This window comes from Polynucleobacter sp. IMCC30063, from assembly GCF_021395235.1.
GTDB lineage: Bacteria > Pseudomonadota > Gammaproteobacteria > Burkholderiales > Burkholderiaceae > Polynucleobacter.
Genome location: NZ_JAJVCQ010000001.1, coordinates 171274 through 225021, shown reverse-complemented (window position 1 = coordinate 225021; position 53748 = coordinate 171274). Strand labels below are relative to the sequence as shown.

72 protein-coding genes and 1 tRNA gene (2 of these 73 cut by a window edge) are annotated in these 53748 nt (G+C 43.8%); 48 read left to right on the top strand and 25 right to left on the bottom strand.

The genetic code is table 11. The features are described 5' to 3' along the window. The 4 genes from LZG75_RS01225 to LZG75_RS01210 all read left to right on the top strand — a co-directional run. Nucleotides 1-498, top strand: partial view of a hypothetical protein gene (locus LZG75_RS01225; protein WP_233934821.1) — the 3' portion only. It extends 234 nt beyond the left edge of the window; the window shows 498 of its 732 coding nt (coding positions 235-732); the start codon falls outside the window, past its left edge; the stop codon is at nucleotides 496-498. Between the two features lie 208 nt (nucleotides 499-706). After that, nucleotides 707-782 (top strand) — tRNA-Phe (locus tag LZG75_RS01220). Between the two features lie 72 nt (nucleotides 783-854). Beyond that, the gene (locus LZG75_RS01215; RefSeq protein WP_233934820.1) at nucleotides 855-1148 is read left to right on the top strand and encodes a BrnT family toxin; all 294 of its coding nucleotides are present in this window, start codon (nucleotides 855-857) and stop codon (nucleotides 1146-1148) included. An 11-nt stretch (nucleotides 1149-1159) separates the two neighbouring features. Continuing rightward, nucleotides 1160-1369, top strand: a complete 210-nt coding sequence (locus tag LZG75_RS01210; RefSeq protein ID WP_233934819.1) for a BrnA antitoxin family protein — start codon at nucleotides 1160-1162, stop codon at nucleotides 1367-1369. A gap of 186 nt (nucleotides 1370-1555) precedes the next feature. On the opposite strand, the gene LZG75_RS01205 is transcribed toward LZG75_RS01210, so the two are convergent. From LZG75_RS01205 to LZG75_RS01195, 3 genes are all read right to left on the bottom strand, one after another. Then, nucleotides 1556-1903, bottom strand: a complete 348-nt coding sequence (locus tag LZG75_RS01205; RefSeq protein WP_233934818.1) for a DUF3024 domain-containing protein — start codon at nucleotides 1901-1903, stop codon at nucleotides 1556-1558. Between the two features lie 103 nt (nucleotides 1904-2006). After that, nucleotides 2007-2318, bottom strand: coding sequence for a helix-turn-helix domain-containing protein (locus tag LZG75_RS01200; RefSeq protein WP_370635392.1), 312 nt, complete (start codon nucleotides 2316-2318; stop codon nucleotides 2007-2009). Beyond that, complete coding sequence (locus LZG75_RS01195; RefSeq protein ID WP_233934817.1) at nucleotides 2315-2638, bottom strand: type II toxin-antitoxin system RelE/ParE family toxin; 324 nt, start codon at nucleotides 2636-2638, stop codon at nucleotides 2315-2317. Before LZG75_RS01195 ends, LZG75_RS01200 begins: the two co-directional genes overlap by 4 nt. A 216-nt stretch (nucleotides 2639-2854) precedes the next feature. On the opposite strand from LZG75_RS01195, the gene LZG75_RS01190 reads away from it, so the two are divergent. The 3 genes from LZG75_RS01190 to LZG75_RS01180 all read left to right on the top strand — a co-directional run bounded on the left by LZG75_RS01190 (nucleotide 2855) and on the right by LZG75_RS01180 (nucleotide 4276). Next, on the top strand, nucleotides 2855-3091 hold the full coding sequence (locus tag LZG75_RS01190; protein WP_233934816.1) for a CopG family ribbon-helix-helix protein: 237 nt from the start codon (nucleotides 2855-2857) through the stop codon (nucleotides 3089-3091). Continuing rightward, complete coding sequence (locus tag LZG75_RS01185; protein WP_233934815.1) at nucleotides 3081-3365, top strand: type II toxin-antitoxin system RelE/ParE family toxin; 285 nt, start codon at nucleotides 3081-3083, stop codon at nucleotides 3363-3365. The genes LZG75_RS01190 and LZG75_RS01185 overlap by 11 nt, the downstream gene beginning before the upstream one ends. Before the next feature lie 278 nt (nucleotides 3366-3643). Beyond that, a complete protein-coding gene (locus LZG75_RS01180) occupies nucleotides 3644-4276 on the top strand; it encodes a twin-arginine translocation signal domain-containing protein (protein ID WP_233925593.1) in 633 nt (210 codons plus the stop codon). 53 nt (nucleotides 4277-4329) lie between these two features. On the opposite strand, the gene LZG75_RS01175 is transcribed toward LZG75_RS01180, so the two are convergent. Further along, entirely contained in the window at nucleotides 4330-4770 is a 441-nt protein-coding gene (locus LZG75_RS01175; RefSeq protein WP_233925592.1) for a tautomerase family protein, read from the bottom strand. A gap of 202 nt (nucleotides 4771-4972) precedes the next feature. On the opposite strand from LZG75_RS01175, the gene LZG75_RS01170 reads away from it, so the two are divergent. The 3 genes from LZG75_RS01170 to LZG75_RS01160 all read left to right on the top strand — a co-directional run bounded on the left by LZG75_RS01170 (nucleotide 4973) and on the right by LZG75_RS01160 (nucleotide 6148). After that, nucleotides 4973-5215 (top strand): type II toxin-antitoxin system Phd/YefM family antitoxin, encoded by a 243-nt coding sequence (locus LZG75_RS01170; RefSeq protein WP_233925591.1) that lies wholly within the window; start codon nucleotides 4973-4975, stop codon nucleotides 5213-5215. Continuing rightward, nucleotides 5209-5475 carry a Txe/YoeB family addiction module toxin gene (locus tag LZG75_RS01165; RefSeq protein WP_370635384.1) on the top strand — a complete coding sequence of 89 codons (267 nt, stop codon included), beginning with the start codon at nucleotides 5209-5211 and terminating at the stop codon, nucleotides 5473-5475. Before LZG75_RS01170 ends, LZG75_RS01165 begins: the two co-directional genes overlap by 7 nt. A 160-nt stretch (nucleotides 5476-5635) precedes the next feature. Further along, nucleotides 5636-6148: an MAPEG family protein gene (locus LZG75_RS01160; protein ID WP_233934813.1), complete on the top strand. Its 513-nt coding sequence runs from the start codon at nucleotides 5636-5638 to the stop codon at nucleotides 6146-6148. A gap of 88 nt (nucleotides 6149-6236) precedes the next feature. Here LZG75_RS01160 and LZG75_RS01155 read toward each other — a convergent pair whose 3' ends face one another. Together LZG75_RS01155 and LZG75_RS01150 are read right to left on the bottom strand one after the other, a co-directional pair. Further along, nucleotides 6237-6587, bottom strand: coding sequence for a DUF3147 family protein (locus tag LZG75_RS01155; RefSeq protein WP_233934812.1), 351 nt, complete (start codon nucleotides 6585-6587; stop codon nucleotides 6237-6239). 70 nt (nucleotides 6588-6657) lie between these two features. Then, a complete protein-coding gene (locus LZG75_RS01150; RefSeq protein ID WP_233934811.1) occupies nucleotides 6658-7263 on the bottom strand; it encodes a Crp/Fnr family transcriptional regulator in 606 nt (201 codons plus the stop codon). Between the two features lie 65 nt (nucleotides 7264-7328). Between LZG75_RS01150 and LZG75_RS01145 the strand changes: the two genes are divergently transcribed. The 15 genes from LZG75_RS01145 (at nucleotide 7329) to LZG75_RS01075 (ending at nucleotide 18226) form a co-directional block, all read left to right on the top strand. Continuing rightward, nucleotides 7329-7601: a heavy-metal-associated domain-containing protein gene (locus LZG75_RS01145; protein WP_233934810.1), complete on the top strand. Its 273-nt coding sequence runs from the start codon at nucleotides 7329-7331 to the stop codon at nucleotides 7599-7601. 21 nt (nucleotides 7602-7622) lie between these two features. Next, nucleotides 7623-7991: a hypothetical protein gene (locus tag LZG75_RS01140; RefSeq protein WP_233934809.1), complete on the top strand. Its 369-nt coding sequence runs from the start codon at nucleotides 7623-7625 to the stop codon at nucleotides 7989-7991. A gap of 73 nt (nucleotides 7992-8064) precedes the next feature. Continuing rightward, nucleotides 8065-8979, top strand: a complete 915-nt coding sequence (locus tag LZG75_RS01135; RefSeq protein ID WP_233934808.1) for a DUF6803 family protein — start codon at nucleotides 8065-8067, stop codon at nucleotides 8977-8979. Nucleotides 8980-9093: 114 nt separating this feature from the next. Further along, nucleotides 9094-9639, top strand: a complete 546-nt coding sequence (locus LZG75_RS01130; protein ID WP_233934807.1) for a nucleoside deaminase — start codon at nucleotides 9094-9096, stop codon at nucleotides 9637-9639. A gap of 84 nt (nucleotides 9640-9723) precedes the next feature. Next, nucleotides 9724-10224 (top strand): DUF2165 family protein, encoded by a 501-nt coding sequence (locus tag LZG75_RS01125; protein WP_255698721.1) that lies wholly within the window; start codon nucleotides 9724-9726, stop codon nucleotides 10222-10224. 72 nt (nucleotides 10225-10296) lie between these two features. Beyond that, nucleotides 10297-10683 (top strand): hypothetical protein, encoded by a 387-nt coding sequence (locus tag LZG75_RS01120; protein ID WP_233925587.1) that lies wholly within the window; start codon nucleotides 10297-10299, stop codon nucleotides 10681-10683. Nucleotides 10684-10813: 130 nt separating this feature from the next. Further along, nucleotides 10814-11386 carry an HXXEE domain-containing protein gene (locus LZG75_RS01115; protein ID WP_233934806.1) on the top strand — a complete coding sequence of 191 codons (573 nt, stop codon included), beginning with the start codon at nucleotides 10814-10816 and terminating at the stop codon, nucleotides 11384-11386. A 191-nt stretch (nucleotides 11387-11577) separates the two neighbouring features. Beyond that, nucleotides 11578-12075: a TlpA disulfide reductase family protein gene (locus LZG75_RS01110; RefSeq protein ID WP_233934805.1), complete on the top strand. Its 498-nt coding sequence runs from the start codon at nucleotides 11578-11580 to the stop codon at nucleotides 12073-12075. Between the two features lie 114 nt (nucleotides 12076-12189). Next, nucleotides 12190-12498 (top strand): hypothetical protein, encoded by a 309-nt coding sequence (locus LZG75_RS01105; protein ID WP_233925584.1) that lies wholly within the window; start codon nucleotides 12190-12192, stop codon nucleotides 12496-12498. A 47-nt stretch (nucleotides 12499-12545) separates the two neighbouring features. Beyond that, nucleotides 12546-13076 (top strand): peroxiredoxin, encoded by a 531-nt coding sequence (locus LZG75_RS01100; protein WP_233925583.1) that lies wholly within the window; start codon nucleotides 12546-12548, stop codon nucleotides 13074-13076. Then, the gene (locus LZG75_RS01095; RefSeq protein ID WP_233934804.1) at nucleotides 13076-14212 is read left to right on the top strand and encodes a DSD1 family PLP-dependent enzyme; all 1137 of its coding nucleotides are present in this window, start codon (nucleotides 13076-13078) and stop codon (nucleotides 14210-14212) included. The genes LZG75_RS01100 and LZG75_RS01095 overlap by 1 nt, the downstream gene beginning before the upstream one ends. A 6-nt stretch (nucleotides 14213-14218) precedes the next feature. Then, a complete protein-coding gene (locus tag LZG75_RS01090; RefSeq protein ID WP_233934803.1) occupies nucleotides 14219-14605 on the top strand; it encodes a RidA family protein in 387 nt (128 codons plus the stop codon). A gap of 53 nt (nucleotides 14606-14658) precedes the next feature. Continuing rightward, complete coding sequence (locus LZG75_RS01085) at nucleotides 14659-16563, top strand: tetratricopeptide repeat protein (protein ID WP_233934802.1); 1905 nt, start codon at nucleotides 14659-14661, stop codon at nucleotides 16561-16563. Then, nucleotides 16560-17612, top strand: coding sequence for a glycosyltransferase family 4 protein (locus tag LZG75_RS01080; RefSeq protein ID WP_233934801.1), 1053 nt, complete (start codon nucleotides 16560-16562; stop codon nucleotides 17610-17612). The genes LZG75_RS01085 and LZG75_RS01080 overlap by 4 nt, the downstream gene beginning before the upstream one ends. Nucleotides 17613-17962: 350 nt before the next feature. Continuing rightward, nucleotides 17963-18226, top strand: a complete 264-nt coding sequence (locus tag LZG75_RS01075; protein ID WP_233925578.1) for a SemiSWEET transporter — start codon at nucleotides 17963-17965, stop codon at nucleotides 18224-18226. A 5-nt stretch (nucleotides 18227-18231) separates the two neighbouring features. Here the strand turns inward: LZG75_RS01075 and LZG75_RS01070 are convergent, their stop codons facing one another. Continuing rightward, on the bottom strand, nucleotides 18232-18906 hold the full coding sequence (locus tag LZG75_RS01070) for a DUF1345 domain-containing protein (protein ID WP_233934800.1): 675 nt from the start codon (nucleotides 18904-18906) through the stop codon (nucleotides 18232-18234). A gap of 50 nt (nucleotides 18907-18956) precedes the next feature. Here LZG75_RS01070 and modA point away from each other — a divergent pair, with 50 nt between their 5' ends. Continuing rightward, nucleotides 18957-19721: a molybdate ABC transporter substrate-binding protein gene (gene modA, locus LZG75_RS01065; RefSeq protein WP_233925575.1), complete on the top strand. Its 765-nt coding sequence runs from the start codon at nucleotides 18957-18959 to the stop codon at nucleotides 19719-19721. A gap of 39 nt (nucleotides 19722-19760) precedes the next feature. On the opposite strand, the gene LZG75_RS01060 is transcribed toward modA, so the two are convergent. Then, the gene (locus tag LZG75_RS01060) at nucleotides 19761-20324 is read right to left on the bottom strand and encodes a YqhA family protein (protein ID WP_233925574.1); all 564 of its coding nucleotides are present in this window, start codon (nucleotides 20322-20324) and stop codon (nucleotides 19761-19763) included. 203 nt (nucleotides 20325-20527) lie between these two features. Here LZG75_RS01060 and LZG75_RS01055 point away from each other — a divergent pair, with 203 nt between their 5' ends. Then, nucleotides 20528-20968: a CBS domain-containing protein gene (locus tag LZG75_RS01055; protein WP_233925573.1), complete on the top strand. Its 441-nt coding sequence runs from the start codon at nucleotides 20528-20530 to the stop codon at nucleotides 20966-20968. 32 nt (nucleotides 20969-21000) lie between these two features. Here LZG75_RS01055 and LZG75_RS01050 read toward each other — a convergent pair whose 3' ends face one another. Next, on the bottom strand, nucleotides 21001-21447 hold the full coding sequence (locus LZG75_RS01050; RefSeq protein ID WP_233934799.1) for a hypothetical protein: 447 nt from the start codon (nucleotides 21445-21447) through the stop codon (nucleotides 21001-21003). Nucleotides 21448-21647: 200 nt separating this feature from the next. On the opposite strand from LZG75_RS01050, the gene LZG75_RS01045 reads away from it, so the two are divergent. Then, nucleotides 21648-22217 carry an SRPBCC family protein gene (locus LZG75_RS01045; RefSeq protein ID WP_233924387.1) on the top strand — a complete coding sequence of 190 codons (570 nt, stop codon included), beginning with the start codon at nucleotides 21648-21650 and terminating at the stop codon, nucleotides 22215-22217. Nucleotides 22218-22236: 19 nt separating this feature from the next. Here LZG75_RS01045 and LZG75_RS01040 read toward each other — a convergent pair whose 3' ends face one another. After that, on the bottom strand, nucleotides 22237-22527 hold the full coding sequence (locus LZG75_RS01040) for a hypothetical protein (RefSeq protein ID WP_233934798.1): 291 nt from the start codon (nucleotides 22525-22527) through the stop codon (nucleotides 22237-22239). Between the two features lie 146 nt (nucleotides 22528-22673). On the opposite strand from LZG75_RS01040, the gene LZG75_RS01035 reads away from it, so the two are divergent. Further along, nucleotides 22674-23360: a haloacid dehalogenase type II gene (locus LZG75_RS01035; protein WP_233934797.1), complete on the top strand. Its 687-nt coding sequence runs from the start codon at nucleotides 22674-22676 to the stop codon at nucleotides 23358-23360. Nucleotides 23361-23413: 53 nt separating this feature from the next. Further along, nucleotides 23414-23806: a fluoride efflux transporter CrcB gene (gene crcB / locus LZG75_RS01030; RefSeq protein ID WP_233924390.1), complete on the top strand. Its 393-nt coding sequence runs from the start codon at nucleotides 23414-23416 to the stop codon at nucleotides 23804-23806. On the opposite strand, the gene LZG75_RS01025 is transcribed toward crcB, so the two are convergent. Then, complete coding sequence (locus LZG75_RS01025; protein ID WP_233924391.1) at nucleotides 23803-23961, bottom strand: hypothetical protein; 159 nt, start codon at nucleotides 23959-23961, stop codon at nucleotides 23803-23805. The genes crcB and LZG75_RS01025 overlap by 4 nt on opposite strands. Before the next feature lie 127 nt (nucleotides 23962-24088). On the opposite strand from LZG75_RS01025, the gene LZG75_RS01020 reads away from it, so the two are divergent. From LZG75_RS01020 to LZG75_RS01010, 3 genes are read left to right on the top strand one after another with little or no spacing between them, the layout of a single operon-like run. Continuing rightward, the gene (locus LZG75_RS01020) at nucleotides 24089-24331 is read left to right on the top strand and encodes a hypothetical protein (protein ID WP_233924392.1); all 243 of its coding nucleotides are present in this window, start codon (nucleotides 24089-24091) and stop codon (nucleotides 24329-24331) included. A gap of 56 nt (nucleotides 24332-24387) precedes the next feature. Continuing rightward, nucleotides 24388-26010 carry a GMC family oxidoreductase gene (locus LZG75_RS01015; protein WP_233934796.1) on the top strand — a complete coding sequence of 541 codons (1623 nt, stop codon included), beginning with the start codon at nucleotides 24388-24390 and terminating at the stop codon, nucleotides 26008-26010. Then, nucleotides 26003-26899, top strand: a complete 897-nt coding sequence (locus LZG75_RS01010) for an EamA family transporter (RefSeq protein ID WP_233934795.1) — start codon at nucleotides 26003-26005, stop codon at nucleotides 26897-26899. The genes LZG75_RS01015 and LZG75_RS01010 overlap by 8 nt, the downstream gene beginning before the upstream one ends. 27 nt (nucleotides 26900-26926) lie before the next feature. On the opposite strand, the gene LZG75_RS01005 is transcribed toward LZG75_RS01010, so the two are convergent. From LZG75_RS01005 to can, 6 genes are all read right to left on the bottom strand, one after another. Continuing rightward, nucleotides 26927-28555, bottom strand: a complete 1629-nt coding sequence (locus LZG75_RS01005; RefSeq protein ID WP_233924654.1) for a peptide chain release factor 3 — start codon at nucleotides 28553-28555, stop codon at nucleotides 26927-26929. Nucleotides 28556-28622: 67 nt separating this feature from the next. Beyond that, nucleotides 28623-29378: a pseudouridine synthase gene (locus tag LZG75_RS01000; protein ID WP_233924395.1), complete on the bottom strand. Its 756-nt coding sequence runs from the start codon at nucleotides 29376-29378 to the stop codon at nucleotides 28623-28625. Beyond that, complete coding sequence (locus LZG75_RS00995; protein ID WP_233924396.1) at nucleotides 29379-30803, bottom strand: bifunctional serine/threonine-protein kinase/universal stress protein; 1425 nt, start codon at nucleotides 30801-30803, stop codon at nucleotides 29379-29381. 3 nt (nucleotides 30804-30806) lie between these two features. Beyond that, complete coding sequence (locus LZG75_RS00990; protein ID WP_233924397.1) at nucleotides 30807-31559, bottom strand: metallophosphoesterase; 753 nt, start codon at nucleotides 31557-31559, stop codon at nucleotides 30807-30809. A 15-nt stretch (nucleotides 31560-31574) separates the two neighbouring features. Beyond that, a complete protein-coding gene (locus tag LZG75_RS00985; protein WP_233934794.1) occupies nucleotides 31575-32468 on the bottom strand; it encodes a lipid A biosynthesis acyltransferase in 894 nt (297 codons plus the stop codon). Between the two features lie 81 nt (nucleotides 32469-32549). After that, on the bottom strand, nucleotides 32550-33218 hold the full coding sequence (gene can / locus LZG75_RS00980) for a carbonate dehydratase (RefSeq protein ID WP_233924399.1): 669 nt from the start codon (nucleotides 33216-33218) through the stop codon (nucleotides 32550-32552). Nucleotides 33219-33323: 105 nt separating this feature from the next. On the opposite strand from can, the gene LZG75_RS00975 reads away from it, so the two are divergent. Both LZG75_RS00975 and LZG75_RS00970 read left to right on the top strand, forming a co-directional pair. Next, nucleotides 33324-33632, top strand: coding sequence for a hypothetical protein (locus LZG75_RS00975; RefSeq protein ID WP_370634751.1), 309 nt, complete (start codon nucleotides 33324-33326; stop codon nucleotides 33630-33632). Nucleotides 33633-33728: 96 nt separating this feature from the next. Then, entirely contained in the window at nucleotides 33729-34031 is a 303-nt protein-coding gene (locus LZG75_RS00970; protein ID WP_370634770.1) for an HU family DNA-binding protein, read from the top strand. Between the two features lie 104 nt (nucleotides 34032-34135). On the opposite strand, the gene rodA is transcribed toward LZG75_RS00970, so the two are convergent. Genes rodA through LZG75_RS00945 form a run of 5 tightly spaced genes read right to left on the bottom strand, consistent with a single transcriptional unit; the run spans nucleotide 34136 to nucleotide 39719 of the window. Next, nucleotides 34136-35278, bottom strand: a complete 1143-nt coding sequence (gene rodA / locus LZG75_RS00965) for a rod shape-determining protein RodA (RefSeq protein ID WP_233924402.1) — start codon at nucleotides 35276-35278, stop codon at nucleotides 34136-34138. Further along, a complete protein-coding gene (gene mrdA, locus LZG75_RS00960) occupies nucleotides 35260-37170 on the bottom strand; it encodes a penicillin-binding protein 2 (protein WP_233934793.1) in 1911 nt (636 codons plus the stop codon). The genes rodA and mrdA overlap by 19 nt, the downstream gene beginning before the upstream one ends. 9 nt (nucleotides 37171-37179) lie before the next feature. After that, nucleotides 37180-37707, bottom strand: a complete 528-nt coding sequence (gene mreD, locus LZG75_RS00955; protein ID WP_233924404.1) for a rod shape-determining protein MreD — start codon at nucleotides 37705-37707, stop codon at nucleotides 37180-37182. Next, the gene (gene mreC, locus LZG75_RS00950) at nucleotides 37704-38651 is read right to left on the bottom strand and encodes a rod shape-determining protein MreC (RefSeq protein ID WP_233924405.1); all 948 of its coding nucleotides are present in this window, start codon (nucleotides 38649-38651) and stop codon (nucleotides 37704-37706) included. Before mreC ends, mreD begins: the two co-directional genes overlap by 4 nt. A 24-nt stretch (nucleotides 38652-38675) precedes the next feature. After that, entirely contained in the window at nucleotides 38676-39719 is a 1044-nt protein-coding gene (locus LZG75_RS00945; protein ID WP_233934792.1) for a rod shape-determining protein, read from the bottom strand. Nucleotides 39720-39780: 61 nt separating this feature from the next. Here LZG75_RS00945 and gatC point away from each other — a divergent pair, with 61 nt between their 5' ends. The 12 genes from gatC to LZG75_RS00885 all read left to right on the top strand — a co-directional run bounded on the left by gatC (nucleotide 39781) and on the right by LZG75_RS00885 (nucleotide 51126). After that, nucleotides 39781-40074 (top strand): Asp-tRNA(Asn)/Glu-tRNA(Gln) amidotransferase subunit GatC, encoded by a 294-nt coding sequence (gatC, locus tag LZG75_RS00940; RefSeq protein WP_233934791.1) that lies wholly within the window; start codon nucleotides 39781-39783, stop codon nucleotides 40072-40074. Beyond that, on the top strand, nucleotides 40071-41591 hold the full coding sequence (gene gatA / locus LZG75_RS00935) for an Asp-tRNA(Asn)/Glu-tRNA(Gln) amidotransferase subunit GatA (RefSeq protein ID WP_233934790.1): 1521 nt from the start codon (nucleotides 40071-40073) through the stop codon (nucleotides 41589-41591). The genes gatC and gatA overlap by 4 nt, the downstream gene beginning before the upstream one ends. Continuing rightward, nucleotides 41591-43057 (top strand): Asp-tRNA(Asn)/Glu-tRNA(Gln) amidotransferase subunit GatB, encoded by a 1467-nt coding sequence (gene gatB / locus LZG75_RS00930; protein ID WP_233935706.1) that lies wholly within the window; start codon nucleotides 41591-41593, stop codon nucleotides 43055-43057. Before gatA ends, gatB begins: the two co-directional genes overlap by 1 nt. 9 nt (nucleotides 43058-43066) lie before the next feature. Then, nucleotides 43067-43741 carry a DUF484 family protein gene (locus tag LZG75_RS00925; protein ID WP_233924409.1) on the top strand — a complete coding sequence of 225 codons (675 nt, stop codon included), beginning with the start codon at nucleotides 43067-43069 and terminating at the stop codon, nucleotides 43739-43741. Further along, complete coding sequence (locus tag LZG75_RS00920) at nucleotides 43722-44714, top strand: tyrosine recombinase XerC (RefSeq protein ID WP_233934789.1); 993 nt, start codon at nucleotides 43722-43724, stop codon at nucleotides 44712-44714. The genes LZG75_RS00925 and LZG75_RS00920 overlap by 20 nt, the downstream gene beginning before the upstream one ends. A gap of 45 nt (nucleotides 44715-44759) precedes the next feature. Then, a complete protein-coding gene (locus LZG75_RS00915; RefSeq protein WP_233924411.1) occupies nucleotides 44760-45815 on the top strand; it encodes a GTP-binding protein in 1056 nt (351 codons plus the stop codon). A 249-nt stretch (nucleotides 45816-46064) separates the two neighbouring features. Next, nucleotides 46065-46472: an RNA polymerase-binding protein DksA gene (dksA, locus tag LZG75_RS00910; protein WP_233924657.1), complete on the top strand. Its 408-nt coding sequence runs from the start codon at nucleotides 46065-46067 to the stop codon at nucleotides 46470-46472. Between the two features lie 41 nt (nucleotides 46473-46513). Continuing rightward, nucleotides 46514-47416 carry an acetylglutamate kinase gene (gene argB / locus LZG75_RS00905; protein ID WP_233924412.1) on the top strand — a complete coding sequence of 301 codons (903 nt, stop codon included), beginning with the start codon at nucleotides 46514-46516 and terminating at the stop codon, nucleotides 47414-47416. Nucleotides 47417-47434: 18 nt separating this feature from the next. Further along, nucleotides 47435-48097 (top strand): nucleoid occlusion factor SlmA, encoded by a 663-nt coding sequence (gene slmA, locus LZG75_RS00900; protein ID WP_233924413.1) that lies wholly within the window; start codon nucleotides 47435-47437, stop codon nucleotides 48095-48097. Then, a complete protein-coding gene (locus tag LZG75_RS00895; protein WP_233924414.1) occupies nucleotides 48094-49233 on the top strand; it encodes a homoserine O-acetyltransferase in 1140 nt (379 codons plus the stop codon). The genes slmA and LZG75_RS00895 overlap by 4 nt, the downstream gene beginning before the upstream one ends. Continuing rightward, complete coding sequence (metW, locus tag LZG75_RS00890; RefSeq protein ID WP_233924415.1) at nucleotides 49230-49811, top strand: methionine biosynthesis protein MetW; 582 nt, start codon at nucleotides 49230-49232, stop codon at nucleotides 49809-49811. The genes LZG75_RS00895 and metW overlap by 4 nt, the downstream gene beginning before the upstream one ends. Then, nucleotides 49774-51126 carry an MFS transporter gene (locus tag LZG75_RS00885; protein WP_304610425.1) on the top strand — a complete coding sequence of 451 codons (1353 nt, stop codon included), beginning with the start codon at nucleotides 49774-49776 and terminating at the stop codon, nucleotides 51124-51126. The genes metW and LZG75_RS00885 overlap by 38 nt, the downstream gene beginning before the upstream one ends. A gap of 16 nt (nucleotides 51127-51142) precedes the next feature. On the opposite strand, the gene LZG75_RS00880 is transcribed toward LZG75_RS00885, so the two are convergent. Beyond that, nucleotides 51143-51925, bottom strand: a complete 783-nt coding sequence (locus LZG75_RS00880; protein WP_233924416.1) for an exodeoxyribonuclease III — start codon at nucleotides 51923-51925, stop codon at nucleotides 51143-51145. A gap of 8 nt (nucleotides 51926-51933) precedes the next feature. Between LZG75_RS00880 and pyrE the strand changes: the two genes are divergently transcribed. Then, the gene (gene pyrE, locus LZG75_RS00875; protein ID WP_233934788.1) at nucleotides 51934-52620 is read left to right on the top strand and encodes an orotate phosphoribosyltransferase; all 687 of its coding nucleotides are present in this window, start codon (nucleotides 51934-51936) and stop codon (nucleotides 52618-52620) included. 9 nt (nucleotides 52621-52629) lie between these two features. Here pyrE and dapF read toward each other — a convergent pair whose 3' ends face one another. Continuing rightward, nucleotides 52630-53526, bottom strand: coding sequence for a diaminopimelate epimerase (gene dapF, locus LZG75_RS00870; protein WP_233924418.1), 897 nt, complete (start codon nucleotides 53524-53526; stop codon nucleotides 52630-52632). Continuing rightward, nucleotides 53523-53748, bottom strand: the 3' end of a protein-coding gene (locus LZG75_RS00865; RefSeq protein ID WP_233934787.1) for a lipid A biosynthesis acyltransferase. The gene runs 680 nt beyond the window's last position; 226 of the gene's 906 nt are visible here — the last part of the coding sequence; its start codon lies beyond the right edge, outside the window; its stop codon occupies nucleotides 53523-53525. Before LZG75_RS00865 ends, dapF begins: the two co-directional genes overlap by 4 nt.

The following is a 53748-nucleotide window of genomic DNA, read 5'->3' as shown; positions in this document are numbered from 1 at the left end:
GCGCTGTTTGCGGAAAAGCCGCTGCCACAAAGTCTTACTAAATTAACTAACAAAATAGAATGGGACGATACGTGGGGTGACAGCGTAATGGTTGTAGCTGTACCAATGAGTATGAGTAAACGCTATATCTACAGTAAGTTTATGGATTTAGTTAAAAAGAGCCACACAGCAGAAAGAGGACGTACGGCAGAGCAGTGGGCTAAAAGTACTGCCAAATATCCCATTAACCGTAACCACACAATAGATAACTTACGTACAACGTTTACTGTGTATGAAGCATACGTTGCTAATAGTCGGTTACCAAAAGCGGAGAAGTTAACTGTGTGGCAGTTGGGAGATAAGTTGCGGGTAGTTAAATCAGCAGCAAAGTCTAAATATGGGGAAGAGGGACGCACAGAAATTGAGAGGCGCAATATATTGGCTGCGTCCGTTAGCCGTTACGTTAAGCAAGCCAAACAAATCATTGCTGCTACGGCAGAAGGTAAATTCCCCGCATAAAGAGTCGTTTTGAAACGTCACTTACGCAAACCAAACGTTTTGCGGCGTTTTTAACAACGTGCGGTGTGCTACGTGTACGCAAGCTACTTTTAGGCAGATTTGAGTATGGTAGATAGGTAGTTTTAAGCACAATGACAGACAGAATTAGCTTACAGTCCGTAAATTGAGCACTGGTTAAACAGTTTACGTATAATAGACAGTCTTTCTTGGCCTGGTAGCTCAGTCGGTAGAGCAGAGGACTGAAAATCCTTGTGTCGGTGGTTCGATTCCGCCCCGGGCCACCAAACTCAAATAATGCCCTGCTCATGCGGGGCATTTTCTTTTGGGTGGGAGGGCTTGCTTCTTTCAATTAATATATGTACAATGTACATATGATTTCATTGCGATTTGAATGGGAGCCCAGAAAAGCTTCAGCTAATCTAAAAAAGCACGGCGTTTCATTTGAAGAGGCAAAATCTGTGTTTTATGATGAAAGTGCCAAGTTAATCTCTGATCCTGATCATTCGGAATCTGAAGACAGATTTATCTTGCTGGGAGTGAGCCATTCTCTTCGTGTGATTTTGGTTTGCCATTGTTATCGAAGCGAGGGCAATGTCGTTCGTATTATTTCGGCTCGTAAGGCAACCCCTAAAGAGTCAAAAGCTTATTAAAGGTGATGAAGATGCGTAAAGAATATGATTTCTCAAAAGCCCGTAAAAATCCATATGCTTCCATGCTCAAGAAGCCCATTACTATTAGATTGGATGAGGATTCAGTGAGCTACTTCAAATCTGTATCAGAAGAGGTGGGCATTCCTTATCAAAGCCTAATTAATCTCTATTTAAGAGATTGTGCCACCTCGCATAAGAAATTGAACCTTAGCTGGAAGTAGTCTAGATGTAGGATGAGAATCTCCTGAGTTCTTGGTCGATTCCGCCCCGGGCCACCAAGAATCATAAAGAGAGCTTCTAGCTCTCTTTATGATTTTAAAGTTAGCATCGACACTATAAATCTTGTTTTTTATTCCAGAGTAGCTAATAGTCAAGGCAATGCAACTAGGGTGACTAACCCAAGCTTGTTATCCAAAGAAACAGCCATATTGATCGGCATCAATAACTTGTAGTGCCTCATTGAGATCTTTTGCGATTGGATTTGGCTCATAGGCTTGCCATTTTCCGCTGGCTCGCATCCAATAAATATGCCACAGAGCCTCAGACTGTATATACCGAAATTTTACAAACGGTCGTCGAGTTAACTCTCCTGGTTTTCCACGCCACAAAGGGCGAACTTCAAAAACACTTACAGCCTGGCCATCGATTTCATAATCGTAATCAAGATCTTTTTTGATTTCAAGTGGAGCCAGAAGCAGACACCACTGCCCGACCAAATAGTCAATATTCCCTAACTGTTCAATGCTAAATGCCATATCTGATTAACTATCCCAGAAAGTAAAACCGATCAATCAAATTTATTTTAAACATAGCCATTATGAATTATGGGCGAAATGATTGCAGTCGATATAGACGTCCTCAGACTAAATGAACCTCAACTCTCTTTCCTAAAGCCGCCGCATACTTTCTTAGGGTAGTTAGGCTTGGGGAATGTTTGCCGGTAGCCAGAGAGCTTTCTAATCTAGCAATAGCTGGAGTTTGCGTTCCCATCTTTTTTGCCACTTGAGCTTGCGTTAATCCAGCCTCTTTCCTTGCCGTAAGAATCTCATCAAGAATAGCAAATTCAGTGCGATCAAGTTCTTTGACTGCGGCTTTTACAGCGGGCTTTTTAAGCATCTTACTTACCATTTGTTTATGGGTAAGCATTTTTGTTTTCTTCTGCGTTGTCATTTTTTCCACTCCTTCATGCGTGCTTTCGCAATCTTCAATTCTTTCTCAGGCGTCTTTTGAGTCTTCTTAATAAAGCTATGAAGCATCACTATTTCCTGCTCCACCATGGTACAAAAGAAAACTCGGGCAATACCTTCAGCACCTTTAAGTCTTAATTCAAATAAGCCACCGCCAAATGAATCTGTATGAGGCAAGCCTAAATTCGGCCCATGCTCAATCATTCTGGCGGTCAATCCAATATAGCGAGCTTGAAGCGTGTCGGGAAGATTCATAATGTCTTCTTGAACCTGCTCGCTGTAATAAAGGATGGAATAGCTCATCCAAGTATATTAACAAATTTGTTAACATTGGGCAAGACTAAATTGTCTTTTAAAACGACAGTCTAGAAATAGGATCAACCATCCTAGGCCCTGGACGCTTCCGCCCGGGGCCACCAAGATTTAAATAATGCCCTGCTTCGTGCGGGGCATTTTCTTTTGTGCGTTCAGCCCTGTTTGTATATAATGTATACAAAGTATTCTTTGGGGTGAAAGATTATGGAAACTTCGGTTTTAACCATACGGGTTAGCAATAAAACAAAGTCAATGCTAGATAAATTGGCAGGGGCCACTCAACGCACAAAATCTTTTTTAGCTTCAGAGGCGATAGAGCGCTATTTAGAAGTTGAGGCCTGGCAGGTTAATGAAATTAAGGCCGCCTTAAAAGAGGCGGACAAACAAGACTTCATTTCAGAGAAAGAGTTTGCTAAGTTAGTGAAAAAGCATGCAGGTTAGGTGGTTACGTAATGCCGCTAAAAACCTAAATGACGCTACAGAGTATATTGCGGACGATAACCCTAAAGTAGCTAGAGAATTTTTAATTCATACCATTGAAAGTGTTAATAAATTAGCTCAATATCCAGAGCTTGGGAGAACCGGCAGAGTCCCAGGAACTAGGGAGTTGGTTATTTTTGGATATCCGTATATTGTCCCGTACCGTATAAAGGACGGAAATGTGGAAATATTGCGAGTATTTCACACGTCAAGAATGTGGCCAATAAGACTTTAATTTGCTGATTTGCATCCAAAACTGACCCACCTAGCCTAGGTATTTGCATCCAAAACTGATCCAATTAATACCTTATTTGCTTTGAATTTCAGTCCAGTATCTGCTCAATATAGACGGCTAGCGAAAGATAACCTGATCATTTGGGCGAATCATAATTTGCTGCAAATGGTGGAATAGTTTTAGGGGCAAAACGCAACTAATTTGTCAAAAATGCTATTTTTTATATTTTAGTAAACATTTTTCTTAAAAAAATGATATAAATACCCCATAAGCCTTGCTTGGCTTATCTACTGGAGCCGGAAGCTCCAAAATACATTCCAGGAGAGCTTATGAAATTGCACCATCATTTAAATGATTCACCATTTTCTTGTGGTTGTTGCATGGATTTGCTGGATCCTAAAAAGTCAAGACGAGATTTTTTACGATTAGCCGGTGGAATTGCTGGTATGGGTAGTCTTGGAATGCTTATGGGCCCAGGAATCGCTATTGCTGGATCTGGAAAGTATGATGCCATGCTGCTTTCTTGTATTGACCCTCGCTTTCAAAATCCAGTGAACAAAAGGGAAAATGATAAGGGTCTTGGGGGAAAGTACAGCGCGTTTACGATAGCTGGAGGATCTATTGGGGTTGTTGCACCAGCTTTTAAGGCTTGGCACGAAACCTTTTGGCAAAATTTAGATGCTTCAAAAAGTCTGCATAGCATTAATAAAGTAATCGTGATTAATCATCGTGATTGTGGCGCAGCTAAAATTGCATATGGTGAGGCAGCGGTAGCGACTCCCGCAAAAGAAACTGAAACTCACAAGGCAGCGTTGCTAGAATTTAAGAAGCAATTAAAGGTTCGGCAACCCACATTAACTGCAGAACTGGGGCTTATGTCTTTGGATGGAAAAGTAGAGTCTTTCTCTTAGCCCCATCGCTTTGGCCCCGGGCCACCAAGAATCTCGATAGCCCACTTGTTGGGCTATTTTTCTAGAGCCTTCAGTTTCATTTGAAGATCGCTTGATAGGCTGGCAAACCACTCATTCTCTTTGCCCGATAGCGGAAGAATTTCTCCATACTCAATCATCTGGGCGGGAATGAGATCAACAATGTAAATCCAAATTTGATCTTTGCTTAGTCCCGAGCTTTTAATTAAGGCCTCCCTCATTGCTAATATAAGTTTTTCCTTTAGCTCTGGTGGTCTTCCTGCCCGTATTTGTCCATGTAAGAAGATTTGGCTATCTTGGACCGGCTTGCCCCCCATAAAATGTTTGCCACTTGGGGTTTCTTGAAATATCACTTGAGCAAAGTAGGTATTCGCGCCGGTACACGCATTGTGGGTCTTTGTAATCGCTTGAGCAATATTCTCCATTTGTGCGATGCTTAGTTTGGTGTTTGAATAAGTCACTGTATAGGTCGGCATTTTTTACTCCAAAAGTGTTTTGAACTGGATTTACTGTATCACCAACTAGGCTTGGACATCCTAGGCCCTGGACGCTTCCGCCCCGAGCCACCAAGAATCGCAATAGCCCACTTGCCGGGCTATTTTCTTTTGGGCTGGCGGGTGGAATAATCACTTGACAAAACGTACGCTTTTACGTACTATATTGCAAAGGAGCGAAATCATGACTACATTAACCGCAAGTGAAGCTCGAGCAGATCTCTACCGCTTGATTGATCAGACGGCAGAGTCACACAAGCCAGTACTCATCTCTGGTAAGCGGGCAAATGCTGTTTTAGTTTCTGAAGAAGATTGGAGTGCCATTCAGGAGACGCTTTATCTATTGGCCATTCCAGGAATGCGTGAGTCAATTAAAGACGCTATGGCTGAGCCTATTACTAAAAGTAAAAGGGCGTTGAAGTGGTGACTTGGAATTTAGCTTATTCCAAATATGCCATTAAGGATTCAAAGAAACTATCTGCCGCAGGTCTTAAAGATAAAGCCCAAGACTTATTGGATATTTTAGAGGCAAACCCCCTCCAAAATCCGCCGCCTTATGAGAAGTTGGTTGGTGATCTAAAAGGGGCTTACTCACGCAGAATTAATATTCAACATCGCTTAGTTTATGAAATTTTGCGCAAGGAGAAGACGGTTCGAATCTTAAGAATGTGGACTCATTACGAATAAAGTAGGCATTGGTCTAAGCGCGGATGTAGGCAACCTCGGCCCTGGTCGATTCCGCCCTGGGCCACCAAGAAACATCAAAACCACCTGCAGGAGATTTTTTTTTGTGTAATTTGGTAGATTAGTGTTTTACAGCAGCCACTAATCTAACGATAATTCTTATATGCTTACCAACAGCCAAAGCTACATTAGAAAAATGATGGTTTTGGGTCTTTTGACTTCAATACTTATCATTTTATTTTCCTGGTGGGTTACGCCTCTTTTTCAATTTGAATTCATTGGAAATATTTCTGGGCGACTTAATGTGCTTTGGATAGCCATAACAATTGGCCTCATACCAATTGTTGTCTTAATTGCCCGAGTGGCTTACTTAAGATTTTTTGGCGCCGCGATTGGAGGCGACCATTCGGATCCACAGGTAGAGCTCAATGTGAAAGTTTTAAATAACACTCATGAACAATTTTTACTTTTTTCAATTGCCCTGTTTGGATTAAGCGTGGGGTTGCCAAGTACGCATTTAGCAATGCTAATCATTTTGGCAGTTGCTTTTAATATTTATAGACTCCTTTTTTGGTTGGGGTATGGCAAGAATCCAATCATGAGAGCGTATGGTTTCGCCACAACTTTTTATAGCAACTTAATTTTGCTTCTACTTTCCGCTTTATTGATTATTTAATTAAAAGTTTAGTTTGACATCCTCGGCCCTGGTCGTTCCTGCCCCGGGCCACCAAGAAATCTCAAAACCACCTGCGGATGGTTTTGATTTAAAGAAGATTAATTCCAAAGCTCTTCATTGCCAGGGCAAATAGGCCAAAGCAGATAACCGTTGCTACAACACACGCACCCATCGTCAACCAGAATCCCAGCTTAGGGAGTAAATATGGAAATAAAAGAAACATCGGTAATGTTGGGATCACATACCAAAAGGTGTAATAGGCGTGATTAGCAATTTTCTCTTCAGGTTGGTTTTCTACATAGAGCCACACTAAAGTTAAAAGAGTCATCAGTGGCAATGCCGCAATAAAACCACCTAATCGATCACTACGTTTGGCAGCCTCAGAGATGAATACAATCATTCCGGCTGTTAAAAGATACTTTGTAATGATCCAGTTCATATGGTCCTTTGGCGTTAGAGGGTTGACCCATTATAGGAATGTCGTTTAAAGCGATAGCATCTAATCGGCATCATTTTTTCTTTAGGAACTCCAAAGAGTTGGCTTGCCTCCTCATCAATCCTTCTTTCTCTAGTGAGGCAATTACTCTATATAAAGCCTCATGGGTAACGCCAATCTCTGAGGCCATAGATTTGAAATCAGACTGGAGCGTTAAGACACCATTTTTACCTTCAGTCTCGATGAGGTGGATTAGCTTACTTCGAATGTCTTTTAGACCTAAACGTTCTGATTGCGTTCGCAGTCGCATGATCTCTTTGCTGAGTAGTTGCACCCATTTAAGTGAGAACTTGCTATCAGTCAGTGCGTCTCTTAAGTATTTAATTGGTAGCGTAATCGCTTGTCCGTCTTGAGTTGCAAAAGCATCGCAGTGATAAGCGTCTGACAATAAGCTCGCCTCACTTAAGAAGCCACCGTTGCATCTTTGTAAGGTGGTGGGTTCTCCATGGTTACTGGTCCTAGTAAGAACAGCTTCACCGGAAACAATAAAAAACATGTATTCAGGCTTTTTACCTTGATGAAAAAGGTAATCACCTTTTTCAAAATGATAGGCATGACTTTGCCCCAGTAGCTCTTTAGGCAGGAGCTCCTTTAGCAGTTCAGGAATATAGATATCCATATGATCTAAATCATACGCCCTTTAGACGATTGGCCCAATAATGAATCCATACAAAGGAGGCTGCTATGGAAACAATTAATTTAACGGTAAGCGACATGACTTGTGACGCCTGTGTAAAGCAGGTGGAAAAAGTCATTAATTCAATTGCTGGGGTGCAGAAGGTTGAAGTAGACCTTGCCTGTGGAGCAGTTAAGGTTGTTGGCAATATCTCGCAACATGCGCAAGAAATTGTTGCGGCTTTAGAGGAGGATGGCTATCGAGCACAAGTGAGCACAGAGGCTTCTAATACAGAAAAAAGCGGTGCTTGTAAGAGTGGGTCAAGTTGTTGCTGTAACTAAATAAATTAATAGGAAATCAAAATGAAAACTGTAAACAAAATCGCAATCAGTGTTGCTACTGTCATGAGCCTTGGATTGGCCGTAGCCTATGCTCAGCCAGGACCAATGGGGAATGCGGGAAATGGCATGGGCCCAGGCATGATGCGCAGCCAAATGATGCAAGGTCAAATGATGGGGCAAAACGCCAACATGAAAATTATGCGTGAGTTGATGACCCCATCAGAAAGACTTGCCATGATGGACAAGATGATTGATGCCAAGACAGTAAAAGAGCGTCAAGCAATTATGACCACCACACATACAGAGATGGAAAAGCGCGCCAAAGAAAAAGGCATTACTTTGCCTGCAGGACATAGCCCCCAAATGATGTCCAGCAGAAACTGCGGATAGGCTATAAAGTGTTGTTAGTTGTTACAAGGCCACCTTCGGGTGGTTTTGTGCGTTGAAGTTTCGGGAGATACAAATGAATATGACTCACTACATGCAGTTACTTGCTGATAATCAGCCTTGGAATTTGTTGATCTTTATGGGTATTCCAATTGTGCTCGCTGAGACGCTGGCTATCACCGAGCTTTATATTTTATTTACACGTAAGTTTGATGGTTTTGTCTATCACCTAAACCGCTTTGCTGGCACTACCGTAGGCTTGTATTTCATTGGCATCATTGCTTACCTGATGACAACTGCTGTTTTGCCAATCACTAAGGCCGGTGAATGGCGCACAGTGATTGATGTGGTGGCGGTATCAACATATTTAATTGGTGGCTTGCCTTTAATTTGGATTGCCCTGCAAGAATTTGGTTTTGTAAATAAAAGTCTTGATCAAATGGGTAAACTCAAGATTCATGCGATCTGCGTAGCTTTGTTCTTAGTTTTTGGGCACATTGCCATGGTTAGCGGAATGTTGGATCCATCTTTACTTGGCTATAAAGGCGCCGATACGCACCAGATGCACGGGGAGCAAATGCAACAAATGCATATGATGCATGCTGGTAATAGCGCTACTCAAGATAACCGTATTGCAGTGGATTTTCCTGCGCCAATGAAAGAGCATATTTTGACGAATATGCGCGATCACTTGCAAACAATCTCTCTAATACAAGAGGTGATGGGCAAGGGACAATATGACAAAGCCGCACGGCTTGCAGAAGATCGTTTGGGTATGAATGCTCTCAAGCTACATGGGGCATATGAAAATTCTAAGTTCATGCCAAAGGGTATGCAAGAAGCTGGAACCGCTATGCATCGAAATGCCAGTAAGTTTGCAATTGAAGCTCAAAATACAGCAGCAACAGGCGATATCAAGCCCGCATTAATTGCGCTGGGCAATACAACACAAGCATGCGTTGCTTGTCATGCTGGCTACAAGTTGAAATAGATTAAGACATCCTCGGCCCTGGTCGATTCCGCCCTGGGCCACCAAGAATTCTCGAAACCACCTGAGGGTAGTTTTTTCTATTATGCTTAGGTAGAGATTATCTGGGATAAGAACATGAACCGCCGCCGGGCCTTACTTTGTCTATGCAGTATTGGGGCTTTTGGAATGAGTCGAGCCGCTCCACCAACAAGCAAAACCCTTGATGCAATTCCGCTAAAACAGCATGAGTTAGCAATGCGCGCAGCAATAGCTATGGCATTACAAAATCCCATGTATCCCTTTGGTGCAGTAATTACTAATGCGAGCAATGGAGCTATCCTGGCTAAAGGCGTTAATACAACATACGAAAATCCGACTTATCACGGTGAAATAGTATGCATGAATAACTACGTCAGACAATACGGAAATATAAATTGGGGGAATCTTATTTTGTATACAACAGGAGAGCCATGCCCCATGTGTATGAGTGCCTTAATTTGGGCCGGAATTCAAGGCGTTGTTTTTGGAAGCTCTATAGGCATGATTAAGAGATCGGGCATTGATCAATTTATCTTTAGCGCAAAAGATATCAACAAGGGAGGCTTTAGCCAAACCCAGTTGTTGGGTGGCATTCTTGAGTCAGAGTGCGACGTACTATTTGCCAATCGAATACGAGCCTGACAAAATCTCACTGAAAAAAAGTAATTTCACTTTATGCCAATACTTTAGAATCAAATATTGGTGTAATTAACAGGGTGAACAGAGTTGAATATTCTTCGGATTTCTAAAATTATCATTTGCCTGTCGCTCTCTATTTTCGCTCTTTTAGTCTGCTTGAATAATCTGGCGGACTACGGCTCTAATTACGCTTTTGTTCGGCACACCCTTTCTATGGATACTGTTTTTCCAGATAATACTTTGAGGTACCGGGCTATTCTTGATCCCTTCGTTTGGAGTCTTGCTTATGGATTAATCATATTTGCCGAGTTTTTAACGGGCCTTCTGTTGTTAATAGGCGCTATTAGCCTACTCAAAAATATGAATTCCCCGCTGGCATTTAATAGGGCCAAAAATTGGATTTATCTTGGTTGCTTGACTGGTTTTTTGCTGTGGTTTTTTGGTTTTATTGTTGTTGGTGGTGAATGGTTTTGTATGTGGCAATCCGAGAAGTGGAATGGCGTAGAAGCAGCTTTTCGTTTTGTTGTCCTTATTATGTTTACATTACTATTTACCGCAATGCCTGAATCTGAAAACGCTAAGAAATAGAGTAAGACATCTTTGGCATTCCTTTTTAGTTGTGATACCTTTACATATCGAAGAATACTTGAGAGTTTAGGGATGCTTAAAGAAAAATTAAAGATGTTTATAACCCCTTTTTGCGAAGCTTCACCTGCGTGCTTGCTCGTCATGGTTGAGGGTAATATTTGGTTGGCAACTATAGGGCATCTTCAAAAGGCAGTAGAGACCGGTTTTATTACGGGCGCTGGTGTTCTGTTTCTTTCCATATTTACGCAACGTTGGCTTGGCAATAAATATGTGGTGGCTGGTATTACTGGGGGCATGTGCTTTATAGCTGACTATTATGTTCACCCAAGTCACTATAGCGGAGTAACTACAGAAGCATTCATAACGGGCGCTTTTACCGCTTTAATTTCTTTAGCCTTAAATGAACTTGGCAAGAAAATTTTTCTACATTTACGAGATCATTCTTCAAGCATTGATTAAAAGAATCTAGAATTTTATGGCTTAACTCAGGCACCTCGGCACTGTTTAATGCCACGCTGGCCTCCCAAAACCTTCTTCAAGTAAATTTTTAACTTGGCTGTTGTTTATAGTTGTAGTAAGGTGATGCTTGATGATGAGCAGAATATATTCAAATTGGGTTTATGGCGGCCTCTTGGCCGGATTGCTCATGCTTCTGTTGATGCCAATACTAACTTTAGGCTGGCCAACCGAACTGAAGCTTTTCTATTTAACCCTACCTGTCTACATGCTGCACCAGTATGAAGAGTGGGATGATGATCGTTTCAGGATATTTATTAATAATCATCTGGGGCACGGCAAGAACCTCTTAACTCATAAAGCAGGTTTTGTAATCAATATTTTTGGAGTGTGGGGAGTTATTGCTATTTCTCTTTATCTGGCTTTTTATGTAAATCAAGGCTATGGATTAATAGCCACTTATCTTGTTTTAGTAAATGCGTTGGTTCATATTTTGGCCGGATTCGTTCTGCGCTCCTACAACCCTGGGCTTATTACCGCAATTGTTTTATTCATGCCCTTGGGCTTTTATACAATTTATCGGGAAAATGCGCATAGTGATGACGCATTTCAATATTTTGGAATTACTATAGCCATATCGATACATGTGAGCATAATCTGGCATCTACTAAGAAGACGAAAACAACTCACCAAGAATTTTAAATAAGGCTAGAGTCAGGCATTCTCGTTCCTGATCGATGCTGCGCCAAGCCCAGAAGCATTAAATCACTTGAATTTGTGGGCTAGCTAAGCATAATAAATAACAAGATGAAATATCGCCAAAATGAAAATAAGTCAGCATATAGAGTAAATTAATAGTCATCGGTCAATAAAGTCAACTGCCTTGCTTTCCCGTAAATGCGAAAACTACTACCCAAATTAATTATTGCCAGGCTCATTTTGGTATTTAGCATCACCATGCCCGGACCGGCAATGGCAATTGAGATTGGTCAAACATTGCCCTTACAAAAAATTCAAACCTTAGACGGGACCTATTTTGAAGTTCCCAAAAATAATACCAAAAACACCTTAATTCAATTGTGGGCATCATGGTGTCCATTTTGCCAACGTCAAAACACCTACTTAGAAAACTTTACTAAACGAATACCTCCTGGGTCAATGCATATTATTACTATTTCAATTGATAAAACGCCAGTAATTGCCAAGGAATATATGCGCAAACACCGCTATACCTTTTCGGCGGCAATGATGACGCCAGAACTAAGCCAAGCCATTGGGAAAATTCGCGGAGTGCCGGTATTGTTAATCCTAGATTCTAAAAATAAGCTAATTTATAAAGAAATTGGCGAAGTTTTTGAAGAGGATTTTGCTGAATTAAGTAAATATGCGAAATGAGGCGGCTAATATAATACTTTTAGGCAAACCAAGCGCATTGTAGTATAGTAATTGCTCAGCATTACACTGAATCCCCCCAAGAATTTAAATTACTAATTTTAAGAAAGTTTATTTATGTCACATGTTGGTCACATTTCACTAAAATCAAAGCCAGGTTCATTTACAAAAGTCTGCGAACGCTATCATCAATTTGCAGAACAAGTAATGGCGCATCATCCCGATTTGCATGACGTCATTATTATGGGCAATCAAGCACAAAATAATATTGAAGGTTTTGGTATTTGGGAAAATGCCGCTGATGCAGCTTCACTAGAAGATACCGCTGACTTTGCGGCCTTCTTAAATGATGTTCAAGCTGACTTAGCAGAGCCCGTTCAAAGAAATGATTTATTGGTTTTTTATCGGATGAAGCCAAAAGCGTAATTTGAGGGAATATTTCAATATCGAACTATAGTCAACTTCCCCCCGATTTGCCGATACCTCAAGATGATGGCGCTAGCCGTCATTTAACAGGAATGCGGCTGCCAGCCGTCACATTAAGTGCAACGAATGGTGAGTCGATTACGCTAGACGATAGCGAAGGCAGGTTAGTTATTTATTGCTACCCAATGACAGGGCAACCCAATGTTGCCCTGCCAGATGGCTGGGATCAAATTCCAGGAGCAAGGGGTTGTACCCCGCAAAGTTGTTCATATAGAGATCATTACCAGGAACTTAAAGCGCTTGGCGCAAAAGTAATTGGGCTTAGCGTGCAAACCCCAGAATATCAAAAAGAAATGGCTGAAAGGCTGCATCTTCCTTTTCCGATTGTGAGTGATGAGAACTATCAATTTCAAAAAGCATTAAACATGCCGACCTTTGTAGCCGCAGGAATGACCCTTTTAAAGCGTGTAACTTTGATTGCTAATCATGGCGTAATAGAAGCGGTCCACTATCCCATATTTCCAAGTGATAGCGATGCAGCTTGGGTAATTAGCTATTTAAGGCGGCAACTTGCATAATGCAAATTCATGAGCTGACCACACCTGCTGCATTAGTAAATACAGCGCGGATGTCACGCAATATTCAAGCGATGCAGCAACGCATGAATACACTAGGCGTTGCCTTTAGGCCGCATGTAAAAACCACTAAATGTATTGATATCGCTCATGCTCAAATAGCTGCTGGGGCCAAAGGAATAACCGTCTCTACCCTTAAAGAGGCAGAGCAATTTTTTGCTGCTGGTATCAGCGATATTGTGTATGCGGTAGGCATGGTTGCGCCTAAGCTGAAGCAAGCAGCTTCACTTATACAGCAGGGGTGTGCACTAAAAATTATTGCTGATAGTGCTGAGTCTGCCGCTGCAATTATTGCTTACTCAAGGGCCCACTCTATTTCCTTTGAAGTTTGGATTGAAATTGATACAGATGGGCATCGTTCTGGCATTAATCCGCAGAGCGATGAATTACTGAGCATTGGCCATATATTGAATCAGCAAGAAAATACCTTAGGCGGTGTAATGACCCATGCTGGCTCAAGCTATGATCTTCATACCCCAGAAGCCCTGCAAATCCTTGCTGAGCAAGAACGCAGCTTGTGTGTGCATGCAGCAACTCGACTACGTGCTGCTGGCCTACCCTGCCCAAATGTGAGTATTGGCTCCACTCCAACTGCACTATCAGCAGTGCAGCTCGAGGGTGTAACTGAAGTACGAGCGGGAGTATATGTTTTTTTTGATTTAGTCATGTCTAACGTAGGCGTTTGTTCGTTAGACGACATTGCACTTAGTATTTTAACTACCGTGATTGGTCATCAGGCTGATAAAGGCTGGGCAATTGTAGATGCAGGCTGGATGGCAATGAGTCGTGATCGAGGAACGCAAAAACAGGCTAACGATTATGGCTATGGGCAAATTTGTGATGTAAACGGTAAGGTAATTGAGGGTTATCAACTCATTGCCGCAAATCAAGAGCATGGCATCCTCAGTCAAGTAAAGGGAGACAGCAATCAAACGATCGCCGCTCGTTTTCCAGTGGGCTCACAATTACGCATTTTGCCTAATCATGCATGTGCAACTGGAGCACAATTTCCGACTTACTATCCAATTAATGATGAGCAGGTTATTGGCCCAGCATGGCAGCGTTTTTATGGATGGTAATTGCTAATGGCCAAGATAAAGTATTGCAATCCTAAAACGATGGCGCCTCCTGGTGGGCATTACAGCCACGTTGTCGTTGCCAATGGTAGCGCTTATATTTCGGGGCAGCTACCGATTACAGCGGCAGGTAAGCAATTGAATGCCGCTAGCTTTGAGGAACAAGCCAATCAAGTGCTTGCCAACCTGCAGGCCGCACTCGAAGCCGCTGGTACCAGTATCTCCAAGCTAGTTCAGGTGCGGGTTTATATCACTAATATGAGTAATTGGCCTCTCTTTAATACTATTTATGCTAATTGGGCAGGCACAGCATTGCCAGCGCGAGCTGTAATTCCCGTATCTGAACTGCATTATGGTTTTCTGCTGGAGATCGAAGCATTAGCTTTGGTTGAATAACAGCTTCAGCCCAAATAAAGGTTGCAGCTGTAATAATGACAGAATAAATTGACGTGAATAGATTAGTGAATCCTCAAGCCCATCCGCTGTTTTATCAAGCCATCATGGCATTAGAAAATGGCAACCTCATTGGTGCAGAATCGTTATTGCAGCAATTTATCCGTGCGCAACCTAAAAATAGCGCTGCCCTGCATTTAATGGGAGTAGTGTGTGGTTTAGCAAAAAGACATGCAGAAGCAATTCAGTATTTTAGAAAAGCAGTTAAGCTTACCCCGAACGATAGTGAACTACATTACAACTTAGCCAAAGCCCTTTCCGACTCCCAACATGATCGCGAGGCATTACAACACCATCAGACAGCAACTCGCTTGGCACCTGATAACGTGAATGCATGGGTTAATTATGGAAAATGCCTAGATCATTTGGGCAAAAGTAACGAGGCTTTAACTTGCTACGAGAAAGCAATTTCGATTCAACCTAGTTTTATCCAGCCTTGGTTTAATAAGGGCAAGACATTAAGTGAATTAGGACAATATCAAGAGGCGCTAGCAGCTTATACCCAAGCGTACCAAATCAATCCCCAAGAAAATTTCTTGCTCGGAATTTTACTGCACCACAAAATGTTAATTTGCGAATGGACGGGGTTAGATGAGTTATATAGCAACATTCATGCAGGACTAATTGCTGGAAATAAAGTTGCCGAGCCATTTGGATTAATGGCCTTTACAGAATCAGAACACGATTTGCAGCTATGTGCCGAAATATTTGCAGCCGATTTTTATCCCGCCCAGACAATAATTGCAGAAAACATAAAAAAAGAACCTAAGTCAAAAATTCGCATTGGCTACTTGTGTGGAGAATTTAGAGAGCAGGCCACATCAATTTTAATGACAGGCCTCTATGAAAATCATAATCCAGAACAGTTTGAAATTATTGCCTTTGATAATGGTGTTGCCGACAGTAGCGAAATTCGTGCGCGCCTAGAAAAAGCATTTGATCAACTAATTGATATTCGCACGTTACCAGACTTAGAGGCGGCGCAATTAATCAAACAAATGGAGATTGATATTTTAGTCAACCTAAATGGCTACTTTGGCAAAGGGCGGCAAGGCATTTTTGCGTACAAACCTAGTCCCATACAAGTCAATTTTTTAGGTTTTCCAGGAACTCTCGGGGCTCGCTATATTGACTATCTCATCGCCGATCCAGTCGTAATACCTCCCAGTAGCAAGCAATTTTATGATGAGAAAATCGCTTACCTCCCCAACTCTTACCAAGTTAATGATGCTAAACGCGTAATTGCTAACCGCGAGTTTTCACGAGCTGAATTAGGCTTGCCAGTATCCGGATTTGTCTATTGTTGCTTTAATAATAATTACAAAATTACCCCAGAAATATTTACGGTGTGGATGAATATTTTGCGCGCAGTAAAGGGTAGCGTTTTATGGCTGCTGGCCGATAATTTAGTAGCAAAAGAAAATCTATGTAATGCAGCCAAGACGCAGGGAATCGACCCAACACGCCTTATTTTTGCGAATCGCTTACCCCTTGCAGAGCATCTTGCTCGTCATCAACAAGCGGATTTATTTTTAGATACTTCACCTTGCAATGCTCACACTACAGCTAGTGATGCCTTATGGGCTGGTTTACCGTTGTTGACAAAGCAAGGTACAACCTTCCCGGGGAGGGTATCAGCCAGTCTTTTGCAGGCCGTGGGTTTGCCAGAATTAATTGCAGAAAACCAAATCAGATACGAAGCTTTAGCCATTGAGTATGGCAATAATCCTGAAAAAATCCTGAAAATAAAACAAAAATTATTAGCAAATAAAATAAACTTACCATTATTTAATACTGAATTATTTACTGAACACCTCGAAGGTGTCTTTTATAAAATGTTCGAGCGCGCGCGAGCTAATTTAAGCCCAGCTGATATAGAGACAACCCAAGCAAGCCCATGAAAATTTTATCTTTAACCCACAGCTACGGTGCCGATGGTGCAGCCATAATGTTAAATAAAACTATTCATTATTGGGTTAATGAATTAGGTTGGACAGTAGCTGCCGCAGTGAATGACGTAATGGAAGTGTTATATCAAGCAGATTTTAAAAAAAATGGTATTCAGCCAGTTAAAAATGTCGACCTTAAGAATTATGATGTTGTCCTCATTAATACCTTATTGGATGCGCCACAAATCGACCGACTAAATGCTAGTATTCCAGTTGTCCTTTGGGTTCATGAAGGTGAAACCTGGCTTGACAATTCAACCATGACCGCGGGTGACTTAACCCGACTTTTTGCAAAATTCAACTTAATTATTTTTCAAACTGATTGGCAACGGCTGGAAGTGTTTCGTAGCTTTATTTACCGCTTAGAAAAAAATAGAGTTGCGGTAATACCGAATGGTATTACACCTTCTTATTTGGCGGCAACAGAAATACAGTACCCTATAAAGGATTCTACATTTCGAGTCGTCAATGTAGGCTCGGTATATGCAAGAAAACGACAAGCAGATTTGGCTAGCGTAATTGAAAAGATGGCCCAAGACACTTCAATTATTTGTAAGTTCATTGGCGATTTACAGCATGCTCATACATTTGGCCCAGAATTTACACATTACATCAACCAAAAACTACCGTGCCATGAGTGGGTTGGCATCATTCCCCATGAACAAATTAATGCCGAGTTAGCGCAGGCTAATTTATTTTGTTTTCCATCTGGAGATGAAAGCTTTCCATTGGCACCACTCGAGGCAGCGGATCTCAAAATTCCTGTGGTCATGGCAGACTTAGCCCCCTATAGGCAGATTGGTTGGAAACACGAAGTGAATTGTTTGCTTTACCCAGTAGGCAACTTGGCTGAACTTGAAAAAGCTATCCGCCGAGTGCAGGAAGACCCCATGCTAGCTGCCAAGCTGGCACAGGGCGGCTTTGAGTTAGCCCAATCGCTACCTTTCGATACCTATTTAAAGCAGATCACCAAGGCCATAGAAGCAATAAAAATAGCCTAATTCCTTAAATATAGACAATCTTTTGACTTAGATCAAATAATCAATTGATCAATAGTAGAAAATACCATTCTTAAGGTAATCAAAAGGTCGAATGGAGAAGGTCATGATGGGCAAAAATAAATACAGCTTAAGCAGCATAAAAAAAATCTTTAGCTTCACCAGTAGTCAAAAAAATGCCGCGCAAGCGCACAAATTAAACAGGTCAGCAGAATTGAAGACAAGCGTACAGGGTTTAGTTATGCGCAGCTGGTGCGAAAATACAGAAAGCTGTTTAACCGATTGCCAAGATTACTGCAAAAAAAACGATTCTTAATTAGGGCAGCAAGCGGTGTAATAGAATCAATGGCAGGATGATAAATATTGAAGCAATAGGGCACTTTGCCGCATTTTTAACTACCGCCGCATTTTTAGTGCAAGCGATTAAATCATATCGCACTAAAGATCTGGCGGGAATTTCAATAGGCATGTACATCATTTTTACCGGCGGCGTTTCTCTGTGGCTCGTATACGGCATTGCCCTAGAAAATTGGCCATTAATCTTAGCTAATGGCTTTACCTTAACATTTGCGCTTTGTATTTTATTTATGAAAATAAAGCAGACGCTTGAGAAATAGTCGGCTTAAATTAAGTCAGAAGCAATATTAATAGTTAGCGCCAAAATAGTCGTATTGAAAAAAAAGGCCAAAATACACTGAATCGTACCAATGCGCCGTAATACGCTACTAGAGAAACTAACATCAGCAGTTTGAGCCGACGTGCCAATGATACAAGAAAAGTATAAAAAGTCTGCGTAATCAGGCAATGGAGTGCCAGGGAAAATTAAGCCCTCTTGTAACTTGCCATCAGGTTGGGAAAGATAAAAAAAATGAGCATAGTACAAGGCAAAAATAAATTGAGTAAAGATCCAAGTGGCAAGAATAGTGGAAATCGTTAAAGCAATATGCCATAAACGAGCGTTACCATGAATTTCAGTAATTGAAGCAAGCTCTACAATAACTGCAGCAATGGCAGTAATGGTTGCAACAACCGTGATGGCTAAGACTAAATACTGCCCTTCATCTTCAACTAAGGCGCGGGCACGTATCGAAGTGTGATTTGCACTAAACATTAAATGAATAATGAATAAAACAAAGAGCAAGGCTGATAAATTCCAGCCAATAATATAGCGAGAAATTAGATCTAAGTTTAGCGAAGGTAGCAAAAAAAAGGCAATAAAAAAACCTGCTAAACAAGAAATTATTAAGCGCCATCTAGCTACCATCATGCGTTGTATAGAAATTAGAATTGGGAGCATAGAATGCCAAGGCCAGATAATTTAACTCAGGAGAAGAATATACTTCATTAATGATTAAACCACACACCAAAGTGATAATAGTTTTAATAAGTTTATTGCTTATTAGCAATGTGGCACGCAGCCAAACAACAACTATTGCAGTAGCGGCAAATCTGAAAGAAGCATTTACAAGCATTCTGGCAGCTAACCAAGCGCTTAAATTAGATCAACTAAAAATTATTTATGGTTCATCAGGACATTTCACCACGCAAATAATGAATGGCGCACCATTTAATTTATTTATATCTGCTGATGAGCAATATCCACTTGAATTATATAAATTAGGGAAAACAGTCGATCAAGGCAAAATTTATGCCCAGGGCAAAATTGTTCTAATTGCAAACAACTCATCAGGAATATCACTGACGGGCGACAGGGAGGGGCTTATAAAAGCCATAAATAAAGCCAATAAAATAGCACTGGCTAAACCAGAGCTTGCGCCGTACGGTAGGGCTGCAGAGGAGTATTTAAAGGCCATGGGCTTATGGGAATTAGCAAAACCCAAGTTAGTCTTTGCCGATAATGTGGCTTTAGCAGCGATGTTTGTGCTTACCGGAGCAGCCGATATGGGTATTACGGCGCTCTCTTTAGCGCAGTCACCAGCGCTTACTAAAGAAACCCATTACCTCGTGATTCATGACAAACTATATGGGCCAATTAAACAGCGCATGGTATTAATTAAAAATCCAACTCCGCTAGCTCAAGAGGTTTACCAATATTTACAAAGTAAAAAAGCCCAAGAGCTCTTAATACAGTTTGGGTATAAAGCACCTTAAACAAATAGCGTTTCAAGAAAGCCGTAATTAAGAGTGGGGTTAGTGATGACCTTCAGCATGTGCTGCAATTTTTTCTGATAGGGCAAATAACACGCCAGTAAATAGAAAAACCACATGCAAGCCAATTTGCCAAGCTAAATCTACTTTATCGGTGGTTTCAATCTCTAAAAATGCAGCCAAGAGATTGATACCTGAAAGCGCCACAATCGAGCCAATTAACTTGAGTTTTAGGCTGGCAAAATCAACTCCACCCATCCACTTAGGGCGATCAGTGCTACGTCTTGCAACACCAATCACGGAAACAAAATTTTCATAGCCCGAAAATATAACTAATAGCAATAAGTTTGCTAGCAGGGTTTTATCTACCAGCGAAAGTACCCCCGTTAAAAATTTCGCTTCAGAGTCTGCCCAAAAGTTAAGTGCAAAATGCTGAAACTCATGGAGAAATTTGATCGCCACCAAAACCAAGGTAAGCACCAAAAAAAGATAAAAAATAGAAAGAATCCAGCGACTATTAAAAATAAATTTTTCAATGATATTTTCAAGTGAAAATGCTGAATCGCTCTCATCGACGAGATTATTTTTTTGATTATGGTCTGACATTTTTTTCCTTATCGCAATGAACTTAACTACAGATTTAATAAGTATATCGTTCTAATTATAGGTGCCATTAATAATAATAGGTGCCATTAATAATAATAGGAGTTATGTAATACTACGCAACAAGTTAGCAAATGGCAAATACTAATACGGGCGTATTTATGTAGCTCTATTGGCATTTATCTCAAGACTAAAAGGAGAATATCTTGGCAAGCGTTAAAAGTTGTTTAGAGCAAAAATCTGGCGTCATTATTTCGGTACAACCAAACGCATCCGTTAGCGAGGCTTTACAATTAATGCGCAATAACCGAGTACGCGCAGTTCTGGTAATTGAGGGCAAGAGTCTACTAGGCATTGTTTCCCAAGGTGATTGTGCAATTAAAGTTTTATTGCCTGAGTTAAATCCAAAAACTACTCAGATTCATGAAATCATGACTAAAAACTTGATTACAGTTAGTCTTAATGATGATTTAGATCATTGCATGGGTTTGATGGCCTCAAGTAGCATCCGTCATTTGCCTGTTCTGGAGCAGAATCAGGTAGTTGGAGTGGTATCCATTGGCGATATTGTAAAAAATATTATTAGCCAACAGGGCGATCAAATTAAATATCTTGAAACTTATATCAAAGGCCACGGTGTAGTCTAATCATTAAGCACGGCTTTGTCGGCTAGGCCGGACTATTTGGCTGCTAGTACACAGTTAGGAATTAATAAAATAGCTGAAGAGACATTGCCCTTGGGAGCTTCATTGATATGGGGCAGGTCGCAGTCATAAGTTTTGTTGGCGTATTGTGGCAAACTGTCTGCAGCAAATTTTACTGAACTAATAGCATGAGAAACGCCCACAGGAATTTCATCTTTCTTGAGATCTTCAACATAGTCTTTAAAAATTCCCGGCTTTAATTTATTTAACTGATTTTTATGCAGCTTATAAAGTTGGGAATCTGGGCCGGCGGGCATAGTAATAGAAATTGCGCCGGCTTTAATGCCCTTGCCAGTAGCTGGACTAACCATGCCACACATATTTTCCCCAGCAATAATAAGCGACTGTTGAGATCCGGGGCAGGCAGCAATTGCGCCAAAAGAGACCGTTAGTAAAAAGATGCCAAAAAGAGACTTTTTCATGTTTAACCTTATTTTGTATTAATTAAATACTAAACCAAATAAATCTAGACTTTGTAAATATTAAAGCTCACCTCAGTTCATGGAGTTTAATCATGATTTTACTTTGCAGCCAAATTGATGACTTAAGCAGAAACTAAAATTCTTGCCTAAAATAAAAGGCCTTGCATCAATATTTAAACTTTTCACTAAACGCACTTAATATGAAACTCATTATCAGCCTTTTCATCGCGTTACTATGGGCAATATGCCCGCCTGCCTTAGCGCAGAGTTTCGATCATCAAGTCAAAGTGAATGTAAGCAATACTGGGGATTTATTTGAAATTAACGCCAGTTTTAAGACTCCATTAAATAATTGTGACGCTTATCGATATTTAACTGATTACGCTGCAGCCAAAAAAATTCCTGGCGTTCTTGAGTCAGAGGTAACACGTAAATCGGATTCAGTGGCCATTGTCAATCGCACGATTAGCCAATCAGTTCTATTTTTTTCGATCACTATCAAAACAACTATTGAATACACCGAGTTACCTTATGCAGGCGCAGATTTTAAGCAAATTGCTGGCGACGCTAAAATGTTTAAAGGCACTTGGCGCATAAAGCCAGAAGATACAGGAACCAATTTTATTTACCGCAGTATTATTGAGCCCAATACTATTGTGCCTAATTTTATCATTAGCAGTTATATTAAAAACGACCTACAGCAGCAATTCCTTGAAATTGCGAAGCATTCGATTACCAATAATTCAAAAACCTATTTAGCTTGTAACTAGGTTATCAACAATTTGAAATTTATTCGGTTGCTGGGTTTGGCGCGACTTCTACTACTGGGGCTTCTGCGGCGGGCTGCACAGCCTCAATAGCCGCGGCAGCACTGGCAGTTTTTGCAGCAGCAGCAAGCGTGGCTGCTGATGGCTTTTGCTTAGCAAGCGCACGAGCCAACTTATTTTTGTCTTTAGGTTTAGTTGATGATTCAATCAACTTGCTTAATTGCGCGTGATTCAGTGGTCCTAAGCGGGGTTTTCCCGTTTTAGTGAGCATAGAATCATTTTTTCTAGTTCTTTGATTTTGTCCAACAGCCATAAAAAAGCCCTCAATAAAATTAGCGATGACTTAAGGAAGGCTAGCTTGGGAAGTTAGGCTTGATTAATTCCCCCATGGGGGCACAGAATGGTGATCTCAGGCGAGAATAATAGCATTTAGTAGGCCACTTCAAGGAAAATAGACCGATGTATAAATTAATTGCCTTTGATGCCTATGGCACCCTCTTTGATGTTTACTCGATTAGTCAGCTGGCTGAGTCAATTTACCCCGCTAAGGGCAAGCAACTTACAGAGCTATGGCGCGAACGGCAAATTGAATATACCCGCCTAGTCACCATCAGTGACCCTAATCCTGCGGGGAGTCGTTATTACTTATCATTTTGGGAAATTACTGCCCGAGCCTTACGCTATAGTTGCAAGCGCTTAGGTTTGCTGCTCTCGCAGGCACAGGAAGTCCAATTAATGGGTCAGTATGCAAAATTAGCAGCATTTACCGAAAGCACAGAAGTGCTAAAGGGCCTCCGAGCAGCTGGCATCAGAAGCGCAATCCTGTCGAATGGTAGCAAAGAGATGCTTGCCACTGCTGTTGAAAGTAATCATCTGGCCCCTTATTTAGACCAAATTATTTCAGTCGCAGATATCAGGCTGTTTAAAACAGCCCCCCAAACTTACGGACTGTTACTAGATCATTTTCCAGTAGCTAGGCAGGAGGTCTTATTTGTTTCTAGTAATGCCTGGGATGTGGTGGGCGCTGGCTGGTATGGATTTGACACCTTCTGGGTGAATCGACATGCGCTACCATTTGAAGAAATCGGGCCGCCACCAACTTATGAAGCCAGCGGATTAATTGAAATATTAAAAAAAATAGACTGAATAATATTTTTTATATACTGCACCTATGCTAATCCTACTCGCGAACTTACCCCTTGTTTGAAACCCTTCACCCGATCATCTTAGTTGCTCTCGGCGGCGCCGTTGGTTCGGTTTGCCGCTACAAGTTAAGTGGCTTTGTGCTTTATCAAACAATTAACTGGCGCTTTCCCTTAGGCACTTTCTTAGTCAATGTGATCGGCTGTTTAGCGATTGGAATTTTAGCGGGACTCATTTTAAAATTTGAACTATTTTCTTCCCAGTCGCGTTTATTTTTAATTACTGGAATCATGGGCGGCTTTACAACTTTTTCTGCTTTTGGACTCGAAACATTTTATTTAATTCGTGAAAAAGAATTTTTAGTTGCAGGCAGTTATGTGTTGGCTAGCGTAATCGCAGGCTTGCTGGTTTTATCAATTGGTTTTTTACTCGTGCCCAGCCGAAATTAGTCAAGCTTACCCATTTGATTGGCGATGAGCAATAAGGCAATGGAAACACATCCCAATAAGAAAAAAGCCAGCTGATGCAAGATTGCGGTACCTATTACTGTCATTAACACGGTCCAACCAATGGTTAACTTAGCTTTTTTGCTCAATTTCCTCATACCTTGCCTCGATTAATTAATCTGGTTCTCTTTACAACAATCAACGACCAATTTTAGCAAAGCCAGCAGGCCTAAGAGCGCACAAGCTAAAATTAAGCAAAATCATCAAAATTAAGGCGGTTACAAAATGAATCAGAAAAAAAATATGACAATGAGTTTGGCGCCCATTTTTATTACCCTTGGAATGACTGCTTGTGCCAATATCGTCACTAATGCATCGAACTCAAATCAAGTTACTTTAATTAGTAGCGGCACTGAATCGATGGAGAAGTTAACGGAGCAAGCCAATGCGTATTGCGTGAAGTACGGCAAAAAAGCGTCTTTTAAAGAAAACGAAAGTCAATTTGTTAATATTTTTAACTGTAATTAATTTTAAAAAACAAGATTAACCATTCAGCCTTAAATTGATAAATTGAAGTTTATTGCATGAATGATAAAAAATACGACTACATCATAATTGGCGCTGGTAGTGCCGGTTGCTTGCTGGCTAAACGCCTGACGGAAGACCCTACAGTTTCCGTATTACTCGTAGAGGCCGGCAAAAAAGATGATTACCTCTGGATTCATATTCCCGTTGGCTATTTATATTGTATTGATAACCCCCGTACCGATTGGCGCTTTCGTACTACTGCCGACCCAGGTTTAAATGGCCGAAGTTTAATTTATCCACGCGGCAAAGTTTTAGGCGGCTCTTCTTCGATAAACGGCATGATATATATGCGGGGGCAGGCCGCCGATTATGAATCGTGGGCGCAGGAAACTGGCGAACCAGCTTGGGGCTGGCAGCCAAGCCTAAAGCGGTATAAACAATTTGAAGATTACTTTGGCGGCCAAAATACTTGGCATGGGGTTGGTGGCGAGTGGCGGGTCGAGCGCCAGCGTTTAAATTGGCCGATCTTAGAGATATTTAAGGAGGCAGCGCAAGAGCAGGGCATTCCTGCAAGTGCTGACTTCAATCGTGGAGATAATTTTGGCGTGGGCTATTTTGATGTAAATCAAAAGTCTGGCTGGCGCTTGAACGCTGCGCGCGCATTTTTAAAAGATGCTGCTAGCAGGAAGAATCTTCAGGTCATTACTGAAGCATTGGTACAAAAGCTCATCATCAATTCCTCTACTAAGCGTTGCGAGGGCGTAACGTTTATCAAAGACCAGCGCTTGCACAGCGTCGCTTGTGCGCAAGAAGTAATCTTATGTGCAGGCGCTATTGGCAGTGTACAAATTTTAGAGCGCTCGGGTATTGGTGGCGGCAAACATCTGCAACAATTAGGCATTCCCGTGCAATCCGACTTGCCAGGGGTTGGTGAAAATTTACAAGATCATTTACAGCTGCGATTAATCTATCAGATTAAGGGTATTGCCACACTGAACACTAAAGCCAATTCGCTGTGGGGAAAAGCGTTGATTGGGTTGGAGTATCTTTTACGGCGCACAGGTCCAATGGCAATGGCACCCTCACAACTAGGCGCATTTGCTTATAGTTCAGAGCAACAAAAGCGCCCTAACTTGGAATACCATGTGCAACCTTTATCGCTTGAAAAATTTGGTGAAAATTTACATGACTTTAATGCGTTTACTGCCAGCGTTTGTAATTTAAGACCGACTTCTCGGGGCAGCGTACATATTAGCTCAACAGATTGCAATGCAGCGCCGACAATTATCACTAATTATTTATCTACTCCAGCAGATTGCCAAGTTGCAGTTGAAGCGTTAGCTTTAACCCGTAAAATTATCAGTAGTTCAGCATTTAAACCATTTCAACCTAAGGAATATAAACCGGGCATGCAATTTCAAAGTGAGGCTGAGCTAATCGATGCTGCTCGTAATATTGGCACGACAATCTTTCATCCAGTGGGAACATGCAAGATGGGCGCAAAGGATGATCTACAAGCCGTCCTAGATGCAGAATTACGGGTTAAAGGAATTGACGGATTACGAGTAGCCGATGCTGCTGCTATGCCATCTATTACCTCGGGTAATACAGCAGCGCCCACGATGATGCTGGCCCAGCGGCTAGCAGAGTTAATTCAGTCAAAGCCATTGAATGGGTAATGAAAAATTACCTACTAGCCACTTTCTTTTAGCTCTCGCAGTAGTGGCCGTTTGGGGCAGTAATTTTGTGGTTATTAAGCTCACACTTTTTACTCTGCCACCTTTATTATTCGCCGCCTTACGCTTTGTCTTCGCCTTATTGCCGGCGATCTTTTTTTTACCCAAACCAAAAGTATCCTGGCTAAACTTAGCCGCTTACGGTTTTTTTATTGGCGTTGGTCAATTTGGCCTCTTATATATTGCTGTTCAAAGCCATATTTCGGCGGGCCTGTCTTCCGTGGTTGTCCAAAGTCAGGCCTTCTTTACTATTGGCCTAGCCATGTATTTTGCGCGTGAGCAGATTCGTCAATTTCAATTTATTGCTTTATTGGTTTGCCTCATTGGATTAGGCATCATTGCAAGCCATACTGATCAAGATACTGATTTCTTAGGTTTGGCCTTAGTCTTGCTGGGAGCATTATCTTGGGGCATCGGTAACACGGTTAGCCGTAACGCAGGTAAAGTCAATATGCTCGCCTATGTAGTGTGGTCGAGTATCTTCAGCGTTATCCCCTTAATTATTCTCTCGCTGATCTTTGAAGGGTGGGATTTAATACAGGCTAGTTTAGGCGGCCTTAACAGCACCTTATGGGCTGCTATCTTATGGCAGTCTTGGGGCAATACCTTATTTGGGTTTGCCGCTTGGGCGTGGCTTTTAGCCCGCCATCCAGCCGCAGTTGTTGCGCCCATTTCATTATTAGTTCCCGTTTTAGGAATCGGCTCGGCCGCAATTTTCTTGAGCGAACCTTTGCCACTTTGGAAAATTGCCGCCGCTACTTTAGTGATAGCAGGTTTAGGAATTAATATTTATTGGCCAATCATTAGGGCAAGACTTAAAAGCAGCGCCTAATTTACAGAATGCGCATAACTCAACGCCTTATCCTGCCAGTGCAGATTGATAAACCAGGCCCGCATGTTCGCGTAAAGCATGAAAACGAATAGACTCCCAGCGTTGTTGGGCAACATCAAGTTCAGATTTATGCGCCGCTAAAAATACGGGCGCATTAACGACGTCCTCAGCCATGCGGTGGGAATTTTCTTCAATAAATTTTTTGAGGATAAGAGGGTCATCTGAACTAACCCAGCGGGCTAAATTAAAGCGAGCAGGCAGTAAGCGCACCTCTGCCCCATATTCACTTTTTAAGCGATGGCTGACAACCTCAAATTGCAATTGTCCAAAAGCACCCAGTAACATCGGGCCGCCAGCAATGGGACGAAAAACTTGAATTGCACCTTCTTCGCCCAACTGCATTAGACCGATACGCAATTGTTTAGAACGCATTGGATCGGCCGATTCAACCATGCGAAAAATTTCTGGTGCAAAAAAGGGCAGGCCAGTAAATTGCAATTCTTCACCTTCACTTAAGCTATCGCCCAAACGCAGTAAGCCGTGGTTAGGCAGTCCAATAATATCGCCCGGAAAGGCCTCATCTAATATATCGCGGCGCTGAGACAAGAAAGACAGCGCATTATTGGTGCGGATTTCTTTACCATTACGACAAATTTTTAAACGCATGCCGCGCTTAAAGTGGCCAGAGCAAATGCGCAGAAAAGCGACTCGGTCGCGGTGCGCAGGATCCATATTGGCTTGAATTTTAAACACCATCGCCGAAAATTTAGGCTCGGCAGGCTCTACTTCGCGTTGCAAAGCCTTGCGCGAGCCGGGTGCTGGTGCAAGCTCAACTAAAGTATTGAGAATTTCCCGTACGCCAAAATTATTAATTGCTGAACCAAAAAAAACGGGAGATTGTTTGCCAGCTAAAAACGCTGCACGATCAAATGCCGGCATCGCATTACGAATTAAATCGACTGCAGCAAGCGCTTCATCTAAATCACTGCCAAGCCGTTTTTTTAATTCAGGATCATGAATATCAATAAATGTATTACTGCTTTCGGAAACCCGATCTTCGCCCGCTTTAAATAAACGCATTTTAGATTGGGCAATATCGATCACTCCTGCAAACGATTTACCCATGCCAACTGGCCAAGTAAACGGTACTACCGCCATACCTAAGGCAGTTTCAATTTCATCCATCAAGTCCAGTGGACTTTTTACTTCTCGATCCATTTTATTAATAAAGGTTACTAGGGGCGTATTACGCGCCCGACAAACTTCTAATAGCCGTAAGGTTTGTGATTCAACGCCATTCGCAGCGTCAATAACCATGAGAGCAGAATCGACTGCTGTTAATACGCGATAGGTATCTTCCGAAAAATCTTGGTGACCAGGTGTATCTAGCAAATTAATAATGCAATCACGATATTCCATTTGCATAACAGAGCTGGCTACCGAAATACCGCGTTGCTTTTCAATCTCCATCCAATCGGAAGTTGCGTGCCTGCTGGCTTTGCGGGCTTTAACGCTGCCAGCAATCTGAATTGCGCCTGCATACAGCAGCAATTTTTCTGTCAGCGTTGTTTTCCCCGCATCGGGGTGGGAAATAATGGCAAAGCTACGGCGTCGCTGAACTTCTCCGGCTGTGCTATTGGATGAAAGTGTTTCGATGGGGCGCTATCTATGGAATAACAGAACAGCGCTCATTATAAGTGTGAGAGTATAAGGACAACCGAAATTAAAACCGCTCGCCCGCTTTGAGGTAGCGCCACTGTCCTAAAGGTAGGGGCCCCAAGCTAATTTGCCCAATTCGAATTCGTTTTAATCCAACTACCTTCAGATCAACGAGTTCACACATGCGCCGAATTTGCCTTTTACGCCCTTCGCGTAAAACAAAGCGCAATTGATCTTCATTTTGCCAGCTCACTTTAGCGCGTTTAAGTAATTGACCATCGAGTGATAAGCCGTGGTTGAGTTGCTCAAGCCCGGCGGCCGATAATTTGCCGGTAACACGCACGAGATATTCTTTTTCAATTGGGCTATCTTCGCCAATCAGAAGCTTAGCGACACGACCATCTTGGGTTAAAACCAACATGCCAGAAGAATCAATATCAAGACGACCAGCTGGGGCAAGACCGCGGGTATTAAAGTGTGCATCCCGTTGGGGGTCAAGTGGATTGGCAAAATAATGCTCCGCAGTAATGAGAGCGGCAGCCGGTTCATAAGCTTGAGCATCATCTAAATGAGAAATATAACCAATTGGCTTATTTAAAATAACAGTGATACGCGCCTCTTGCTGTCGTTGGGCTGCCACCCGAAGCTCGATTTTTTGGTGTCGAAATGCGCGCGTCCCAAGCTCCACTACCAACTCACCATCAACTGTCACCAGCCCTTGTTCAATATAGTTATCCGCCTCACGTCGTGAGCATAATCCCAGCTCAGATAGTAATTTGGAAACCCGAACTTTTTCTGGAGGCGAATTAGCAAGATTCATTTAGGTGCGCACAATATGAACACTACAGGGCGATTCTTCAACAATTTTGGTCATCGCAGTTCGCCATGGCGTAACGAGATTGGGGGCTTTATGAGAGGCGCCAATTAAAATAAGCGAAGCATCATTATCTTTAGCAAACTCTACTATTCTGCTGGCAGGATCTAAGGCCTCAACGACATGATACGAAATTCGCTCGGGAGGTAACTTTAACGGTTTAGCCCATTCCATTAATTGCACTAAATGGCCACGCATAATACCGCTAGCCGTTTCAATTTCTTTATTACCTTCATAAGTTGGGGTTCCTGTAATGGCTGCTAGGCAAATGAGACGACTTTCGGGAGCAGCAAAAAGCAGATTTTTTGCTGCGCTTTGCATCCGCTCCAATAAAAGAGCATCACCTTGACGGGTGTCAAGCGCTGCAATAATCAGCGGTGCATGCTGGATAGCAGTACTTGGTAATGGACAGGGCGAGGGCTCATAGCCTGAGGCTCTAAACCAGCGCTTCATTTTCCCCCAAAGACTGGGAGGCTCAATTCGTTCAGCCCTTTCAGTTAATTTAACGGACTCGGGATGCAGTAGCGCTTGGCGCAATTGGACGGCGCTTTGGTAGCGATCGGCAGCCCGAGGCTCTATGCAACGCAGCACTACTTCTTGAAGCCAGCGAGGAATTTCTTTGCGCAGCGCCCGCGGTGGTAAGGGCTCCTCCCACATACGGTTTCGCAACCCCCTCATGGTTTGGGGATTACCAAAAGGCAATTCCCCAGTTAATAATTCATACAGAATGACGCCAATTGAAAAAATATCACTTCGCCAATCATCACGTACACCCATGACTTGTTCTGGCGAAATATAAGGCGCAGAGCCAACGCCTTTGCGCATTTCTTCTGCTAGTAAATCGGGATAACGGGCATGATGTGCCAGGCCAAAATCAATTAGGGTTAATTTACCCTTATCATCCAGCAAAATGTTATCGGGTTTTAGGTCGAGATGAATTGCATCCTGGGCATGAATAGATTGCACAGCATTTGCCAGATCGACACCAATTTTTATCACTTCAGGAATTGAAAATAATTTTCCAGCTTTGATGGCTTCTTCTAATGCGCGACCAGGAATTTGTTCCATCGCAATATAAGGTCGAGTAGCCATATTCCCAGCACCCAAAAATTGAGGAATGAAAGGGCTTTTAAGAGAACGAAGAATAGTTAATTCGGTTTCAAAGGCAACCAGACTTTCAACTGGCTGATCACGCCCTACGCGCGGGATTTTTAACAGAATCGGAAAATCAATCCCCGTTTTTTTTGCTGAGTAGAGACTTGCCATGCCACCACGATGAAGTTCTTCGCCCAATAAAAACCCATCAACAATTTTGCCTGCTTGAAAAATATCATCAACTGCCTCTATTGCAGGTGTTGTCAGCGCGGTCATGAATCATCTGCCCGTAATCAGTCTGTTGGCCAAATCTTCTGGCAGACCAGCTAAGCGAACTTTTTCGGCGGCACTGTAGTTATCGTATGGCACACGGTGAAAAGTAAGACTTTCAATTGCAGGCTCAAAAATAGCAAAGCAGGCTTGAGCAATGCCATCGCGTGGCTGACCCAAGGATCCCGCAATACCTACCCAACGGCGATAGCGCCATACTGGCACCGGATCACTATGTTGAGGTGCAAAGCGCAATAATTTGCCAACGGCAGTTTGGTAAAAAAGTGCTTGCTCATGAACGTGTCCCACAAAGGTGTAGGGTTTGCCAGAGCTTTCAACACAATTCCAAGCGCTGAGGCTATCGGTAATGTAATTCCACTCTTCTGGATGATGAGCGGAAGCATGAGTAAAACAAATTTCTTCCTCATGCAAAATTAAGGGGAGATTTTTTAAGAAATGAATATGCTGGGTAGATAATTGGGACCGAGTCCATTCGATCGCAGTCCAAGCCGATTTATTCATACGTTTGCTGTAATCCTCAAAGACGGCGGCATCATGATTACCCAGTACCGCCAAGGCTTTTTTGGCTGCAATGAGATCGCCAATGCGATCTAGTATGGCAACGGGATCAGCGTTATAGCCGACGAGATCACCCAAAAAGACCATGCGGGTTACGCCAAGCTCGCTCGCGCGAGCCATACAAGCTTCAAAAGCTTCTAAATTACTGTGTAAGTCAGCAAATAATCCAATGCGCTCGGTCATCCCTCATGATAAAGCCTAATAAAAACTGCTTTCACCATTTGGCCTATTTTTGAAGCGTTTATGCACCCAATAGTATTCTGCCGGACGCTCACGTACTAGGATTTCAATTTGTTGATTTAAAAAAGCAGTATCCGCATTGATATCGGCACTAGGAAAGTCAACTAGGGGCTCACGAATTTCACAAAGATAACCCGATTCATCCGCTTTTAAGGTCGTACTCATAATACAAACTTCGGCCTTAGTTACTTGTGCTAGACGGGAAACAGCCGTAATTGTATTCGTGAGGATGCCAAAAAAGGGTACGAAAGCCGAGTCTTTAAGACCTAAATCAATATCAGGAGCAATAATCACAAAATTACCATCGCGTATTTCGCGAATCAACTGAATCATATTGCCCTCGCGTTCAATCGAGTTTCCCCCGAAGCGATTGCGCCAAGTAATAATTTTTTGATTAAAGAAGGGGGTTTTCATGCGCTGAAAAAATCCCGAAGTACGTGGCCAATTGCGTTCAGTGGCTAGGGCGCTAATAATAATGCTACCCTCAATGCCGACAAAGTGCGGATTGACTAGAATGCGGGGTTTACGGTCCGCTAGATCAACTGCTGTTCGTACTTCTATCATTTTGCTCAATTGCTTTACCGAGCCGCGCCAAATGATACTGCGCTCTAATAAGCTACGGCCTAATAAGCGCCAATGCGAAATGGCTAAAGAGGCAATAGCTACCGAACTAAGCTCTGGAAAACAGCGTTGTAAGTTAGCCTTAACAACCTGCTGTCGTTCACTTGGAATATGCGCTGCCAGCCACCCTAAACCATAACCTAGGTGAACTAAGGCCGGATAGGGTAAATAGGTTAAAGCATTTAAAAGCCCTACTAGCAGATGATTCAGTACAGATTTAAGCCAGCTCAAAACAGCTCCATAAAAGTAATGGCAGAAAATAAATGAAGAGTTAAAAGAGCAAAGCCTAAAATGGCAGGCCCACGTTTTTTATTATTCGGCTTGATAGCGTGCGAGACTCTTAGCATAGGCAATCGCCAGTTCAGCAGGGTCGCTAACGGTGATACCTAAATCGTTAATCAGGCCATTTTCTAAGCGGTAAGCCCAGCCATGAATAGTTAAATCTTGTCCACGCGACCAGGCGTCTTGTACGATGGTTGTTTCGCACACATGAACAACTTGTTCGATTACATTTAGTTCACATAAGCGATCTTGTTTTTTTGCAGTTGGCACCGCTTCACCTAAATAGCGCTCATGCATTTGCCCTACATCTTTTACATGGCGCAACCAATTATCAGCAAGCCCCACGCGTCGCCCACTAAGTGCAGCATGCACACCAGCACAGCCATAATGGCCAACGACTAAAACATGTTCAACTTTTAGTAAATCAATCGCAAACTGTAAAACCGAGAGGCAATTTAGGTCGGTATGCACCACTACATTAGCTACATTGCGATGGACAAAGAGCTCGCCTGGAAGAAGATCAACGATCTCGTTAGCAGGTACTCGGCTATCTGAACAGCCAATCCAGAGATACTTAGGAGCCTGCTGATTAACAAGGCGCTTAAAGAAATTAGGATCTTGTTTAACCCGATTTTCAGCCCATTGGCGATTATTTATAAATAGCTGCTCAAGGGTTTTATCTGAAGTTTTGGTCGACATAGAGTAAAGTTTAAAGTACTTTTAAATTACCAAGAGAAATGAAAGAAACACATGTACAAGCTATTTAAATACCTATTTTTGCCCCTCCTGGTGATAGGGGGCTTGTTGGCTGCCTATACTTGGGCTACCTTGAACTGGAGCTATTCTAGTGGCGAGCGAGCTGGCTATGTTCAAAAATTCTCGAATCGCGGCTTTATTTGCAAAACCTGGGAAGGTGAATTAGCAATGGTTTCGATGCCCGGAACGATGTCGGAAAAATTCCTTTTTACCGTACGGAATGATGCAGTAGCACAGAAAATTAATGCAAATTTAGGTAAAAAAGTTGCTTTAAAGTACGAACAACACATTGGCTTGCCGACTAGTTGTTTTGGCGAGACCGAATATTTTGTTACTGAACTCATTGTACTAGACTAGCCCTCAGGGTCGATCCTATAAGGAATTTTTACGAATTGACTTTATTTTTGTAATAAATTGTGGTTAAAATCCTATTAGCGCGTTGTGCGCAACCTAATCCACAAGGAGCCTCACTTGAACAAAGCAGAACTAATCGCAGCAATTGCTGACGATGCCGAAATTTCAAAAGCGAAAGCTGAATTTGCATTAAATTCATCAATTGAAAATATTATTAAAGCAGTTACTAAAGGTGACTCAGTACAGTTAATTGGTTTTGGTACCTTCTCATCTGGTAAGCGTGCTGCACGCATGGGACGTAACCCAAAAACGGGCGAGCCTTTAAAAATTGCCGCAGCTAAAACTGTTAAGTTTTCTGCTGGTAAAGCCTTTAAAGATTCTGTTAATAAGCGTAAGAAGTAATTCGTTTGTCTACAGCAAAGCCCGGCTAGCCGGGCTTTTTTATTGCCATTTGGTTTATCTTCATTAAGCCCAAGCCCAATTAATATATGGCTGAAAAGGAAATTTTAAGTTTGCACTAAACGGCGATGGCGATGAATGCTCAGCAGAATTCCGGCACCAAATCCAAGGGTTACTAAAGCAGTGCCACCATAACTAATAAAGGGTAATGGTACGCCAACGACAGGTAGCAAGCCGCTTACCATACCAATATTGACAAATGCATAAGTAAAGAAAATTAAGGTAATCGAAGCACCCAGCAGTCTGGTAAACAAGGTTGGTGCACTTGCTGAAATAGCCAAGCCGCGTTTAATTAAGGCAAAAAATAAACCCAGTAAAACAATATTACCAATTAAGCCAAACTCTTCGGAGTAAACCGCAAAAACAAAATCGGTATGTTTTTCGGGAATAAATTCAAGGTGTGATTGTGTACCCATAGTCCAGCCTTTGCCAAAAAGACCGCCTGAGCCGATCGCAATAATTGCTTGAATAGTATGAAAACCTTTGCCAAGAGGATCGCTAGAAGGGTCTAAAAGAGTACAGATGCGATGTTTTTGATACTCTTTAACTAGGGGCCAAATCATTTCGGGAGTACAAATGGTATTCCCAAAAATAATAATTAAAATGATACCGATAACGGCCGCTACGACCACGGGGATAAGCCAGCGCCAGGGAAAGCCCGCCAGAATAATGACATAGAGGCCGGCTGCAAAGACCAATAAAGCAGTACCGAGGTCGGGTTGTCGGGCAATCAGGAAGACGGGTAAAGCCAATAAACAGCCCGCTATGGCATAGTCCCAGGTTTTCAGTACACCTTCGCGTTTTTGAAAATACCAAGCGAGCATAAGGGGCATGGCAATTTTCATAATTTCTGAAGGCTGAATAACCACGCCAAGATTGAGCCAACGCCGCGCCCCTTTTTTAATTAAGCCAAATGCTGCTACTGCCAGCAACAGCGCTATGCCGATGCTATAAACCCAGACCGCAGCAACTTCGAGCCATTTCGGTGGAATTCGAGAAACTAGGTACATTAGGATGAAGGCCAAGAAAAAATTGCGAATTTCATCTTCAATACGTACTGCAGTATTTTGGCTAGCGGATAAAAAGGTAATGAAGCCAATGGTGGCGAGACCTAAAAATATCAGACCAAGTTGGCGGTCAAAGCCAAAAAAGAATTGGCTAAACCATTTTTTTAAGGCGCCCTTTTCCATTCAGGAACCCCCTTTGGCCATTTGCCTTCAAGATAATAATCAAGTGCTTTACGGGCAATTGGGGCTGCGTATTGGGCCCCGAAGCCAGCGTTTTCCACCACCATGGCAATCACGATAGTCGGCTTTTCTGCAGGTGCAAATGCAATATATAGCGCATGGTCACGTAAATATTCACTGGTTGCAGTATGCTTATATTCTTGTGAATTGAGACTGAATACTTGCGCAGTGCCCGTTTTTCCCCCAGTTTGGTACGCCGCATCTTTAAAGACGGCGGCAGAGGTTCCAGAGCGGTTTACTTCAACCATGGCCTTTTTAATGACCTCAATATTTTCTGGCTTGAATTGCAAACGATAACTTTCTTTGGGGGTAGTTAATTCTTTTTGCCGCGTAAAAGGGTCTTCAATCGCCTTAACAAGGTGCGGTTTCATCACAACCCCATTATTAGCAATGTTGGCTAGCGCATGCGCCAATTGTAAAATCGTAAAGGTGTTATAGCCTTGACCAATACCCAGAGAAATGGTTTCTCCTTCATACCATTTTTGCTGCTCAGGTTTTTTAAAGTTCGCTTTTTTCCATTGAGTTGAAGGCAAGATGCCCCGATTTTCACCTTCTAAATCGATGCCAGTAATTTGTCCAAGACCCAAGGGCTTCATAAAGTCATGAATCATGTCGACGCCCATGTCACGCGCCAAAGTATAGTAGTAGGTATCGCAAGAATCAACAATCGATTTTTGCATATCGACCATGCCATGGCCCCCTTTTTTATCGTCCCTAAAAGTGTGATTGCCAAAATTAAAATAGCCCGGGTCGGAAATTGCATCACTAGGCTTGCGCTTATTATTTTCAAGCGCTGCTAAAGCCATGAAGGGCTTATAGGTAGAGCCTGGCGGATAAATGCCTTTTAAAGGCCGGTTATAAAGCGGCTTTTGTTTCGATTCATTTAATTCTTTCCAAGTGACGGAGTCGATGCCCTCAACAAAATCATTGGGGTTGAAATTGGGCTTAGAAACAAAAGCCAAAATATCGCCAGTAGCGGGCTCAATGGCGACAAAGGCACCGCGAAAGTTGCCATACAGTTCCTCTACTAAATACTGTAATTTAATGTCTACCGAAAGAACAACATTTTTCCCTGGAGTTGAAGGAAAGCTGGCCAAGGTCCGCACGGGTTTACCACCTGCAGTAATCTCCACTTGATCAATGCCTGGGGTACCTCGCAGCACTGGCTCATAACTTTGTTCAAGGCCAATTTTGCCGACGTATTGAATGCCAGATAAAAAAGATGCTTGCAGTGCATAAGGATTAATGTCGGGACGCGCAGTTTCTATTTCACTTAGCATGCGCTCTTTATCGCGTTGCGATACACGACCAATATAACCAATGAGGTGCGAGCCAAGTTCGTTATAAGGGTACTCACGGAAACTGCGCGCCCGAATTTCAACCCCAGGAAATTGATAACGATTTGCCATAAAGCGGGCAGTTTCAGCATCAGTTAACATCGAGCGCAAGGGAATGGTGCCCATGTTGCGAGAATCGTCCAAAGAACGTTTGAAATTTTTACGATCGCGCGGCGTAATTAAAACAATTTTTGCTAAAGAGTCGATTAAGGTATCTATATTTCCTTGAACTTCGCCAGCATTCACTTCTAAAGTTAGGGCTGAATAGTTACGGCCGATGACAATCCCATTGCGATCGATTAGTAAGCCGCGATTAGCTGGTGCCGGCACAATTGCAATGCGATTACTTTCAGCTAGGGTAGAGTATTTATGGTGACTAAAAAGCTGCAACCACACTAGTCGAGAGAGTAAAAGTAAAAAACAAAAAGAAACAAATAGCGTCGCAATGTAGATACGCTCTTGAAAGGAGCCTAAATCGGGTTTTTTAAGCGCGCCCATACTTAAAATTTAAAGGGGTCGAGTATGGTCAACATGCAGCGGGCGACGTTGCGGTGCCAACAGTATGCGGGTGGCAAGCGGCCAAAGTAGTGCCTCAATCAAGGTTTGTAATACTCCGCTACCCATTGCCCACCAATAAATCGTGCCGCTTAAGAGCCAATGAATTAGTGGGGGAAAAAGGGCTACTAATAAAAATAAGGGGGTTATATGCAGTGCTTGCGAAACTACTGGCAAGGCAATAATGCGGCGGTGCCAAGTCACGGCTAAATATGCCGCTAGGGAATAGCTAAAAGCATGAATTCCTAATACATCAGAATTATGTACGTCCATCAGTAAGCCTAGCGCAAATGCAGATATAACCCCGATCAGGCGGTGTTGATGAATATTCCAAAAGATAAGCGCAAGCACTAAAAAATCGGGTACCCAAGCGTAGTTGCCCAGCGGTAAAAGATTGAGTAAAAGAGCGCACAATAAACTGACATAGATAAATCCACGATTTACTGGACGGAGGATGTAGCCGCTTTGAAAGTCGATCATTGCATGCCTTTGGTGCGGGTTTGACGGCGACCGGGAGCAAAGCCTGCGTTATCACTAGTTTGGCCCGTTGGATTACTAGAGGACTTCTGTAGGGCTGGTTTAGCATCGCCTTGTGTTTCATACAGCAAGGCCAGTGCATGGCGATAGCGATTGACTGGGGCAATCGGTACACAAAATACATTTGCGGCGTTTTTTTCTAAATTGCGTTCGATGCGGGTAATCATGGCGACCGCAAACCCAGGAGGATAGGTGCCATCAATTCCCGAGGTTAAGAGAATATCGCCCACCTCTAAATCGCTAGCAACTGGTAAATACCGCAGTTCTAAGGGATTACTGCGACCCGTACCAAACACCGCAGCCCGCAAACCGTTGCGAGCCACTTGAACAGGAATAGCAAAATCACGATCCTCAAGTAGCGACACCTCAGCTGAGTTTTCATAAATTCGTACAACCTGACCCAAAATACCAGCATCATTTGCAATGGGGTTCCCTGCTTTCAAACCATCATTGCTGCCACGATTAATCACGATCCGTTGTGAAATGGGATTTGGGGGATTAAATAAAATTTCAACTGGCAAGGTTTTATAAGTGAGTTGTTTTTGGAAATTGAGTAGTTGTCGTAAATTTTGATTTTCAGCCAAAAGTAATTCGCCCTGAGTAGCAAGTAATGCTAATTCAGATTGACGTAGCTTCATACTTTGATTTTCACGTTCGAGCTCGCTACGGGTAGTAAAGTAATTACTTGTCCAATCAAAAAACAAGCGTGGCGTTAGGCTGACATATTCAAGTGGCCGCAAGAGCCAATTGATTTGATTACGAACCGGATCTAGCGTATTAAAACGGAAGTCCATGATCATCAAGGCTAAGCTAATTGCCAGACAAGCAAGTAGTTTGACGAGGGCTGAAATACCCTGTTTAAAGAGGGGCGGAGCGCTATGTTGCAAGGCTCTGACCGAATAAACGGTTGTTTACTCTTGCGAGAAAACGCCGCTCAGCTTGTCCATGCGCTCGAGCGCAATACCAGAGCCACGAGCTACGCAGGTAAGGGGGTCTTCTGCAATGTGAATGGGTAAACCAGTCTCTTCTAAGAGAAGACGATCGAGGTCGCGCAGGAGGGCGCCCCCACCAGTGAGCATCATGCCGCGCTCCGCAATATCGGAAGCTAACTCAGGAGGGGTTTGTTCAAGCGCCGCTTTAACTGCAGTCACAATTTGATTTAAGGGGTCAGTCAGCGCCTCAAGTACTTCATTACTAGTAATCGTAAAACTGCGCGGGATACCTTCAGCCAAATTACGACCTTTTACTTCCATTTCTAATACGGCTGAGCCAGGAAAAGCTGAACCAATTGTTTTTTTAATATTTTCTGCAGTTTGTTCGCCAATAAGCATGCCGTAATTGCGGCGAATATAGTTGGCAATGGCTTCGTCAAATTTATCGCCACCAACGCGAACAGAGCCCTTATAAACCATGCCACCCAAGGACATTACCCCAACTTCAGTGGTGCCTCCGCCAACATCTATTACCATTGAACCGTGCGCTTCAGCCACGGGAAGGCCTGCACCAATGGCTGCAGCCATGGGTTCTTCAATGAGAAAAACTTGTGATGCACCAGCGCCTAAAGCCGACTCACGAATGGCTCGCCGCTCAACTTGAGTTGAGCCGCATGGCACGCAAATAATAATGCGCGGGCTGGGTCTGAATAGCTTACTTTCATGCACCATTTTGATAAATTGTTTGAGCATTTGCTCAGTAATGGTGAAGTCAGCAATGACCCCATCTTTCATGGGGCGAATAGCTTCAATATTGCCAGGTACACGACCTATCATCGCTTTTGCTTCAGTACCTACCGCCAGAATGGTTTTTTTACCATTAGGACCACCTTCTTGGCGAATTGCAACTACCGAAGGCTCATCGAGTACGATTCCCCGATCGCGCATATAAATCAGAGTATTTGCCGTACCAAGATCGATTGCGAGATCATTGGCAAAATAGTTACGAATCAGACCAAACATAATGGAAGTGGGAAAATAGTCGAGTTAATGAAGATAAAGAAGAATGATACCCTAGCGCCCAATGAAACTCGATGAAGTCCAGCGCATTGCGCACCTTTCTAGGCTCGAATTGAGCGAACCTGAGGCTGAGGCACTTTTGCCCCAGTTACAGGCAATTTTTGCTTTGGTTGCTGAAATGCAAGCAGTGGATACCAGCAATTGTGAGCCGCTGGCTCACCCGATTCTTTTTTTACGCGACTTAGCTCAACCGCTTCGTACTGATGAAGTGAGCGAAACCGATCAACGGACGGCAAATATGCGTTCAGCCCCAGCTCAAAAAGACGGCTATTTTCTCGTGCCGCGAGTGCTTGAATGAGTTGGCATGTTAGTACAGTGGCCTTGTTATCAAAGGCTTTAGCGGCTAAGCAGGTATCTAGCCGCGAGTTAACCAGCTATTTTTTAGAGCGCATCGCCAAGGGTAGCCGTTGGAATGCATTTTTAGATGTTAATCCTGCCTTAAGTTTGGCGCAGGCAGAGGCCGCCGACACCTTACGAGCAAGCGGATTAGGCGGTCCTTTAACGGGCATCCCAGTGGCGCATAAAGATGTTTTTGTCACTCGGGGCTGGCACTCAACCGCGGGTTCCAAGATGCTCGAAAATTATCAAAGCCCATTTGATGCTGCAGTGGTGGCCCGTCTAGGGATGCCCGATGAGCAAAATCCTACTGCCGCCGGCATGGTTTGTTTGGGTAAAACCAATATGGATGAGTTTGCAATGGGCTCCTCGAATGAAAACTCGGCTTTTGGCGCGGTGCTTAATCCATGGAATCCTGCATGCGTAGCAGGAGGTTCATCAGGCGGTTCAGCAGCAGCTGTTGCTGCGGGGCTAACACCGATAGCCACAGGCACCGATACAGGTGGTTCGATTCGTCAGCCCGCAGCACTTTGTGGGTTAACGGGAATTAAGCCAAGCTATGGACGGGTGTCGCGCTACGGCATGATTGCGTACGCATCCTCCTTAGACCAAGCGGGCCCCATTGGTAAGAGCGCAGAAGATTGCGCGTGGCTTTTAAGTGCCATGTCATTTCATGATGGACGCGATTCCACTTCATTAGCCGATTCGGGAGAAGACTATAGCCGTTATTTGAACCAAGGCTGGAGTGAGCCGCAAATTAAAAATGCAACGAAACCGTTAAGTGGTTTGCGCATTGGTTTGCCTACGGAGTTTTTTGCTGCAGGCTTAGCACCGGAAGTAGCTCAGGCAGTTGAAGCGGGAGCAGAACAGCTAGCAGCCTTGGGCGCCACTTTATGCTCCGTCACTTTGCCCAAAACAAAATTATCTATCCCTGTTTATTATGTGCTTGCCCCGGCTGAAGCCTCGAGTAATTTAAGTCGTTTTGACGGCGTGCGTTTTGGCCATCGCACAGCGCAATATTCTGATTTACAAGAGCTGTATAAAAAATCACGTAGCGAAGGTTTTGGCGCAGAAGTGAAGCGGCGCATTTTAATTGGCAGCTATGTTTTATCCCATGGATACTATGATGCATATTATTTGCAAGCGCAAAAGATACGGCGCATTATTGCCACCGATTTTCAGGCAGCCTTTCAGCACTGTGATGTCATTTTGGGGCCCGTTGCACCCGATGTGGCGTGGCCTTTGGGAGCAAAAACCCAAGACCCCTTGCAAATGTATTTGGCCGATATTTATACCTTATCAACCAATCTAGCGGGCTTACCAGCAATGAGTGTGCCTTGTGGCTTTAATCAAAATAACCTCCCCATTGGTATGCAACTGATCGGTAATTATTTTTCCGAAGCCCGTCTCTTGCAAATTGCCCATCAATATCAGCAGGCTAGTGATTGGCACCTGCGGCAGCCGAGCGAGGTGGCGTAATGGAATGGGAGGTGGTCATCGGGCTTGAAACGCATACGCAATTAAAAACCCAATCCAAAATTTTTAGTGGCGCGAGCACGCATTTTGGTGCGCCTGCAAATACCCAAGCCTGCGCAGTAGATTTGGCTTTGCCTGGGGTGTTACCCGTCTTAAATCGCCAAGCGGTCGAGCATGCAATTCGCTTTGGTTTAGCCATTGGCGCAACCATCGCGCCCAGCAGCATTTTTGCCCGCAAAAATTATTTTTATCCCGATTTACCTAAAGGCTATCAAATTAGCCAGTATGAAATTCCTGTTGTGCTGGGTGGTCAAGTAGAAATTATTTTTAATGGCGAGAGCAAGTTAATTCAACTAACCCGTGCTCACTTAGAAGAAGACGCTGGTAAATCGGTGCATGAAGATTTTATTGGACCCCATGGCGAGCCCTCCAGTGGTATCGACTTAAATCGTGCCGGTACGCCTTTACTAGAGATCGTGACCGAACCGGTAATGCGCAGCGCAGCAGAGGCCGTGGCTTACGCCAAAGCCCTGCACAGTTTAGTTGTTTGGCTTGATGTCTGCGATGGCAATATGCAAGAGGGTTCATTTCGGTGTGATGCCAATGTTTCAGTTAGGCCAATGGGTTCGGAGAAATTAGGCACGCGTTGCGAGATTAAAAATCTGAATTCGTTTCGCTTTATGGAAGAGGCGATGAATTATGAAATTCGTCGACAAATTGAATTAATCGAAGATGGCGGCGAGGTTAAACAAGAAACCCGTCTGTATGATCCCGATAAAAAAGAAACGCGGAGCATGCGCAGCAAAGAAGACGCTAATGATTACCGTTATTTTCCTGATCCTGATTTATTGCCTTTACAAATTGATCAGGCATGGGTTGCAAAAGTACGCGCTGGCATGCCCATCCTGCCAGACGCCGTGCGCAACCAATGGCAAAAAGAATTCGGCCTTTCTGCCTACGATGCGCAATTGTTATCACAAGATCGGGCGACGGCACAATTATTTAATGCCCTGGTTAGCTTGGTGGGACAGCCCATGGCAAAGGTCGCCGCCAATTTAGTTACTGGAGAGCTTGCTTCGGCGCTGAATCGCGCTAACCTAGCAGCGAGCGATTCACCGCTTAGTGCGAACGATTTAGCCCCATTACTCGAGCGCGTGGCTGACGGCACCATTTCAAATAAAATTGCCAAAGATATTTTTACCATTTTGTGGGATGAGGCTAGCACTGGTCAACGGAGTAGTACGATTGACACCATCATTGATCAGCGTGGCTGGCGACAAATTAGCGATAGTGGTGAGTTAGCGCTTTTAATTGATCAAGTGTTAACCGACAATGCTAAATTAGTTGCAGAGTTTCGGGCCGGCAAAGAAAAAGCGTTTAATGCATTGGTAGGGCAAATTATGAAGGCTTCTCAAGGCAAGGCTAATCCCCAACAAGTGAACGATTTATTACGTAAAAAATTAAGTTAGGAAGAGGGTATGAGTTCTAGTCATAGCGCAATCGATTCCAAGCAGGCAGAGCAAGAAGCCCTAGTTGCTGATTGGTTGCGAGCGACCCCCGAATTTTTTGAGCGCTATGCCGATTTGTTAAATGAAATTCGCTTAAAGCATCCCCATGGCGGTAGCGCTATTTCATTACAAGAGCGGCAGATGTCGATCTTACGCACCCAAAATCAAGAACTGAATCGTCGGCTGGGTGAAATGCTCCATTTTGGTAGCCGCAATGATAAAACGCAAAAGGGTTTAGTGGCTTGGTTGTTATTACTCATGCGGGCCAGCACTCGCTTTGAAGTAGAGGCTGCAGTGACCGTTGGTTTAGCCGAGGTATTTGAGGTTGATGCAGCCTTGATTTTGCCCCCCCAAGCATTTTTTTCACCGTGGCTAGAAAATCCTTTGTGTGGCTCTGCTAAAGAATTGCCCGCTGTGAGTATTGATTTACTAGCGACCCAAACAGCAATTGACGATCAATGGCAAAGTTTAGTGGCGATTGGTTTGCCCTTGAGCAGTCAGTCAGCGCCTGCAGTGCTCTTGCTCGCAAGTAAAGATGCCAGCCGCTTTACGGCAGATATGGGGGCTTTTTATTTACGTCAAATTGCTGAGTTAACTGCCGCTGCACTCGATCGTGTGCGCGCTTATGAGCCTGCCGCCACCTGAATTATTGCCATTAGCGCAAGCTTACGTGCACGAGTTGCATGTATTACGGCAGCTTTCGCCCCATACGCTCACGGCTTACCAGCACGATTTAAGGCAATTACAACTGCTTGCCCAGGAAGATGGCAGCGATTTGCTGAGCGCAACTAATGCGCAGGTTCGGCGTTGGGCTGCGCGCTTACATGCAAAGAATCAATCACCGCGAAGTATTGCGCGAACCTTATCTGCTTGGCGCGGCTGGTTTGATTGGCTAGGTCAGCAAAGCGCAGAAAAAAAGCGGATTCATAAAATTCAATTATTAACTAACCCAGTTGCCGACGTGAAAGCGCCTAAGCGCAATAAGCCGCTACCCAAGGCGCTGTCTGTAGAGCAAGCCATTGCCCTAGTGCAGCAAGCCCAGCGCGAAGCTTTAGAAAAAAAGGATTTAGATTCGCTTCGCGATGCCGCTTTAATCGAGTTGTTGTATTCCTCGGGCTTACGTTTATCAGAACTGCTTGGCATCGATATTTTAATTAGCCGTGACCGTCAGCGCGAGTCTGCAGGTTGGCTAGATTGGGACGCGGCTGAGGTAACAGTCTTGGGAAAAGGCGGTAAACGCCGGAGCATCCCCGTAGGCTTGCCTGCCATGACGGCATTACGGGCGTGGCGGAACTTTCTCGAGACAGTAGAGCCTCAGCCACTTAGCCCAGCTTTATTTATTTCCGCCAAAGGCGAACGTTTAGCCCCGCGCACGGTGCAGGTAAGGCTGCGTACCTTAGCGATCCGTGCAGGTTTACCAACCCATGTGCACCCCCATATGCTGCGGCATAGCTTTGCTAGCCACGTTTTGCAATCCTCACATGATTTACGCGCAGTGCAAGAAATGCTGGGCCATGCCAATATCGCCAGCACCCAAATATATACTGCCCTGGATTTTCAGCATTTAGCGCAGGCCTACGATTTGGCTCATCCCCGCGCTAAACCCAGCAAGGCGTAAGATAGCTAGCTTATTATCTTCACCAAGCACTGAAATGGAACTGATATGGCTTTAATTCCCGTCACAATACTTACTGGATTTTTAGGTAGCGGTAAAACGACTTTACTTAAACATATCTTGACCGAACAGCACGGTAAAAAAATTGCTGTTATTGAAAACGAGTTTGGTGAAGAAAATATCGATAACGATATTTTGGTACAAAGCAGTGAAGAGACGATTGTGCAAATGAGCAATGGTTGTGTTTGCTGTACCATTCGTGGCGATTTAGTTGAGGCCTTAAATCAACTATGGGAACAACGCCAGCAGAAAAAAATTCAGTTTGAGCGCGTGGTCATTGAAACAACAGGTGTCGCTAACCCAGGGCCAGTAGCGCAAACTTTTTTTATGGACGATGATGTGGCTGAGCATTATGTGCTCGATGCGGTTGTGACCCTAGTCGATGCAAAACATGGTCAACAGCAGTTATCTGAGCATGAAGAGGCCCAGCGGCAAGTGGGTTTTGCCGACCAAATTTTTATTACCAAAACAGACTTAGTCAGTCCTACTGAAATAGCGAATTTACGTAGTAGGCTCATGCATATGAACCCCCGTGCACCCATCAAGGCGATTACTCAGGGGGTCGTGCCGCTCAATGAAGTATTGGATTTAAAAGGGTTTAATCTCAATGCCAAACTCGATATTGACCCCCATTTCTTAGGCGCAGAAGAGCATGATCACGCTGACTGTGGGCATGATCATAGTCATGAGCACGCTGCTCATGATCATTCTGACCATGGGCATCAGCATCATGATCATGCTGGCCATACCGATCGAATTCAATCATTTGTATTTCGTAGTGAGCGCCCCTTTGATTCTAAAAAGTTAGAAGATTTTTTAGGTGGAATACTTGAAGTTTTTGGTGAAAAAATGTTGCGTTATAAAGGAGTGCTTTACGTGAAGGGGAGTGCCCGAAAAGTGGTGTTTCAGGGCGTACATCAAATGATGGGCAGTGACTTAGCTGGGCCTTGGGGTGCCGAACCCAAGCAAACCCGCATGGTCTTTATCGGCATCGATTTACCCAAAGATACATTAATGGCGGGCTTAGAGGGATGTTTGGTTTAAATTGGCGCAGGGTTCCTTGAGGTACAATCCCGCGCCACAGTCAGATTTAAAGTAAAGACTTAAAACCTTGGCAGAATGGGGCAATAATGCTTCAGGAATATTGGGAAGAAAAAGATGATCGCAAAAACAGCAAGTAACGCGAAGTTAGCCGAGAAAACCACGGAGAAAGTCAGCGCGACAATGGTCAAAGAAACCGTGAAGGCCGCAGCAAAGGCGAGCGCAAAACCGTCCTCGAAAGGCGTTACATTCATGCCTATAACAGAGGCTGAGTTACTACAGATGGGCGATAAAGATTATATGAATGCGTCCCAGCTGGAATTTTTTCGCTTAAAACTTGCCACTCTGAAAGAGGATATTTTAAAAAATGCCTCGGAAACAACCGAGCATTTGCGGGAAAATATTTTGGTGCCCGATCCTGCCGACCGCGCGACGATTGAAGAAGAGCATGCGCTGGAGTTACGTACTCGCGACCGCGAACGTAAACTGTTAAAAAAAGTTGAGCAAGCTTTGGCACGCATTGAGTCGGGTGATTATGGCTGGTGTGAAGAGACGGGCGAGCCCATTGGCCTGTCACGCTTAATTGCGCGGCCCACAGCAAACCTATCGCTTGAAGCCCAAGAGCGGCGTGAGCTACGTCAAAAACTGTTCGGTAATTAAGTCAAATATAAACTCAGGCAAGCGTAAACTAAAGCTAGTTAATGACGAAGACTTTACCTACTATAGCCGATATTTCCCCCTTGTTAAAGGCGGAGATTCTGGCCGAAGCTTTGCCCTATATACGCCAATACCATGGCAAAACAATTGTCATTAAATATGGCGGTAACGCCATGGTTGAGGAGCGCCTTAAAGAAAGTTTTGCGCGCGATGTCATTTTATTGAAATTGGTCGGCATGAATCCCGTGGTCGTGCATGGAGGCGGCCCACAAATTGATGAAGCTTTAAAGAAGATTGGCAAGACTGGCACTTTTATTCAGGGTATGCGCGTCACTGATGAAGAAACCATGGAAGTCGTGGAATGGGTTTTAGGCGGCGAAGTGCAGCAAGATATTGTCATGTTAATCAATCATTATGGCGGTCAAGCGGTAGGCTTAACGGGTAAAGACGGCGGCTTAATACATGCCCGTAAAATGTTTGTGCCCGATGAATCTAAGCCGGGCGCAACCATCGATCTCGGTTTTGTGGGTGAAATTGAAGCGATTAATCCAGCAGTAGTGAAGGCTTTACAAGACGACGCCTTCATTCCCGTAATTTCCCCAATTGGCTTTAGCGCAGAAGGACAGGCTTTTAATATCAATGCTGATTTAGTGGCAGGCAAGATGGCCGAAATTCTCAAAGCTGAAAAATTAGTGATGATGACCAATACCCATGGCGTAATGGATAAGAGCGGTAAATTACTAACCGATTTAACTGCCCGCGAAATCGATAGCCTTTTTGCCGACGGCACCATTTCGGGGGGTATGTTGCCAAAAATCGCTTCAGCACTCGATGCAGCTAAAAGCGGGGTTAACTCCGTACATATTATTGACGGTCGAATTGAGCACTCGTTGCTGTTAGAAATTTTGACCGAGCAAGCTTTTGGTACCATGATTCGATCACGCTAAGTTCTGGAAAATTGTTGAATGAGCCCGAGTAGAGAATCCGCCCCCTTTGCAGCAGAATCTCAAGGTGAGAGTCAGGGCTCTGACAAACTGCGTAAACGGCCGCGACCAGGTGAACGGCGCTTACAAATTTTGCAAGTATTAGCGGAAATGCTGCAACACCCGAAAGGTGAGCGCGTTACGACTGCGGCATTGGCAGCAAAAATTCAAGTTTCTGAAGCCGCCTTATATCGGCATTTTGCTAGTAAAGCGCAAATGTTTGAGGGGTTGATTGGTTTTATTGAGCAAACTGTATTCGGGCTAATCAACCAAATTACCCAAAAAGAAGAATCGGGTTTGGCCCAAGTGCGCGGCATTTTGCAAATGCTATTGGCGTTTGCTGAAAAAAATCCAGGGATGACCCGTGTGCTGTTGGGCGACGCTCTTTTACAAGAAGATGAGCGCTTACAAGAGCGCATTAGTCAGGTTTTAGACCGCGTTGAGGCATCCCTCAAGCAATCTTTGCGGATTGCGCAAACCCAAGGCGGGCAGATAGCCAAATTGGGGCAGGAAGAGATTAGTATTCGTGCCGCCATTCTCATGAGCTATATATTAGGACGCTGGCATCGCTTTGCGCGCAGCGGCTTCAAAAAACTACCCACAGAGGCTTCAGAACTTAGCCTGCGTATCTTGCTCTCAGAATGAGCGAGCTAAACCTTTCTCGTAATACGATTCATTTTGCCGAGCCTTTGCCGTTGCAAAGCGGTGCAATCTTAGCTAGTTACGATTTAGTGATCGAAACCTATGGCAAATTGAACGCCACTAAAAGCAATGCAGTATTAATTTGTCACGCTTTAAATGCCTCGCACCACGTTGCCGGCCCCAATCCAGATGATGCCAGCGATATGGGCTGGTGGGACAACATGGTTGGACCAGGTAAGCCAGTCGATACCAACCATTTTTTTGTCATTGGTGTGAATAATTTAGGCTCTTGTTTTGGTTCAACTGGTCCAATGAGCATCAATCCGGCAACTGGCACTTTTTATGGTGCCGAATTCCCGGTAATTACGGTTGAAGATTGGGTTAATACTCAGGCACGTTTAGCCGATAAATTGGGTATTCGGCGTTTTGCTGCCGTGATGGGGGGCAGTCTCGGAGGCATGCAAGCGATTGCCTGGGCAATTCAATTCCCCAAGCGTATTGGGCACTGTATAGCGGTAGCATCAACCCCCAAGCTATCGGCCCAAAATATTGCCTTTAACGAGGTAGCTAGAAATGCTATTCTTGCCGACCCCGATTTTCATGGTGGCAATTATTATGCGCATGGTGTGGTGCCTAAAAGCGGCTTACGTTTAGCGCGTATGGTGGGACATATTACCTATTTATCCGATGACGATATGGCAGAAAAGTTTGGCCGTGAACTACAACGCCCTGCTGGAGCGCCTGACGAATATCGTTTTAGTTTTGATGTCGAGTTTGAGGTAGAAAGTTATTTACGTCATCAAGGTGAAAAATTTTCAACTTATTTTGATGCTAATACCTATTTATTAATTACCCGTGCGCTCGATTATTTTGATCCTGCGCGGCGCTCAGGGGGTAGCTTGAGTCGCGCATTAGCTGAAGTGCAGGCGAAGTTTTTGGTAATTAGTTTTGTTACCGATTGGCGTTTTCCACCCAATCGTAGTCGCGAAATTGTTGAAGCTCTGCTGGTTAATAAAAGTGCTGTAACGTACGCCGAAATTGATGCCCCGCATGGCCACGATGCTTTTTTATTAGATGATGCGCGTTATCACCAGTTAATTCGGGCCTATTTTCAGACCATGGATGAGGCTAGCGTATGATGCGCGCTGACTTTATTGCGATCGCCAAATGGATTGCCCCGTCTAGCCAAGTACTAGATTTGGGTTGTGGTGACGGTAGTTTTCTAGAATTTTTACGCCAGCAAAAACCGGTGCAAGCTTATGGTGTCGAAATAGATGATGCGCGGGTTTTAGCCTGCGTGCAAAAAGATATTCATGTCATTCAGCAAAATCTCGAGGGTGGCCTCGCTTTATTTGGCGATCAGAGTTTTGATACCGTCGTGCTTTCGCAGACACTACAAACTATCCACCAGACCGAAAAAATCTTGCGCGAGGTAGTGCGGGTAGGGAAAGAATCGATTATCTCATTTCCAAATTTTGGCCATTGGTCACATCGTCTAGCCGTAGGTTTTGGGCATATGCCAGTTTCGAAGAGCCTGCCGTACCAGTGGTACAACACGCCAAACGTGCGCGTTTTAACTGTCGCCGACTTTGAAAAACTCGCTTCCAGTTTGGGTCTCAAGGTGATTGATCAATGTATTTTGCATGAAGGCAGAGAGGTGACTTTGTTACCCAATCTGTTTGGCAGCTTGGCATTATTTCGTATTCGACGTGCTTAATGTAATTCAGTCATGGCTTAAAGATTTTCGGGTTTATCTCGAATGGCCTTGTCTACGAATGCTTTTTTTAGGCTTCTCTGCAGGCTTACCTCTTTTACTAATATTGGGCACCTTAAGTTTTTGGTTGCGCGAGGCGGGAATTGATCGTAGCACCATTGGCTATTTAACTTGGGTTGGTTTAATTTATGCCTTTAAGTGGGTTTGGGCGCCGTTAGTCGATCGTCTGCGAATTCCTTTTCTCACTAAATGGTTTGGCCGCAGACGCAGTTGGCTGCTCTTTGCCCAAGCCTTAATTATTTTAGGTCTACTAGGCATGGCCAGTATTGATCCTAAGGTTGCATTGAATCCCATCGTGTGGTGCGCACTACTTGTGGCATTTGGTTCTGCCACGCAAGATATCGCCTTAGATGCATTTCGGATTGAATCGGCCGATAGCAATCATCAGGCGGCCTTGGCAGCCACTTATCAAACTGGCTATAGACTCGCTCTAATCTGGGCCGGTGCCGGCGTTTTATGGCTGGCAGCGCGGGTCGAGACGGATAGTGGATCTTATGATGTTAGTGCTTGGCAATTTGCTTATCTTTGTATGGCCGCTTCAATTAGTGTTGGCGTTATCACCACCTTATTTAGTCAAGAACCAGCACAAGTTTTACTACCGCAAGCACGCAACGCAAAAGCTTGGCTATATCAGACCTTAATTGAACCCTTCGCTGAATTTATTCAGCGCTATCACTATCAAGCCATCATCATTTTGGCCTTAATTGCGATTTATCGGATCAGCGATGTAGTGATGGGCATTATGGCCAACCCCTTTTATGTAGATATGGGCTATACCAAAGATGAGGTTGCTGCCGTGAGCAAAGTCTTTGGCGTCATCATGACCTTGCTTGGTGCTTTTATTGGCGGAGTTTTAACTCTGCGCTTTGGCGTGATGCGCATTTTATTTGTGGGTGCTGTGTTATCGGCGGTAAGCAATCTTTTATTTGCTTGGTTAGCAGCCCAAGGCCATGATTTACAGGGTTTGATTTGGGTCATTTCTGCTGACAATTTAAGTTCTGGAATAGCGAGCGCTGCATTTATTGCTTACTTATCTTCACTAACAAACATTCGCTATTCAGCAACACAGTACGCCCTATTTAGTTCAATGATGCTCTTATTGCCCAAATGGTTAGCGGGCTTCTCCGGCGTATTTGTAGATGCATTTGGTTATCAAGCTTTTTTTATTAGTACAGCCATTATTGGCGCGCCTGTCTTAATTCTGATTTGGTTGACGATGCATTTAAATATTGGGCAGAACAAAAAAATAGCAGAGTAGTTATTTTTTGATCGCCTTAAATAGGCCAGTCATAATCAATGGTCAAGGGCGCATGATCGGAGAAGCGTTCAATTTTGTAAATACGCGCTGCCTTTGCTTTAGCAGCAATGCCACCGGTAGCAATTTGGTAGTCGATGCGCCACCCCACGTTTTTGGCATACGCTTGGCCACGATTACTCCACCAGGTATAGCCGGTATCACTGGCCGCTGGCTCTAGGTGGCGATAAACATCTACATAGCCGACCTGGTCAAACAAATGCGTCAGCCAAGCGCGTTCTTCAGGCAAAAAGCCTGAATTATTCAGATTACCTTTCCAATTTTTAAGATCAATTTCTTGATGGGCAATATTCACATCACCGCAGAGAATAATTTCACGTCCTGATTTTTTTAATTGCAGCAGGTGCGGTAGAAATGATTTTAAAAAACGGAATTTTGCCGCTTGTCGCTCAGGTGAGCTAGAACCGGATGGCATATAAACAGAAATAATGGATAAATTCTTGAGGCGTATTTCCACATACCGACCTTCCGCATCAAATTCGGCATTACCATAACCATAAAGTACATCTTGGGGTTGATGCCTAGAGTAAATGCCGCACCCGCTATAGCCCTTCTTTTGGGCATGATGAAAATAGCCAGTCATACCAGTTGGGTTCAAAATTGTCTCGTCTAGATCATCGCGCTGGGCTTTGAGCTCTTGCAGGCAGACAAAATCAGGCGCTTGGTTTTGCATCCACGGCAAAAAGCCTTTTTTGACGGCAGAACGAATGCCATTGAGATTGGCGGAAATGATGCGTAACATAGAGGCTTATGAACCCACAAAATAATCAAATACAAAATAATCAACACGACTTTATTCGCTTTGCGCTCGAAGCACGTGTCTTAGCGTTTGGCGAGTTTAAAACGAAAGCGGGTCGGCTATCACCCTATTTTTTTAATGCCGGAGGATTTAGCAACGGGGTTTTATTAGGCGCTTTGGGTCGGTATTACGCCAAGGCTTTATTGGCATCAGGTATTCAGTTTGAAATGCTCTACGGCCCAGCTTATAAGGGCATTACCTTGGCTGCGGCAACCGTCATTGCTCTAGCTGAGCAGGGGCGCAATATTCCTTTTGCCTATAACCGGAAAGAAACGAAAGATCATGGCGAGGGTGGCACGATGGTGGGAGCTCCAATTCAGGGGCGAGTGGTGATTGTGGATGACGTTATTTCGGCCGGCACTTCGGTACGCGAATCAGTGAATTTAATTCGTGCTGCTGGGGGCGAGCCTGCCGCAGTCTTAATTGCCCTTGATCGCATGGAAAAATCGGGTACCGCACTTGATGTAGGCGCTTACTCTGCAGTACAAAGCATTTCACAAGACTTCGGTATCCCCGTCGTTTCTATTGCTAGCCTGCATGATTTGCTGACTTTTTTAACCGCTTCAGCCGATACGGACTTAAAGCAGTATTTGCCAGCGGTTGAGGCTTACCGCTTAAAGTACGGAATTAATGCTTAGCAAGTAGCGTTAGAGGCTAGTTTCACCTTCAAAAACGGTCATTGCGGGTCCATACATCTCAACCGCTTGAGGCTGACCATCAAGCATGCCAGGCCAGACTATTTCTAAAATTCCACCTCGAGTTTCAACCCGTACTGGGCTTAGCAGTAAGCCGCGCCGAATGCCAGAAACCACCGCTGCACAAGCGCCAGTACCGCAGGCAAGTGTTTCGCCCGCACCGCGTTCGTAGACCCGCAAGCGTATGGCATGAGCGTGCAGAATTTGCATGTAGCCAGCATTGACCCGCTGCGGAAAAGCCGAATTGGCCTCAATCTGCGCACCTTCTGTACCAACCGGGGTGCTCTCAATATCATCGACAACTTGAATGGCATGGGGATTGCCCATCGATATGGCGGCGATCCAATCAGCATGTGTGCCAGCATTACGGCTAATGGGTAAGGCATAGAGGGTTTCATGAAACTCTAGTTTGGATGGTAGCCCAGTCGGATTAAATGGAATAAGCTGGGGCTCAAAGATGGGTGCGCCCATATTGACTTTAACTTGCCCGTCAGCAAGCGCCTCAAGCGTGATGATGGAATGTGCCACCTCGACCCGCAGCGGATTCTTAGTAGAAAGTCCTTGCTCGTGAATGTAGCGGATAAAACAACGGGAGCCATTGCCACATTGCTCAACCTCACCACCATCTGCATTAAAAATCCGATAGCGAAAATCAGCATCCGGAAGCGTGGTTTTTTCAACCAGCAAAATTTGATCTGCACCCACGCCAAGTTGGCGATGGGCTAATTTACGCCATTGGTCTTTTGTTACCGCACTCAAATCATGGGTGATACCGTTCAGCACAATAAAGTCGTTGCCGGCACCATGCATTTTAGTAAAGCGAATTTTTTGTGGTGATTGCGTTGTCATTTACTTGAATATAAACCAGGCTCGCCAGGAGGGCGATGTTTAAAGCGTTTATGGATCCAGTAGTATTCAGCGGGATTTTTAATAATCTCCTGTTCATAGAGTCGATTGAGGCGCGCAGTATCGGCCACGGGGTCATCACTAGGAAAGCCATCAATGGGCTTGCTGATGGAACAAATATAGCCACTTTCATCTGGCTTTAGTGCCGTAATCATTAAACAAACT

Bases quoted from the DNA above. Each gene is read 5' to 3' on its own strand.
- LZG75_RS01215 (WP_233934820.1), top strand. From the start codon at position 855: ATGTACAATGTACATATGATTTCATTGCGATTTGAATGGGAGCCCAGA.
- LZG75_RS01210 (WP_233934819.1), top strand. From the start codon at position 1,160: ATGCGTAAAGAATATGATTTCTCAAAAGCCCGTAAAAATCCATATGCT.
- LZG75_RS01205 (WP_233934818.1), bottom strand. From the start codon at position 1,903: ATGGCATTTAGCATTGAACAGTTAGGGAATATTGACTATTTGGTCGGG.
- LZG75_RS01200 (WP_370635392.1), bottom strand. From the start codon at position 2,318: ATGACAACGCAGAAGAAAACAAAAATGCTTACCCATAAACAAATGGTA.
- LZG75_RS01195 (WP_233934817.1), bottom strand. From the start codon at position 2,638: ATGAGCTATTCCATCCTTTATTACAGCGAGCAGGTTCAAGAAGACATT.
- LZG75_RS01190 (WP_233934816.1), top strand. From the start codon at position 2,855: ATGGAAACTTCGGTTTTAACCATACGGGTTAGCAATAAAACAAAGTCA.
- LZG75_RS01185 (WP_233934815.1), top strand. From the start codon at position 3,081: ATGCAGGTTAGGTGGTTACGTAATGCCGCTAAAAACCTAAATGACGCT.
- LZG75_RS01175 (WP_233925592.1), bottom strand. From the start codon at position 4,770: ATGCCGACCTATACAGTGACTTATTCAAACACCAAACTAAGCATCGCA.
- LZG75_RS01170 (WP_233925591.1), top strand. From the start codon at position 4,973: ATGACTACATTAACCGCAAGTGAAGCTCGAGCAGATCTCTACCGCTTG.
- LZG75_RS01160 (WP_233934813.1), top strand. From the start codon at position 5,636: ATGCTTACCAACAGCCAAAGCTACATTAGAAAAATGATGGTTTTGGGT.
- LZG75_RS01155 (WP_233934812.1), bottom strand. From the start codon at position 6,587: ATGAACTGGATCATTACAAAGTATCTTTTAACAGCCGGAATGATTGTA.
- LZG75_RS01150 (WP_233934811.1), bottom strand. From the start codon at position 7,263: ATGGATATCTATATTCCTGAACTGCTAAAGGAGCTCCTGCCTAAAGAG.
- LZG75_RS01145 (WP_233934810.1), top strand. From the start codon at position 7,329: ATGGAAACAATTAATTTAACGGTAAGCGACATGACTTGTGACGCCTGT.
- LZG75_RS01140 (WP_233934809.1), top strand. From the start codon at position 7,623: ATGAAAACTGTAAACAAAATCGCAATCAGTGTTGCTACTGTCATGAGC.
- LZG75_RS01135 (WP_233934808.1), top strand. From the start codon at position 8,065: ATGAATATGACTCACTACATGCAGTTACTTGCTGATAATCAGCCTTGG.
- LZG75_RS01130 (WP_233934807.1), top strand. From the start codon at position 9,094: ATGAACCGCCGCCGGGCCTTACTTTGTCTATGCAGTATTGGGGCTTTT.
- LZG75_RS01120 (WP_233925587.1), top strand. From the start codon at position 10,297: ATGCTTAAAGAAAAATTAAAGATGTTTATAACCCCTTTTTGCGAAGCT.
- LZG75_RS01115 (WP_233934806.1), top strand. From the start codon at position 10,814: ATGATGAGCAGAATATATTCAAATTGGGTTTATGGCGGCCTCTTGGCC.
- LZG75_RS01110 (WP_233934805.1), top strand. From the start codon at position 11,578: ATGCGAAAACTACTACCCAAATTAATTATTGCCAGGCTCATTTTGGTA.
- LZG75_RS01105 (WP_233925584.1), top strand. From the start codon at position 12,190: ATGTCACATGTTGGTCACATTTCACTAAAATCAAAGCCAGGTTCATTT.
- LZG75_RS01095 (WP_233934804.1), top strand. From the start codon at position 13,076: ATGCAAATTCATGAGCTGACCACACCTGCTGCATTAGTAAATACAGCG.
- LZG75_RS01090 (WP_233934803.1), top strand. From the start codon at position 14,219: ATGGCCAAGATAAAGTATTGCAATCCTAAAACGATGGCGCCTCCTGGT.
- LZG75_RS01080 (WP_233934801.1), top strand. From the start codon at position 16,560: ATGAAAATTTTATCTTTAACCCACAGCTACGGTGCCGATGGTGCAGCC.
- LZG75_RS01075 (WP_233925578.1), top strand. From the start codon at position 17,963: ATGATAAATATTGAAGCAATAGGGCACTTTGCCGCATTTTTAACTACC.
- LZG75_RS01070 (WP_233934800.1), bottom strand. From the start codon at position 18,906: ATGCTCCCAATTCTAATTTCTATACAACGCATGATGGTAGCTAGATGG.
- modA (WP_233925575.1), top strand. From the start codon at position 18,957: ATGATTAAACCACACACCAAAGTGATAATAGTTTTAATAAGTTTATTG.
- LZG75_RS01060 (WP_233925574.1), bottom strand. From the start codon at position 20,324: ATGTCAGACCATAATCAAAAAAATAATCTCGTCGATGAGAGCGATTCA.
- LZG75_RS01050 (WP_233934799.1), bottom strand. From the start codon at position 21,447: ATGAAAAAGTCTCTTTTTGGCATCTTTTTACTAACGGTCTCTTTTGGC.
- LZG75_RS01045 (WP_233924387.1), top strand. From the start codon at position 21,648: ATGAAACTCATTATCAGCCTTTTCATCGCGTTACTATGGGCAATATGC.
- LZG75_RS01040 (WP_233934798.1), bottom strand. From the start codon at position 22,527: ATGGCTGTTGGACAAAATCAAAGAACTAGAAAAAATGATTCTATGCTC.
- LZG75_RS01035 (WP_233934797.1), top strand. From the start codon at position 22,674: ATGTATAAATTAATTGCCTTTGATGCCTATGGCACCCTCTTTGATGTT.
- LZG75_RS01025 (WP_233924391.1), bottom strand. From the start codon at position 23,961: ATGAGGAAATTGAGCAAAAAAGCTAAGTTAACCATTGGTTGGACCGTG.
- LZG75_RS01020 (WP_233924392.1), top strand. From the start codon at position 24,089: ATGAATCAGAAAAAAAATATGACAATGAGTTTGGCGCCCATTTTTATT.
- LZG75_RS01015 (WP_233934796.1), top strand. From the start codon at position 24,388: ATGAATGATAAAAAATACGACTACATCATAATTGGCGCTGGTAGTGCC.
- LZG75_RS01010 (WP_233934795.1), top strand. From the start codon at position 26,003: ATGGGTAATGAAAAATTACCTACTAGCCACTTTCTTTTAGCTCTCGCA.
- LZG75_RS01000 (WP_233924395.1), bottom strand. From the start codon at position 29,378: ATGAATCTTGCTAATTCGCCTCCAGAAAAAGTTCGGGTTTCCAAATTA.
- LZG75_RS00995 (WP_233924396.1), bottom strand. From the start codon at position 30,803: ATGACCGCGCTGACAACACCTGCAATAGAGGCAGTTGATGATATTTTT.
- LZG75_RS00990 (WP_233924397.1), bottom strand. From the start codon at position 31,559: ATGACCGAGCGCATTGGATTATTTGCTGACTTACACAGTAATTTAGAA.
- can (WP_233924399.1), bottom strand. From the start codon at position 33,218: ATGTCGACCAAAACTTCAGATAAAACCCTTGAGCAGCTATTTATAAAT.
- rodA (WP_233924402.1), bottom strand. From the start codon at position 35,278: ATGGAAAAGGGCGCCTTAAAAAAATGGTTTAGCCAATTCTTTTTTGGC.
- mrdA (WP_233934793.1), bottom strand. From the start codon at position 37,170: ATGGGCGCGCTTAAAAAACCCGATTTAGGCTCCTTTCAAGAGCGTATC.
- mreD (WP_233924404.1), bottom strand. From the start codon at position 37,707: ATGATCGACTTTCAAAGCGGCTACATCCTCCGTCCAGTAAATCGTGGA.
- LZG75_RS00945 (WP_233934792.1), bottom strand. From the start codon at position 39,719: ATGTTTGGTCTGATTCGTAACTATTTTGCCAATGATCTCGCAATCGAT.
- gatC (WP_233934791.1), top strand. From the start codon at position 39,781: ATGAAACTCGATGAAGTCCAGCGCATTGCGCACCTTTCTAGGCTCGAA.
- gatA (WP_233934790.1), top strand. From the start codon at position 40,071: ATGAGTTGGCATGTTAGTACAGTGGCCTTGTTATCAAAGGCTTTAGCG.
- gatB (WP_233935706.1), top strand. From the start codon at position 41,591: ATGGAATGGGAGGTGGTCATCGGGCTTGAAACGCATACGCAATTAAAA.
- LZG75_RS00925 (WP_233924409.1), top strand. From the start codon at position 43,067: ATGAGTTCTAGTCATAGCGCAATCGATTCCAAGCAGGCAGAGCAAGAA.
- LZG75_RS00920 (WP_233934789.1), top strand. From the start codon at position 43,722: ATGAGCCTGCCGCCACCTGAATTATTGCCATTAGCGCAAGCTTACGTG.
- LZG75_RS00915 (WP_233924411.1), top strand. From the start codon at position 44,760: ATGGCTTTAATTCCCGTCACAATACTTACTGGATTTTTAGGTAGCGGT.
- dksA (WP_233924657.1), top strand. From the start codon at position 46,065: ATGCCTATAACAGAGGCTGAGTTACTACAGATGGGCGATAAAGATTAT.
- argB (WP_233924412.1), top strand. From the start codon at position 46,514: ATGACGAAGACTTTACCTACTATAGCCGATATTTCCCCCTTGTTAAAG.
- slmA (WP_233924413.1), top strand. From the start codon at position 47,435: ATGAGCCCGAGTAGAGAATCCGCCCCCTTTGCAGCAGAATCTCAAGGT.
- LZG75_RS00895 (WP_233924414.1), top strand. From the start codon at position 48,094: ATGAGCGAGCTAAACCTTTCTCGTAATACGATTCATTTTGCCGAGCCT.
- metW (WP_233924415.1), top strand. From the start codon at position 49,230: ATGATGCGCGCTGACTTTATTGCGATCGCCAAATGGATTGCCCCGTCT.
- LZG75_RS00880 (WP_233924416.1), bottom strand. From the start codon at position 51,925: ATGTTACGCATCATTTCCGCCAATCTCAATGGCATTCGTTCTGCCGTC.
- pyrE (WP_233934788.1), top strand. From the start codon at position 51,934: ATGAACCCACAAAATAATCAAATACAAAATAATCAACACGACTTTATT.
- dapF (WP_233924418.1), bottom strand. From the start codon at position 53,526: ATGACAACGCAATCACCACAAAAAATTCGCTTTACTAAAATGCATGGT.